Source organism: Cellulomonas sp. Leaf395 (genome assembly GCF_001424125.1).
Classification (GTDB): Bacteria; Actinomycetota; Actinomycetes; order Actinomycetales; family Cellulomonadaceae; genus Cellulomonas.
The window spans coordinates 855605-913275 of record NZ_LMQI01000001.1 but is presented as its reverse complement, the minus strand read 5'-3'; the positions used below and the strand labels follow the sequence as shown (position 1 = coordinate 913275).

47 protein-coding genes, 1 tRNA gene and 1 pseudogene (2 of these 49 running past the window's edge) are annotated in these 57671 nt (G+C 72.1%); 20 read left to right on the top strand and 29 right to left on the bottom strand.

Features of this window, described 5'->3' with window-relative positions; genetic code table 11:
* From prfA to ASG23_RS04115, 12 genes are all read right to left on the bottom strand, one after another.
* Positions 1–645, bottom strand: partial view of a peptide chain release factor 1 gene (prfA, locus tag ASG23_RS04165; protein ID WP_056020387.1) — the 5' portion only. It extends 453 nt beyond the left edge of the window; only the first 645 of its 1098 coding nucleotides appear in the window; it begins with the start codon at positions 643–645; the stop codon falls past the left edge of the window.
* A 114-nt stretch (positions 646–759) separates the two neighbouring features.
* Entirely contained in the window at positions 760–975 is a 216-nt protein-coding gene (gene rpmE, locus ASG23_RS04160; protein WP_055918063.1) for a 50S ribosomal protein L31, read from the bottom strand.
* A gap of 122 nt (positions 976–1097) precedes the next feature.
* Entirely contained in the window at positions 1098–1952 is an 855-nt protein-coding gene (locus tag ASG23_RS04155) for a PPK2 family polyphosphate kinase (protein WP_056020384.1), read from the bottom strand.
* A 109-nt stretch (positions 1953–2061) separates the two neighbouring features.
* Positions 2062–3303: an RNA polymerase sigma factor gene (locus ASG23_RS04150; RefSeq protein WP_056020381.1), complete on the bottom strand. Its 1242-nt coding sequence runs from the start codon at positions 3301–3303 to the stop codon at positions 2062–2064.
* An 88-nt stretch (positions 3304–3391) separates the two neighbouring features.
* Entirely contained in the window at positions 3392–3523 is a 132-nt protein-coding gene (locus ASG23_RS20670; RefSeq protein ID WP_268760879.1) for a hypothetical protein, read from the bottom strand.
* Positions 3524–3702: 179 nt separating this feature from the next.
* Positions 3703–5610 (bottom strand): transcription termination factor Rho, encoded by a 1908-nt coding sequence (gene rho, locus ASG23_RS04145; RefSeq protein ID WP_235520866.1) that lies wholly within the window; start codon positions 5608–5610, stop codon positions 3703–3705.
* A 373-nt stretch (positions 5611–5983) separates the two neighbouring features.
* Complete coding sequence (gene thrB, locus ASG23_RS04140; protein WP_056020375.1) at positions 5984–6937, bottom strand: homoserine kinase; 954 nt, start codon at positions 6935–6937, stop codon at positions 5984–5986.
* Between the two features lie 9 nt (positions 6938–6946).
* A complete protein-coding gene (gene thrC, locus ASG23_RS04135; protein WP_056020373.1) occupies positions 6947–8038 on the bottom strand; it encodes a threonine synthase in 1092 nt (363 codons plus the stop codon).
* Positions 8038–9360: a homoserine dehydrogenase gene (locus ASG23_RS04130; protein ID WP_235520840.1), complete on the bottom strand. Its 1323-nt coding sequence runs from the start codon at positions 9358–9360 to the stop codon at positions 8038–8040. The genes thrC and ASG23_RS04130 overlap by 1 nt, the downstream gene beginning before the upstream one ends.
* Positions 9361–9460: 100 nt before the next feature.
* Positions 9461–10822: a diaminopimelate decarboxylase gene (lysA, locus tag ASG23_RS04125; RefSeq protein ID WP_056020367.1), complete on the bottom strand. Its 1362-nt coding sequence runs from the start codon at positions 10820–10822 to the stop codon at positions 9461–9463.
* A complete protein-coding gene (argS, locus tag ASG23_RS04120; protein WP_056020362.1) occupies positions 10819–12498 on the bottom strand; it encodes an arginine--tRNA ligase in 1680 nt (559 codons plus the stop codon). Before argS ends, lysA begins: the two co-directional genes overlap by 4 nt.
* Before the next feature lie 30 nt (positions 12499–12528).
* Positions 12529–13806, bottom strand: a complete 1278-nt coding sequence (locus ASG23_RS04115) for an MFS transporter (RefSeq protein ID WP_235520838.1) — start codon at positions 13804–13806, stop codon at positions 12529–12531.
* A 115-nt stretch (positions 13807–13921) separates the two neighbouring features.
* Here ASG23_RS04115 and ASG23_RS04110 point away from each other — a divergent pair, with 115 nt between their 5' ends.
* The 4 genes and pseudogenes from ASG23_RS04110 to ASG23_RS19415 all read left to right on the top strand — a co-directional run.
* Positions 13922–14572 carry a FadR/GntR family transcriptional regulator gene (locus ASG23_RS04110; RefSeq protein WP_056020359.1) on the top strand — a complete coding sequence of 217 codons (651 nt, stop codon included), beginning with the start codon at positions 13922–13924 and terminating at the stop codon, positions 14570–14572.
* Positions 14573–14622: 50 nt separating this feature from the next.
* A tRNA-Arg gene (locus tag ASG23_RS04105) sits at positions 14623–14698 on the top strand.
* A 386-nt stretch (positions 14699–15084) separates the two neighbouring features.
* Positions 15085–16710, top strand: a complete 1626-nt coding sequence (locus ASG23_RS04100; protein ID WP_056020356.1) for a DUF5597 domain-containing protein — start codon at positions 15085–15087, stop codon at positions 16708–16710.
* 500 nt (positions 16711–17210) lie between these two features.
* A pseudogene (locus ASG23_RS19415) lies at positions 17211–17373 on the top strand (transposase); the annotation flags it as partial.
* A 148-nt stretch (positions 17374–17521) separates the two neighbouring features.
* On the opposite strand, the gene ASG23_RS04095 reads toward ASG23_RS19415, so the two are convergent.
* From ASG23_RS04095 to arsM, 9 genes are all read right to left on the bottom strand, one after another.
* Positions 17522–18664, bottom strand: a complete 1143-nt coding sequence (locus tag ASG23_RS04095; RefSeq protein ID WP_056020353.1) for a hypothetical protein — start codon at positions 18662–18664, stop codon at positions 17522–17524.
* A gap of 924 nt (positions 18665–19588) precedes the next feature.
* Positions 19589–20275 carry a response regulator gene (locus tag ASG23_RS04090; RefSeq protein ID WP_056020818.1) on the bottom strand — a complete coding sequence of 229 codons (687 nt, stop codon included), beginning with the start codon at positions 20273–20275 and terminating at the stop codon, positions 19589–19591.
* Positions 20275–22806 (bottom strand): DUF4118 domain-containing protein, encoded by a 2532-nt coding sequence (locus tag ASG23_RS04085; protein WP_056020350.1) that lies wholly within the window; start codon positions 22804–22806, stop codon positions 20275–20277. The genes ASG23_RS04090 and ASG23_RS04085 overlap by 1 nt, the downstream gene beginning before the upstream one ends.
* Entirely contained in the window at positions 22803–23456 is a 654-nt protein-coding gene (gene kdpC / locus ASG23_RS04080; RefSeq protein ID WP_082515754.1) for a potassium-transporting ATPase subunit KdpC, read from the bottom strand. Before kdpC ends, ASG23_RS04085 begins: the two co-directional genes overlap by 4 nt.
* Positions 23456–25528, bottom strand: coding sequence for a potassium-transporting ATPase subunit KdpB (gene kdpB, locus ASG23_RS04075; protein WP_056020347.1), 2073 nt, complete (start codon positions 25526–25528; stop codon positions 23456–23458). The genes kdpC and kdpB overlap by 1 nt, the downstream gene beginning before the upstream one ends.
* A complete protein-coding gene (gene kdpA / locus ASG23_RS04070; RefSeq protein WP_056020344.1) occupies positions 25525–27189 on the bottom strand; it encodes a potassium-transporting ATPase subunit KdpA in 1665 nt (554 codons plus the stop codon). The genes kdpB and kdpA overlap by 4 nt, the downstream gene beginning before the upstream one ends.
* Positions 27190–27628: 439 nt before the next feature.
* Positions 27629–28552: a PfkB family carbohydrate kinase gene (locus tag ASG23_RS04065; RefSeq protein ID WP_162242658.1), complete on the bottom strand. Its 924-nt coding sequence runs from the start codon at positions 28550–28552 to the stop codon at positions 27629–27631.
* A 176-nt stretch (positions 28553–28728) separates the two neighbouring features.
* A complete protein-coding gene (locus ASG23_RS04060) occupies positions 28729–28929 on the bottom strand; it encodes a hypothetical protein (RefSeq protein ID WP_056020337.1) in 201 nt (66 codons plus the stop codon).
* The gene (arsM, locus tag ASG23_RS04055; protein WP_056020334.1) at positions 28929–29678 is read right to left on the bottom strand and encodes an arsenite methyltransferase; all 750 of its coding nucleotides are present in this window, start codon (positions 29676–29678) and stop codon (positions 28929–28931) included. Before arsM ends, ASG23_RS04060 begins: the two co-directional genes overlap by 1 nt.
* A gap of 112 nt (positions 29679–29790) precedes the next feature.
* Between arsM and ASG23_RS04050 the strand changes: the two genes are divergently transcribed.
* Both ASG23_RS04050 and ASG23_RS04045 read left to right on the top strand, forming a co-directional pair.
* On the top strand, positions 29791–30156 hold the full coding sequence (locus ASG23_RS04050) for an ArsR/SmtB family transcription factor (RefSeq protein WP_056020331.1): 366 nt from the start codon (positions 29791–29793) through the stop codon (positions 30154–30156).
* 5 nt (positions 30157–30161) lie between these two features.
* On the top strand, positions 30162–30665 hold the full coding sequence (locus tag ASG23_RS04045) for a GNAT family N-acetyltransferase (RefSeq protein WP_442856806.1): 504 nt from the start codon (positions 30162–30164) through the stop codon (positions 30663–30665).
* Positions 30666–30675: 10 nt separating this feature from the next.
* Here ASG23_RS04045 and ASG23_RS04040 read toward each other — a convergent pair whose 3' ends face one another.
* Positions 30676–31662, bottom strand: coding sequence for an aldo/keto reductase (locus ASG23_RS04040; protein ID WP_056020324.1), 987 nt, complete (start codon positions 31660–31662; stop codon positions 30676–30678).
* Between the two features lie 73 nt (positions 31663–31735).
* On the opposite strand from ASG23_RS04040, the gene pdxR reads away from it, so the two are divergent.
* Entirely contained in the window at positions 31736–33157 is a 1422-nt protein-coding gene (gene pdxR / locus ASG23_RS04035; RefSeq protein WP_056020321.1) for a MocR-like pyridoxine biosynthesis transcription factor PdxR, read from the top strand.
* Between the two features lie 14 nt (positions 33158–33171).
* Here pdxR and ASG23_RS04030 read toward each other — a convergent pair whose 3' ends face one another.
* Positions 33172–34758, bottom strand: coding sequence for an MFS transporter (locus ASG23_RS04030; protein ID WP_056020318.1), 1587 nt, complete (start codon positions 34756–34758; stop codon positions 33172–33174).
* A 100-nt stretch (positions 34759–34858) separates the two neighbouring features.
* On the opposite strand from ASG23_RS04030, the gene ASG23_RS04025 reads away from it, so the two are divergent.
* Positions 34859–35344 (top strand): GNAT family N-acetyltransferase, encoded by a 486-nt coding sequence (locus ASG23_RS04025; RefSeq protein ID WP_235520836.1) that lies wholly within the window; start codon positions 34859–34861, stop codon positions 35342–35344.
* On the opposite strand, the gene ASG23_RS04020 is transcribed toward ASG23_RS04025, so the two are convergent.
* Positions 35337–35810, bottom strand: a complete 474-nt coding sequence (locus ASG23_RS04020; RefSeq protein WP_157465510.1) for a hypothetical protein — start codon at positions 35808–35810, stop codon at positions 35337–35339. The two genes, ASG23_RS04025 and ASG23_RS04020, sit on opposite strands and share 8 nt — an antisense overlap.
* Before the next feature lie 100 nt (positions 35811–35910).
* Positions 35911–36177: a hypothetical protein gene (locus tag ASG23_RS04015; protein WP_056020307.1), complete on the bottom strand. Its 267-nt coding sequence runs from the start codon at positions 36175–36177 to the stop codon at positions 35911–35913.
* Positions 36178–36339: 162 nt separating this feature from the next.
* Here ASG23_RS04015 and ASG23_RS04010 point away from each other — a divergent pair, with 162 nt between their 5' ends.
* The 6 genes from ASG23_RS04010 to ASG23_RS03985 all read left to right on the top strand — a co-directional run bounded on the left by ASG23_RS04010 (position 36340) and on the right by ASG23_RS03985 (position 45333).
* Entirely contained in the window at positions 36340–38424 is a 2085-nt protein-coding gene (locus ASG23_RS04010) for a PhoX family protein (RefSeq protein ID WP_056020811.1), read from the top strand.
* A 136-nt stretch (positions 38425–38560) separates the two neighbouring features.
* The gene (locus ASG23_RS04005; protein WP_056020305.1) at positions 38561–38965 is read left to right on the top strand and encodes a hypothetical protein; all 405 of its coding nucleotides are present in this window, start codon (positions 38561–38563) and stop codon (positions 38963–38965) included.
* Between the two features lie 473 nt (positions 38966–39438).
* Entirely contained in the window at positions 39439–40407 is a 969-nt protein-coding gene (locus ASG23_RS04000) for a MetQ/NlpA family ABC transporter substrate-binding protein (RefSeq protein WP_056020302.1), read from the top strand.
* Between the two features lie 67 nt (positions 40408–40474).
* On the top strand, positions 40475–41494 hold the full coding sequence (locus tag ASG23_RS03995; protein WP_056020300.1) for a methionine ABC transporter ATP-binding protein: 1020 nt from the start codon (positions 40475–40477) through the stop codon (positions 41492–41494).
* Positions 41491–42192, top strand: coding sequence for a methionine ABC transporter permease (locus ASG23_RS03990; protein ID WP_056020297.1), 702 nt, complete (start codon positions 41491–41493; stop codon positions 42190–42192). The genes ASG23_RS03995 and ASG23_RS03990 overlap by 4 nt, the downstream gene beginning before the upstream one ends.
* 132 nt (positions 42193–42324) lie before the next feature.
* Positions 42325–45333 carry a hypothetical protein gene (locus ASG23_RS03985; RefSeq protein ID WP_056020294.1) on the top strand — a complete coding sequence of 1003 codons (3009 nt, stop codon included), beginning with the start codon at positions 42325–42327 and terminating at the stop codon, positions 45331–45333.
* Between the two features lie 62 nt (positions 45334–45395).
* Here the strand turns inward: ASG23_RS03985 and ASG23_RS03980 are convergent, their stop codons facing one another.
* Positions 45396–46796, bottom strand: coding sequence for a vanadium-dependent haloperoxidase (locus tag ASG23_RS03980; protein ID WP_157465509.1), 1401 nt, complete (start codon positions 46794–46796; stop codon positions 45396–45398).
* Between the two features lie 155 nt (positions 46797–46951).
* Here ASG23_RS03980 and ASG23_RS20785 point away from each other — a divergent pair, with 155 nt between their 5' ends.
* On the top strand, positions 46952–49873 hold the full coding sequence (locus ASG23_RS20785; RefSeq protein WP_162242657.1) for a helix-turn-helix transcriptional regulator: 2922 nt from the start codon (positions 46952–46954) through the stop codon (positions 49871–49873).
* Position 49874: 1 nt separating this feature from the next.
* Here ASG23_RS20785 and ASG23_RS03970 read toward each other — a convergent pair whose 3' ends face one another.
* Positions 49875–50144, bottom strand: a complete 270-nt coding sequence (locus ASG23_RS03970) for a DUF4242 domain-containing protein (RefSeq protein WP_056020808.1) — start codon at positions 50142–50144, stop codon at positions 49875–49877.
* Positions 50145–50322: 178 nt separating this feature from the next.
* On the opposite strand from ASG23_RS03970, the gene adhE reads away from it, so the two are divergent.
* The 4 genes from adhE (at position 50323) to ASG23_RS03950 (ending at position 55267) form a co-directional block, all read left to right on the top strand.
* Positions 50323–53016 (top strand): bifunctional acetaldehyde-CoA/alcohol dehydrogenase, encoded by a 2694-nt coding sequence (gene adhE, locus ASG23_RS03965; protein ID WP_056020286.1) that lies wholly within the window; start codon positions 50323–50325, stop codon positions 53014–53016.
* A 139-nt stretch (positions 53017–53155) separates the two neighbouring features.
* Positions 53156–53686, top strand: a complete 531-nt coding sequence (locus ASG23_RS03960) for a hypothetical protein (RefSeq protein ID WP_056020283.1) — start codon at positions 53156–53158, stop codon at positions 53684–53686.
* Between the two features lie 127 nt (positions 53687–53813).
* On the top strand, positions 53814–53942 hold the full coding sequence (locus tag ASG23_RS03955) for a hypothetical protein (RefSeq protein ID WP_056020280.1): 129 nt from the start codon (positions 53814–53816) through the stop codon (positions 53940–53942).
* A 74-nt stretch (positions 53943–54016) separates the two neighbouring features.
* On the top strand, positions 54017–55267 hold the full coding sequence (locus tag ASG23_RS03950; RefSeq protein WP_056020277.1) for a pyridoxal phosphate-dependent aminotransferase: 1251 nt from the start codon (positions 54017–54019) through the stop codon (positions 55265–55267).
* A 28-nt stretch (positions 55268–55295) separates the two neighbouring features.
* On the opposite strand, the gene ASG23_RS03945 is transcribed toward ASG23_RS03950, so the two are convergent.
* Positions 55296–56600 carry a multidrug effflux MFS transporter gene (locus ASG23_RS03945; protein WP_082515747.1) on the bottom strand — a complete coding sequence of 435 codons (1305 nt, stop codon included), beginning with the start codon at positions 56598–56600 and terminating at the stop codon, positions 55296–55298.
* Between the two features lie 98 nt (positions 56601–56698).
* Here ASG23_RS03945 and ASG23_RS03940 point away from each other — a divergent pair, with 98 nt between their 5' ends.
* On the top strand, positions 56699–57439 hold the full coding sequence (locus tag ASG23_RS03940) for an SOS response-associated peptidase (RefSeq protein WP_056020274.1): 741 nt from the start codon (positions 56699–56701) through the stop codon (positions 57437–57439).
* 7 nt (positions 57440–57446) lie between these two features.
* On the opposite strand, the gene ASG23_RS03935 is transcribed toward ASG23_RS03940, so the two are convergent.
* Positions 57447–57671 carry the final stretch of an adenylate/guanylate cyclase domain-containing protein gene (locus ASG23_RS03935; RefSeq protein WP_157465508.1) on the bottom strand. It continues 852 nt past the right edge of the window, so the window shows 225 of its 1077 coding nt (coding positions 853–1077); its start codon lies off the right edge, out of view — the gene reads right to left on this strand; its stop codon occupies positions 57447–57449.

Here is a 57671-nt window from a genome sequence, read left to right as displayed (position 1 = left end):
CTCGTCCTCGGCCTCGGGGAAGACCAGGACGCCTGCGGCGGAGGTGTGGATGCGGCCCTGCGACTCGGTCACGGGGACCCGCTGCACGCGGTGCACCCCGCCCTCGTACTTCAGGTGCGCCCACACGCCGTCCTCCGGAGCGACCGTGGCACGCGCCTTGATGGCCAGCTGCGCGTCCTTGTATCCCCCGAGGTCCGACTCGGTGGCGCCCAGGAGCTGCGTCGCCCAACCCATCTTCTCCGCGTACCGCGTGTACATCCGCAGCAGGTCCGCGGCGAACAGCGCCGACTCCTCGCCGCCCTCCCCCGCCTTGACCTCGAGGATCACGTCGCGCGAGTCGTCGGGGTCACGGGGGATGAGGACCTCGCGCAGCCGGACCGCGGCTGCGTCGGCCGCCTGCTGCAACGACGGCAGCTCGGCGGCGAAGCTCTCGTCGACCTCCGCCAGCTCGGCGGCGGCCTCGGCGTCGTCGGACGCGGCCTTCCACGCCGTGTACGCCTGCGCGACCCGGCCGAGCTCGGCGTACCGACGGCCGAGCCTGCGCGCGTTCGCGGCGTCCGCGTGGACCGCCGGATCGGCCAGCTGGGCCTCGATCTGTGCGTGCTCGGCGAGCAGCGGCTCGGCGGCAGCGAATGCCTCGCTCATGCGGGTGTCCCTCGGGTGGCTGGATGGGCTCCGACAACGACACAGCGCCGGTGCCCGCGCGGACACTGCCATGGAGGGCAGTGGTCCGCGCCGGGCACCGGCGCTGCGAGGGTGCTAGTTGCCGGCCTTCTTGCCGTAGCGCGCCTCGAACCGGGCCACGCGGCCACCGGTGTCGAGAATCTTCTGCTTGCCCGTGTAGAACGGGTGGCAGGCGCTGCAGACGTCGGCGTGGATCTTGCCGGAGGTCACGGTCGAGCGCGTGACGAAGGTGCTGCCACAGGTGCAGGTGACCTCGGTCAGGACGTACTCGGGGTGGATGTCAGCCTTCACGAACTTCTCCTCGGGTGGGTGTCTCCGGGTCCGGACGCGCGAGTGGCGCCGGTGAACCGCAGACCAGCGAACCATTGTGCCAGAACAGCGACGAGGCCCGAAATCATCCCGTCGCCGCGCGCTCACAGCGGCTGCGCGTCGAGCCTCGCCTTCTGCGCCTCCACGTCGAAGTCGGCGGCCGGCCACTCGAGGTGCAGGTCCTCCAGCGTGTCGCGCAGCAGCCGTCCGACGGCGAGCCGCGCGTACCACTTGTTGTCCGCCGGCACCGCGTACCAGGGCGCGTGGTCGGTGCTCGTCCGGTCCAGGACCGCCTGGTACGCCTCCAGGTAGGACGGCCACTTCGCCCGTTCGTCGATGTCCCCGGGGTTGAACTTCCAGTACTTGTCCGGGCGCTCCAGCCGCTCGCGCAGCCGGGCCCGCTGCTCGGCCGGTGAGACGAGCAGTGCGACCTTGACGATCACGGTCCCGGCCTCCACCACCTCACGCTCGAACGCGTTGATCTCGTCGAACCGCGGCTCCCAGACCTCAGGCGGGACCAGCTCGTTCACGCGGACCACCAGCACGTCCTCGTAGTGCGACCGGTCGAACACGCCGATCCGCCCCGGGCTCGGGAGCGCCTCGCGGATCCGCTGCAGGTAGTGCTGCGACCGCTCCTTCTGCGTCGGCACCCCGAACGAGTGCAGCTGGACGCCCTGCGGATCCACCATGCCCAGCACGTGCCGGACGATCCCACCCTTGCCTGCGGTGTCCATGCCCTGCAGCACGAGCAGCACGGACCGGGTGCCGCCCGAGCGGCCGTCCGCGAACAGGCGCTCCTGCTCCTCGCTCAGGTGCCGGCCGTCCACGGCGAGCCGCTTGTCGGCAGCCGACGCTCCGTGCTCCCAGCCCGGTGTCGCGGCCAGGTCGGCGTCGGCCAGCCGGTAGCCCGGCGTGACCCGCAGGGCCTCCCGAGGTGGTGTGCTCCACGACTTCGCCATCGAACGACTCCCAGGGCTCGCGCCAGTGCGGACGAGTGCACGGTAGCGGCGCGGCGACCCCCCCGCGAGCGCTTCGCTGCTCGACGCGACGCGACGACGTGGTCGAGGTTCAGCGCTGAGGCAGCTGGTCGCGACGGCGGGTGAGGTAGGCGATCTCGCCGATGTTGCCGGCCAGCTCGATGGCCCTGTCGTAGGCCGCGCGCGACTCCTGGCTGCGGCCCAGCCAGCGGAGCAGATGGGCGCGAGTGGCGTGGTACGGGTGGTAGTCGGCCAGGCTGTCCTCGAGCTGGTCGACGGCGGCCAGCGCCACCTGGGGGCCGTCGACCTCGGCGACCGCGACGGCCCGGTTGAGGGCGACGATGGGCGACGGGTCGAGGCGCACCAGCTGGTCGTAGAGAGCGACGATCTGGGTCCAGTCGGTGTCGCGGACGTCGCGGGCTGAGGTGTGCACAGCGTTGATGGCGGCGAGCAGCTGGTAGCGCCCGGGAGCCTGGCCGGCCGCAGCCGCGGAGAGCCGTTCGCGCACCAGCTGATGCCCCTCGGCGATCATCGGGACGTCCCAGTCCGCGCGCGCCTGCTCGTCGAGCGCCACGAGCTCGCCGGTCGTCGAGACGCGAGCGGTGCGGCGGGCCTCGGTGAGCAGCATCAGCGCCAGCAGGCCGGTCACCTCGCCGTCGTCGGGCAGGAGGGCGTGGACCATACGCGTGAGCCGGATCGCCTCGGCGGTCAGGTCGTGCCGCACAGGGTCGCTGTCGGGGCCGGACGCGAGGTAGCCCTCGTTGAAGACGAGGTACAGGACCGTGAGAACACCGGACACGCGCGTCGGGAGATCGCCGGCAGCCGGGACCCGGTAGGGGATGTGGGCGGCCTGGATCTTGGCCTTCGCGCGGGTGATCCGCCTCCCCATGGCGCTCTCGGACACCAGGAAGGCGCGGGCGATCTCGGGCATCGTGAGGCCGCCCACCATGCGGAGCGTGAGCGCCACGCGGGACTCCATCGCGAGCGCCGGGTGGCAGCAGGTGAAGATCAGCCGGAGGCGGTCGTCATCGACGGCACCGAGGGACTCGTGCGGGTCGTCGTCGACCATGGTCCCGGCCTTCCTGGTCAACTCGTCGCGCCTGTTCTCGCGTCGGATCCGGTCGATGGCCTTGCGCGTCGCCGTGGTGGTCAGCCAGCCGCCGGGGTTGGGCGGGACGCCGTCGGCGTGCCAGCGCTCGACGGCGGTCGCGAACGCCTCGGCTGCGGCCTCCTCGGCGACGTCGAGGTCACCGAAGCGCCGGGTCAGGGCCGCGACGACCCGGGCCCACTCCTGGTGGTAGGCCCGGGTGATCGCCTCGTCGACGTCGCTCACGCGAACGGTCGCGCCTCGATCTTGCGGTCGCAGACCGACACCAGGTACCGCATCCCCGACTCCCCTCGTCGTCGTGCCGCCGACGACGTCACGCCGTGGCGTACTGCGGTCGCCCGGCCGGGCGGTACGTCTCGATCGCCACGCCCGGGAAGTGTCGCCGCGCCGCGACCGCGTCGAGCGCGATGTCCGGACCGTCCTCCGGGAACAGTCTCGTGCCCAACCTGGGTCATCGTCGTGAGCAAAGCATCTTGGCTCCTCTGCCCGTGGTGCCGCCCGTTCTCGTCTGCCTCACCCGGACGGCGAACAGCACCGTCCCGATCGGACATCGTCGGGGACCGCTCCACCAACGACGACGGCCCCGCGCTCCCGGAGGAGGGCGGGGCCGTCGGGCCGGTGCGGCTACTCGCTGCCGGGCGTGGTCTTCTGGACCTGGAGCAGGAACTCGACGTTCGACTTGGTGTCCTTGAGCTTGCCGATCAGCAGCTCGATGGCCTGCGTCTGGTCGAGCGCGCCCATGACACGGCGGAGCTTGTAGATGATCTTCAGCTCGTCGTGCGGCATGAGGATCTCCTCGCGGCGGGTGCCCGACGCGTTGACGTCGACCGCCGGGAAGATGCGCTTGTCTGCGAGCGAGCGGGAGAGCCGCAGCTCCATGTTCCCGGTGCCCTTGAACTCCTCGAAGATGACCTCGTCCATCTTGGAGCCGGTCTCCACCAGCGCCGAGGCGAGGATGGTCAGCGAGCCGCCGTGCTCGATGTTGCGAGCCGCGCCGAAGAACCGCTTGGGCGGGTACAGCGCCGAGGCGTCGACGCCACCGGACAGGATGCGCCCGGACGCCGGGGCGGCCAGGTTGTAGGCCCGCGACAGCCGGGTGAGCGAGTCGAGCAGCACGACGACGTCCTGACCCAGCTCGACCAGCCGCTTGGCGCGCTCGATGGCGAGCTCGGCGACGATCGTGTGGTCGGAGGCGGGGCGGTCGAACGTCGAGGCGATGACCTCGCCCTTGACCGTCCGCTCCATGTCCGTGACCTCTTCGGGGCGCTCGTCGACGAGCACGACCATGAGGTGGACCTCGGGGTTGTTGGTCGTGATGGCGTTCGCGATGTGCTGCATGATGATCGTCTTGCCCGCCTTGGGGGGTGCGACGATCAGGCCGCGCTGGCCCTTGCCGATGGGCGCGACGATGTCGATGACCCGCGGCGACAGCTTGTGCTGGTCGGTCTCGAGGCGCAGGCGCTCCTGCGGGTACAGCGGCGTCAGCTTGTTGAACTCCGGGCGCACGCGGGCGCCGTCAGGCTCCAGGCCGTTGATCGAGTCGAGGCGGACCAGCGCGTTGAACTTGCTCGGGCGGTTGCCCTGCGGCTGCTGCTCACCCTCCCGCGGCTGGCGCACGGCACCGGTGACCGCGTCACCGCGGCGCAGGCCGTACCGCTTGACCTGGTTGAGGGACACGTACACGTCGTTGGCGCTGGGCAGGTACCCCGTGGTGCGCACGAACGCGTAGCTGTCCATCAGGTCGAGGATGCCCGCGACGGGGAGCAGGACGTCGTCGTCGGTGACCTCGATGTCGTCGAGGCCCGCGATCTCGCCGGCGCCGGGCCGACCGCGGGTGCCGCGGCCCTTGCGGTCACGGTCCCGGTCCCGGTAGCGGTCCCGCGACCGGCGACGGCGACCGCCGCGCTCGTCGAGGCCGTCGTCGTCGGCGCCGCGCTGCTGGGTGCCCGGCTGCTGGGTGCCGCCCTGCTGGGTGCCGCCCTGCTGGCGGGTGGCCGGCTGGCCGTCCCGCTGCTGGGCGTCGCGCTGCTGGCCCTGCTGGCGGTCCACCTGCTGGCGGTCGGCCTGCTGGCCGTTCGACTGCGCGCGGTCCGCCTCGTCGCCCTGCGGCGCACCTGCACCGCGGCCGGCCCGGCGCGAGCGCCGCTCACCGGTCACGACACCGACGGCGTCGGCGGCACGCGCTGCGCGGTCGTCACGCTCCTCGACGGGCGCGAGCTTGGCGTCCAGTGCGGCCTCCAGGCCGGCGAGCGCGTCGCCGTGGGGCGGCGTGGAGCGGTCCTGCTGCGCGCGGTCGCGCGGGGGGCGCTCCTGCGTCGGCGCCCCGGCGTCTCCGTCGAGGTCGAGCTGCGGGGCGCGCGTGCGCGGCGCGCGGGTGCTGCGCGCCGCCGGCGCGTCGGTCACCACGACGCTCTGGTCGCGCCGCGGCTCCAGAGCCTGCGGGCGCGAGCCTGCGCGGGCGTCCGCGATCGCCTGGACGAGGTCGCCCTTGCGCATCTTGGACGTGCCCTTGACGCCCAGGCCGGACGCCATCGCCTGCAGCTCGGGCAGGCGGAGTGCCGAGATGCCTGCGCTGCGGGCGGACCCGCCGGAGCTGCTCACGGCGGGTTCGATGATGTCTGTCACGAAGGACCCTTCCCCTCGTCGGTGGCCGGGACCCGATGGTTCGGGGATCGGCCGACGTCCGGTCGAGGTGACCGAGACGGTGCTGGAGCCACACACGCGCTGCGTACGACGACGTCTGCGCACGGTGGGCTGGATCGCTCCCGGCTCGTCTACTCATTCTGAGGCGGCCGGTCACGTACGACACGGGCCACCGGAGGACGAGGTCCGGGGAACGCGTCGATATTACCACTGTCGACACCGCGACCAGGCAGGGTGAACGACCGGCATGTACTTCACCCGGTCATGTCACCCGCTGGACGGTCGCACCCGTGCGGTCCACCCGGAGCGGGAGGATCTGCCAGCCCCCCATGGCACCGCCGAACGCGGTCTGCACGGCCTCGTCCGCGTCGGTCTGCCGGACGCCGTCTGCGCCCGTCGTGTCCGGCAGCCGCCGCGCGATCACCAGGACCGTCGGGCCCGCGCCGGACACGACCGCCGCCACCCCGGCCGCACGCAGGACGTCGACCAGTGCCAGCGAGCCCGGCATCACCGACCGGCGGTACTCCTGGTGCAGCCGGTCCTGCGTGGCGGTCAGGAGCAGCTCGGGGCGCCGGCCCAGCGCCTCGACCAGGAGGGCAGCGCGGCCCGCCTGGAACGCGGCGTCAGCGTGCGGGACGGTCCCGGGCAGCACGCCGCGCGCGGCCGTCGTGGACAGATGGTTCGGGGGGACGATCGCGAGCAGCGCGACGTCGTCGTGGACCAGGAGGTCGACGGCGCGGAACCGGTCGTCGTCGCGCCACGCGAGCGTCGCGCCGCCCAGCACCGCCGGCGCGGCGTTGTCCGGGTGCCCCTCGATCCGGGCGGCCAGGTCGATCGCGACGTCGTCGGACAGCGCCTCCGGCTCGGCGATCAGGCCCCTGGCGGCGATGATCCCGGCCACGACGGCCCCGGCCGACGACCCGAGACCCCGGCCGTGCGGGATGCGGTTGCGGCAGACGAGGTGCAGACCGGTCTGCGACGCCCCGACCTCGTCGAGGGCGGCACGCAGCGAGCTGACCACGAGGTGCTGCTCGTCGTCGGGCACCTGCCCGGCACCCTCCCCCGTGACCTCGACCGTGACGCCCGGCGAGGCGAGCGCTCGCACCTCGAGCTCGTCGTAGAGGCCGAGGGCGATGCCGAACGCGTCGAAACCGGGTCCGAGGTTGGCGCTCGTGGCGGGGACGCGGACGCGGACGTGGTCCGCACCCAGGCGCATCGCGGGGCCTCAGTCCAGGCCGAGAGCCGTGGCGATGGACACCACGTCGGACGAGATCCGCACAGGCACGACGTCACTGCCGTCGGGGGTGCGCAGCGCCCACTGCGGGTCCTTCAGGCCGTGGCCCGTCACCGTGATGACGATGCGCGCACCGGCCGGCACCCGACCCTCGTCGCTGAGTTTCAGCAGCCCGGCGACGCCGGACGCGGAGGCGGGCTCGACGAAGATCCCGACCTCTGCGGAGAGCACCCGGTGTGCGGCCAGGATCTGCTCGTCGGTGACCGCCTCGATGAGGCCGCCGGAGACGTCGCGAGCCTCCTCGGCCTGCTGCCAGGAGGCGGGGTTGCCGATCCGGATCGCCGTGGCGATGGTCTCGGGCTGGTCGATCGGGTGGCCCTTGACGATGGGGGCCGCCCCGGCGGCCTGGAAGCCCCACATGATGGGGGTGCGCGTGGCGACCGCGGCGTGCGCGGTGCCGGCGTCGAACCCCGCGTACTCGCGGTAGCCCTTCCAGTACGCGGTGATGTTGCCGGCGTTGCCGACGGGAAGGACGTGGATGTCGGGGGCGTCGCCCAGAGCGTCGACGATCTCGAACGCGCCCGTCTTCTGGCCCTCGATGCGGTCGGGGTTGACCGAGTTCACCAGCTCGACCGGGTAGGACTCGGCCAGCTTGCGGGCGGCGACGAGGCAGTCGTCGAAGTTGCCGTCGACCTGCAGCAGCGTGGCCCCGTGCGCGATGGCCTGGCTGAGCTTGCCCATCGCGATCTTGCCGTCCGGCACGAGCACCGCGCAGAGCATGCCCGCGCGGGTGGCGTACGCCGCCGCCGATGCCGACGTGTTGCCGGTGGACGCGCAGACCACGGCCTTCGCGCCCCGGCCGGCCGCGGCCGACATGGCGGTCGTCATGCCGCGGTCCTTGAACGACCCGGTCGGGTTCATGCCCTCGACCTTGATGAAGACGTCGGCGCCCGTGCGCTGCGAGAGCGTCGGCGACGGGACGAGCGGCGTACCACCCTCTCCGAGCGTGATGACGCGCTCCTGGACGTGGGCGGGCAGGCGGTCGGCGTACTCGGCGATCACGCCACGCCACTGGTGGGCCATCAGGCTCCCTCGACTCGCAGGACGGACACGACACGACGCACGACGTCGAGGCCGGCGATGGCCTCGACGGTGCTGCGCAACGCGTGCTCAGGGGCCGCGTGCGTGGTGATCACCAGGCGCGCGAAGTCCGCGTCCGGGGTCTCGGTGACCGGCGTCTGGCGGACGGCCTCGATCGAGACGTCGTGCGACGCCAGGACGGTGGACACCTGCGCCAGGACGCCCGGGCGGTCCGCGACCTCGAGCCGCACCTGGTACCGGGTGCGTGCGGCGGTCGCGGGCAGGACCGGCAGCTCGGCGTAGCGGGACTCGATCGGGCCCTTGCCACCGAGCACGCGGTGGCGGGCCACCGAGACGACGTCGCCCAGCACGGCCGACGCGGTGGGCTCGCCGCCGGCGCCGCGGCCGTAGAACATCAGCTCCCCGGCGGCCTCCGCCTCGACGAACACCGCGTTGTACGCGCCGCGGACGTTCGCGAGCGGGTGGCTGACGGGCACCAGTGCGGGGTGGACCCGGACCTGGACGCCCTCCACACCATCGGCGACGCCGCGCTCGGCGATGGCGAGGAGCTTGAGCACGTAGCCCGTGCGCTGCGCCCACAGGACGTCGTCGGCGGTCAGGGAGGTGATGCCCTCGCGGGAGACGTCCTCGATGGACACGCGGGTGTGGAACGCGAGCGAGGCGAGGATCGCGGCCTTCGCCGCCGCGTCGTACCCCTCGACGTCGGCCGTCGGGTCCGCCTCCGCGTAGCCCAGCGCCTGCGCCTCCTTGACGGCCTGGTCCAGGTCCAGACCCTCGGACGCCATCTTGTCCAGCACGTAGTTGGTGGTGCCGTTGACGATGCCGAGCACGCGGGTCACGCGGTCCCCCGCGAGCGACTCGCGCACCGGGCGGACGATCGGGATGGCGCCCGCGACGGCGGCCTCGAAGTAGACGTCCACGCCGGCCTCGTCGGCCGCAGCGTAGAGCGTGGGACCGTCCTGGGCGAGCAGCGCCTTGTTGGCGGTCACCACCGACGCACCGCCGGCGATCGCCCTCAGCAGCAGGCTCCGCGCCGGCTCGATACCGCCCATGACCTCGACGACGACGTCCGCGCGCTTGACCAGCGACTCGGCGTCGGCGGTGAGCAGCGCCCGGTCGACCACGGCGTCGCGCTCGGCCTCGACATCGCGCACGGCGACACCGACGAGCTCCAGGGGTGCCCCCACGCGCGAGGCCAGGTCCCGCGCCTGCGTCGTGAGCAGCCGCACCACCTCGGTGCCGACGACGCCGCAGCCGAGGACGGCGACGCGCAGGGGCGGGTGGGCGGGCACGGGCGAGGGCACGGGTCGGCCTCCAGTCGGATCGGGCGGGAGCGCCCCCAGGATAGGGGTGCGTCCCGCCTGTCGGGACGTGCGGTCCGAGCGGTGGGCCCGGGGTACGCCGTCAGCCCAGGTCGAGCGCCAGCAGGTCGTCCTCCGTCTCGCGGCGGACCAGCACGCGGCTGCCGCCGTCCGTCACCGCGACCACCGGCGGGCGCGGCACGTGGTTGTAGTTGGACGCCATCGACCGCCCGTACGCCCCCGTCGCCGCGACGGCGAGCAGGTCCCCGGCGCGGACGTCGGCGGGCAGCTGCACCTCGTGCACCACGATGTCGCCGCTCTCGCAGTGCTTGCCGACGACCCGCGCCAGCACGGTCCCGGCGGTCGCGAGCCGGCCGACGACCTCCGCGTGGTAGGCCGCGCCGTACAGGGCAGGGCGGATGTTGTCGCTCATCCCGCCGTCGATGGACACGTACGTCCGGACGGTCCCGTCGTCGATCCGCACGGGTTTGACCGTGCCGACCGTGTAGAGCGTCAGGCCGGCGGGTCCGACGATCGCGCGGCCGGGCTCGATGGAGAACCGCGGCAGCGGGGTGCCGAGGTCGGTAGCGGTCGCCTGGACCGACGCGGCGACGTCCTTGGCGATCCGGTCGGGGTCGAGGGTGACCTCCCCCGGCAGGTACGCGATGCCGTAGCCGCCACCGAGGTCGACCTCGTCGACCAGCACGCCGGTCCGCTCCGCGAGCTGGGCGCGCAGGGTCAGCACCGCCCGGGCGGCGACCTCGAACCCCGACGGGTCCAGGATCTGCGAGCCGATGTGCGAGTGGATGCCGAGCAGCCGCAGCTCGGGCCGCGCGAGCACGGCGAGCAGGCCCTGCATGGCCGGCGGGTCCCCGTCCGGCGACGCGATAGAGAGGCCGAACTTCTGGTCCTCGTGGGCCGTCGAGATGTACTCGTGGCCGCCGGCGTGCACCCCGGTGGTGACGCGGACCATCACCGGCGCGGGGTCTCCGCCGCGGGCGGCGACCGCGTCGGCGACCCGCTCGATCTCCACCAGGGAGTCGACGATGATCCGGCCGACGCCCGCGTCGAGCGCACGCGCGATCTCGGAGTCGGACTTGTTGTTGCCGTGCAGGCCGATGTCCGCGCCCGGGATGCCGGCGCGCAGCGCGACCGCGAGCTCGCCGCCCGTGGCGGTGTCGACGCGCAGGCCCTCCTCGTGCACCCACCGGGCGACCGCGACGGACAGGAACGCCTTGCCCGCGTAGTACACGTCGACCCCGGCACCGATCTCCGCGAACGCCGCCTCGAAGGCGCGCCGATAGCCACGGGCGCGGGTGCGCAGGTCGGCCTCGTCGAGGACGTAGGCGGGGGTGCCGTGCTCGACGGCCAGTTCGCGCACGTCGACGCCCGCGACCTCGACGGCACCGTCGACCGTCCTGGCGACGCCCGTGGACCAGGGCTCGCCGGGGATCGTGGTGGTCACATCCGCTCCGGCGCGCTGACGCCCAGCAGCCCCAGACCGTTGGCCAGCACCTGGCGGGTGGCGTCGTTGAGCCAGAGGCGGGTGCGGTGCACGTCGCCGACCACCTCGTCGCCGAACGGCGCCACGCGTCGCTGGTCGTACCACTTGTGGTAGCTGCCCGCGAGCTCCTCCAGGTACCGCGCGACGCGGTGCGGCTCGCGCAGCTCGGCCGCCTGCGCGACGACCCGGGGGAACTCCGCGATGCGTCCGAGCAGCACGGACTCGCTCTCGTGGTCCAGCAGCGACGCGTCGAAGCCGTCCTCGCGGCGGACCCCCGCCTCGGCGGCGTTGCGACCGACGTTCACGGTGCGGGCGTGCGCGTACTGCACGTAGAAGACCGGGTTCTCGTTCTTCGCGCTGGACAGCAGGTCGAGGTCGAGGTCGATCATCGAGTCCGCCGACGAGCGGGCCAGGGCGTACCGGGCGGCGTCGACACCGACGGCGTCGACGAGGTCGTCGATGGTCACGACGGTGCCCGCGCGCTTGCTCATCCGCACCGGGGCGCCGTCCTTGACCAGGTTCACGAGCTGCCCGATGAGGATCTCCAGGTTCACGTGCGGCGTGTCCCCGAACGCGGCGCAGATCGCCATCATGCGGCCGATGTACCCGTGGTGGTCGGCGCCGAGCATGATGACGACGCGGTCGAAGCCGCGCTCCCGCTTGTCCAGGTAGTACGCGATGTCGCCCGCGATGTAGGCGGCCTCGCCGTTGGACCGGATGACCACGCGGTCTCGGTCGTCGCCGAACGTCGTGGTGCGCAGCCAGACGGCGCCGTCCGCCTCGAAGATGTGGCCGAGCTCCCGCAGGCGCTCGACGGCATGGTCCACGGCACCCGACTTGTGCAGCGAGTCCTCGTGGAAGTAGACGTCGAACTCGACGCCGAAGTCCTCGAGGGACTTGCGGATCTCCGCGAACATCAGGTCGACGCCGCGCGCCCGGAAGGCCTCGTTGGCCTCGTCGAACGGCAGGGTCCGCGGGTCGGTCTCGCCGGCGGCCAGCGCGTCGGCCACCACCTGCTCCGCGATCTCGGAGATGTAGTTCCCGCCGTACCCGTCCTCGGGTGCCGGCTGGCCCAGCGCCCGCGCCAGCAGCGAGCGGGAGAACCGGTCGATCTGCGCGCCGTGGTCGTTGAAGTAGTACTCGCGGGACACGGCGGCGCCCGACGCCTGGAGCACCCGCGCCAGGCTGTCGCCGACGGCCGCCCAGCGCACGCCGCCGATGTGCAGCGGTCCCGTCGGGTTGGCCGAGACGAACTCGAGGTTGAGCGCGACGCCGGCCAGCGTCTCGTTCTGCCCGTACTCGACACCCTGCTCGACCACGGAGCGGGCCAGCTCGCCTGCGGCTGCCGCGTCGAGCCGGATGTTGAGGAAGCCGGGACCGGCCACCTCGACGGTCGCGACACCGTCGGTCTGCGCGAGCCGCCGCGCGAGCTCCTCGGCGAACGCACGCGGGTTGGTGCCCGCCTTCTTGGCCAGCTGCATCGCCACGTTGGTGGCCCAGTCCCCGTGGTCGCGCTGGCGGGGTCGCTCGAGGTGCACGGTCGCGGGGATCGCGGCGGGGTCGAGAGCGAACGTGCCGTCGTCGACGGCGTGCACGAGGGCGGCCCGGAGGGCCTCGGAGAGCTGGGCGGGAGTCACCGGAGAAGGGTACCGAGCCCGGGAGAGCCCTTATGCAGCGGGCCCTGGGCGCATCTCAGCGCCGAGCATCGTTGGCCGGCAGGCGAACCAGCCCGCCACGAGCAGCAGCGCCACCAGGGCGAGCAGCACCAGCAACGGCTCATGCCATGAGCCGGTCGCACGGTGCAGGAAGCCGATGCCCACTGGCCCGACGACCGCGAGCGCGTACCCGAGCCCCTGCACCATCCCGGACAGCGCGGACGCGATGGCGGGGGTGCGCGACCGCAGGCCGATCAGCGCGAGCATGATCGGGAACGTCCCCGGCCCGATGCCCAGCAGGACCATCCACACCGCCGTCCCGTGCGCGGGCGAGAGCATCAGCCCGAGGAGGCCGGCCACCCAACACGCGACGAAGCCGACGACCAGCGGGTACGGGTTGCGCATCCGGGCAGTGAGGACCGGGGAGACGAGCGACGCCGGCAGCCCGAGGATCGCGAAGACCGCCAGCCACCGCCCACCGACGTCGGCGCCGAGGCCGGCGTCGGCCAGGATCTTCGGCAGCCACGCGAACAGCACGTACGTGCACGTGGTGTTGGCGAAGAACACCAGCACCAGCGCCCAGGCCAGCCGCGAGCGCCAGACGATCCGGCTCTCCGCCGCTCCTGATCGCACCAGCACCGCCGGACGGTCGGAGCCGCTTCGGTCCGGCGCGCGACGGACGAGGTTGCGCAGGTGTGAGCGCGCCGACACCGACTGGGCGATCACGACCACCCACGGCACCACGGCGGCGAACCCGAGGATCGCCCACATCCCCACCGACCAGCGCCAGCCGACGGCCTGCGCGGCGGGCAGCGCGACCAGCGGCGGCACCGCCGCGCTCACGGACATCGCCACCGAGTACGACGCGGTAACGGCCCCGATGCGGTCGGGGAAGTACCGCTTGACCAGCGGCGGGAGAAGCACGTTGCCCATGCCGAGGCCACCGAGGGCGATCACCGACCACCCGATGAACGCGGGCGCGCTGTCCGCCAGGGCGCGAAGCAGCTCACCCGTCATCGAGAGGAGCAGCGCGAGGATGATCGTCGGTTCGAGCCCGAGGCGGCGGGCGACCGGCGTGGCCAGCGATCCGAAGAGAGCGAACGACGCGACGGGGACGGTGCCGAGGAGTCCGGCCTGCGTGTCCGTCAGCGCGAAGTCCTGCCGCACCACCTCGATGATGGGCGAGACGGCGGCGACGGCGATGCGCAGGTTGAGGCCGACGAGCACGATGCCGGCGAGGACGACGATCCGGCCGCGCCACGGGGCGCGTGGCGGCACGCTGGACTGCACGTCTGAGCTCCTGATCCGGGCGGCGCGGCGGTCGGAATCATCCGTCCGGGGGTCTGGCGTGTGCCCGACTGCCAGTGTTGACTGCACCGCATGCCTCGGAACGGAGCCTAACCGGATGGTGCGACGGACCGGACTGATCGACACCGCGGTGGGCGAGCTCCGCGAACGGATCGAGACCGAGCAGTGGCCGGTGGGGACGCGCATCCCGCCGGAGCCCGCCCTGGTGGACCTGCTGGGCGTCGGACGCAACACCGTCCGCGAGGCCGTGCAGTCGCTGGTCCACGCGGGGCTGCTCGAGCGGCGGCAGGGGTCAGGCACCTACGTGCTGTCCCGCTCCGAGCTCGCGGTCACCATGGGCCGGCAGATCGCCGATGCACGTCAGCGTGACGTGGTCGAGGTCCGCCGCGCCCTCGAGGTCGAGGCCGCCCGGCTGGCTGCCCGGCGCCGCACGGCCGCCGACGCGTCCGCGATCGTGCAGCGTCGCGACGAACGAGCCGCCGCCTACCAGGCAGGCGACCTTGACGGGATGGTCGCCACCGACCTCGACCTGCACCGCGCGATCGTCCGTGCCACCGCCAACCCCCTGCTGGTGACCCTCTACGAGAACCTGCTCGACGCCATCGGCGAGAACATCCGGTTCAACTTCGTCACCGACGCGCACGGCCACGACGCGCACGACATCCTGGTCGAGGCGATCGTCGCCGGCGACGACGCCAAGGCCGGCGGCGAGACCGCCCGGTACCTGTCCGCACTGCTGGGCGAGTGATCCGCGGCTGGTAGTGTCGTGCACCGCATCGGCCCTCGGGTCGGTGAGCGGCCCGCGTAGCTCAGTGGATAGAGCGTCTGCCTCCGGAGCAGAAGGTCGAAGGTTCGAGTCCTTTCGCGGGCACCATCTGAACTCCTGGGCCCTGGCAGGTCATGCAGGCGGCGCAGGCGCAGGCCCACGGCCACGACGCCGCGGGCCCGGCAGCCCACCACCCTCGACGGCGTCGAGACCGTCACCGTCAGCGATGTCGGTCCGCGTTCGACGCTCTTGACACGGACACCGTCCGAGCCGAGCAGCAGAGCGCAACGCGAGCAGGGATCAGTCGTAGGCGCGCCAGCGCACGCCGTAGCGTCTGGACATCGTCGAGGTCCTCGAGCAGAACAGGTCGCCTGGTCGATCCTTGGCGACCTCGACGACATCACCCCGGCACTCGCTCACCGGCGAGCCGTCACCGGAAGCTCGAAGAGCCTTGAATGGGACGCTTCTCGTCGAACGTGCCCGAAGGAGACCTCATGACCGAACTTCCCCGCTTGGAGCGAGCAGGCACCCACACGCGGCTGATCGTGGACGGCTCACCGTTCTTCTGCCTGGGCGGCGAGCTGCGTAACTCCAGCGCCTCTGATCCCGTGCACATGGCACCCATCTGGCACGCGATCGGGAGGTCCGGCGTGAACTCGATCATCGCTCCCGTGGGATGGGACCAGGTGGAGCCGTCCGAGGGTGAGTTCGACTTCAACGTCGTCGACGAACTGCTCTCAGGTGCGCGCTCAGCCGGCGTCCGCCTCGTCCTCATCTGGTTCGGTGCGTACAAGAACGCCTTGTCCACCTATGCGCCGACGTGGGTTCGCCAGGACTCCGCCCGATTCGAGCGAGCCGACCGGGGACCGTCGCCCTTGCGGGCTCCGTTCACTTACTCGGGATCCATGCCTCGCCCCACGCTGTCGGTGTTCTCCCGGCCTCTGCGAGAAGCGGACGAGGCAGCCTATGGAGCCTTGATGAAGCACATCGCCCGGGTGGACGAGGATCACACCGTCATCATGATGCAGGTGGAGAACGAGGTAGGGCTCTTGGGATCGAGCCGCGACCGTTCCTCCGCCGCACAGCTCGCCTGGCTGTCGCCCGTTCCTGACGCCCTCGTCGAGGCCGTGGCGACCGCACCCGCCGCCTTCGACGACGACGTCGTCGATCTGTTCGGTCGCTCGCGCCCGGGCGGGGCATCGTGGCAGCAGCGATTCGGCGACGACGATCCGCTGGCCGATGAGGTCTTCATGGCGTGGGGGTTTGCCAGCTATGTCGGCGCCCTGGCGGCGAAGGGCAAGCGGATCAAGGCCTTACCTGCCTACGCGAACGCCTGGCTGGGGCCCCAGCCGGGTCAGGACATGCCGGGCCAATATCCCAGCGGCGGTCCGACTGCACGGATGAGCGGGGTGTGGCGCGTCGCCGGACCGGCGCTCGACTTCGTCTCCCCCGACATCTACATCGCCGACAGCGAGTCGGTCATGCGTGACTACACGTCTGGCATCAACCCGCTCTTCATCCCTGAGGCGCGTGTTCTGACCGGTGACGCCTTCCGCGCGTTCGGGGCATTCAACGCCATCGGTTATCACGTCTTCGGAATCGACGACGTCCGTGAAGAAAGTCAGCTCTACGACGCCTTCCGGCGACTCCTCGCACTCGCCCCGCAGGTCCTCGAAGCCCAGCGGGACGGTCGGGTGATGGGATTCGCGCTGGATTCGGGGACGGATGCTGCCACCGCACGGCTCGGGTCGACAACCGTGACGGTGCGGAGCGCACCGAAGCTCCTCACTGACATGCTGTTGGATGCGGGTGTCCGGCTGCCGGAGCCAGCCCCGCTTCCCGACGAGACTCTGCCGACCGCCCACGCTCCCTCTCCCGGAGACGCGCGTCCGTTCGGAATCGTCCTGCAAACCGGAGACCTCGAATACACCGCACTGGGACAGCAGGCGATGATCGACTTCAGTCGCGAGGAATCCTTGCTCGAGATCGACAGCCTGCGGGAGCTTCGTCTTCACGACGGCGCCTGGGTCGAGGGCCGCATCCTCAACGGAGACGAACGACTGATGATCCTCGGCCCAGACGGCGTGTCGGCCGTGAAGATCACGCTGATCGAGCGGTGAGTGGGCTCAGGCACGAGGTGGTGAACGCTGAGGCGTTCGACAACGTCGAGGTCCTCGAGCAGAACAGGTTGCTTGGTCGCTCGTGACCCTTGGGGACCTCGACGACATCACCCCGGCACTCGGCTCACCGGCGAGCCGTCCCCCCACCGGAAGTCCGAAGAGCCAGATCGAGCGAAGACGTCGAAGGCACGTTCTCCTCAACGGGCCTTAACTCTGGTACCCGCCTGCGCAGATCAGGCGTGAGGAACCAAGGAGCGGTGCGCGGATTGTGCGCGCGATTCCTGAGCACCGGCCGCAAGCCGAGAGAGCCTCAGCAATGACGCGATCGCGATCGGCGGCGGCGTGCTGGTGGCGCATGGCCATCGCAAATGTCGTGTGCCCGAGCCTGGCCATGAGCTCGGCGATGGTTGCGCCTGACGCAGCAGCACGAACGGCTCCGGTGTGGCGAAGCGCATGGAACGTGAGTCCGGAGGTCCTGCGGCGAGCTTTGTCCTGGCTGCTTCGAGCGACCCGGCACATCCAACGGTCCGACAGAGGCCATCAACGGACGGCTCGAGCACCTACGCGGACCCGCCCTCGGCTTTCGCAACCTCACCAACTACATCGCCAGATCCCTGCTCGAGACCCGGCGGCTTCAGACCCCGGCTACACCCTCGATCCTGAAGAGCCGGAAAGTGTCGCGCATGCCCCAGGGAATCGGGATCTCGTCGATCAGCGCGCCAGCGACCGTCCTCACCGGCCGACCGCTAGCCGCCTGTCACAGCAACTGGCCCGACGCAACGCGTCGGGCCAGAGTGCTAAGTGTGAGTCCTCAATCCTCGCGACGGCCACGCGGCCCGGCGCTCCGAGCAACCCAGATCAGTCCGACGCCCAGGACGAGAGCCAGCCCGACGGTCGCCATGCCCCGCGCCGGGTCTGATCCCGTTGCAGCGAGCTCCGACGCACCCGGGTCCGCGTCATCGGCGGCCACGACGTCCGACGAGTCCGAGGCCACAGGTGCAACCACGGCGGCGGGCAGCGCGGCCGGGTTGCTGGCCGGCACGACCACGGGGCACGTGATCGCCGACTGTCCCGCGATCGCGGCGTGGTCGACGTAGACGGCCGGGTGGTCGGCAAACACGGCGGGGTGCTCGACCGTGACAGCCGGGTGGTCGACGGTGACGGCCGGGTGGTCGACGAGCACGGCCGGGTGCTCGACGGTGACGGCCGGGTGCGTCACGGTGACGGCCGGGTGCGTCACGGTGACGGCCGGGTGCGTCACGGTGACGGCYGSGTGCGKCACGGTCACGGCCGGGTGGTCGATGGTGGTCGTCACCGCGGGAACGATGACCGTCTGCGTGACCGCCGGAACGAAGACCGTGTCGTAGACGGCGGGGTGGTCGATCGGCTCATCCCGCGCCGGCGTCACCACGACGACCTCGTCCCACCCGGCCGTCACGACCGTCTGACGGGTGACCTCGGTCAACGACCAGCCGGCGCCGCCGCTGCTCCAGGTGGCCGAGTTCTGCCACACCACGTTGCCGTTGCGGTGCAGGTATTGCCACTCTGTGGTCACGACCGCATCGTGGTGCACCGTGTTCGTCACCGCAGCGTGGTGCACGATCTCGGTCCACGCCGCCGTCACGAGGACGGAGTCGGTGTGCGCCGGGGTGATCTCGACGACTTCGGTGTGCTCGGGCGTGAGCACTACCGTCTCCGTCCACGCAGGGGTGACCGTCTGGACCCAGGCCGGCTCGATGACCTCGACGTACTCCGGAGTAACCGTCTCGGTCCACGCGGCCGTCACCATCTCGGTCCACGCGGCAGCTACTGTCTCCGTCCACGCGGCAGCTACCGTCTCCGTCCACGCAGCCGTGATGGTCTCCGACCACGCGGGAACGGTCTCCTGGGTCCACCCCGGCGTGACCGTCTCGGTCCACGCCGCGGTCACTTCCTGCGACCACGCGGGCGTCACGAGCTCCGTCCACGCCGCGACAGTCGGAACGGCGTCCTGCGCGACGCAAGACGGCGCCTCGACGGCAAGGGTGGCAGCGCCAGCCGAACCAACAACAGACGAAGACATGATTGCGATTGCGACAAGTGGCAGCAGGGCCATGGGAACTCCAGGGAATCTTGAGGTAGGAAATGGTGGCGCCGGGCGACCGGCGCGTTTAAGCCATCGCTTTGCGCAGAGCGCCATACTAGAATGCCCGAAGAGATCGTGACGCGGCCGACCGGATGAAATTCTGGCCTGGCTCGCACAAGCGCTCGACACCTGTATCGAAATGTTCCTGATCATCCGTTTTCTCGGGGACTGGGGACTCACCCGGGGCGCTGTGTGGGTGGTGGTATCCAACGCATCGGTCTCCGTTCCGCAGACCGGGACTCCTATCGCCGTCACCCGATCGGCTCTGTGGCTTGATCCGTGCGGGCTGAGCCGATGGCTGGCCGCCTCGGGCGGGGAGGCGCCCCGCCGGGCCGAACTCGGCCCGCGCGACGGCCTCGCGATCACGGCAGAGGCCCCTCAAGGAAAGTGTTAGTTCTCCGTATCTAGAGTCCCATCTACGGGGCTTTGGCACGCTGCGGCATTGACCCTTAATTGGATCTGACTGCAGATCCCGGTCTCCTCGCTGCCTGGCGTCGAGCACCTTTCCCCTGCAAATGACAATGCGACGACTCTCGGCAATCGCTGGCGCGTACGGAGAGCCCCGCGCTTTCCGCGGCGGGTGGTCGACGCGCCGACGTCGCCGGTCGCCACCCCCCCTGCTCACGCGGCGGGCCGGTCGACGTGGTCGTGGCGATGATTCGTTCGAAGTCCTCGCGGACGGTCGCGGTCTCGCCGAGCACTCAACCTTCTGGCGCTGGTCGGCGCGGTCGGTCGTCTCTCCGGCACGGCCCATCACGTCTCGAAGATGTACCCCATGCCCGGCTGCGTGATGATGTGCCGCGGATGCGCCGGGTCCTGCTCGAGCTTGCGACGGAGCAGGGCCGAGTAGACGCGCAGGTAGTGGGTCTCGTCGGAGTACCCCGGACCCCAGACCTCCTGGAGCAGCTGGCGGCGACCCACGAGCCGGCCACGGTTGCGCACCAGGACCTCGAGCATCGACCATTCCGTGGGGCTGAGTCGCACCTCGGCCCCGTCCCGCAGCACGCGCCGGCGCGCGAGGTCGACACTCAGTGCTCCTGCGGTGACGACCGCGTCCTCGGTGTCGGTCTGGACGGACGCCCGCCGGACCGCGGCGCGCAGGCGGGCGAGGAGCTCGTTCATGGCGAACGGCTTGGTCACGTAGTCGTCGGCCCCCGCGTCGAGGGCGTCGACCTTGTCCTCGCCGTGCTGGCGAGCCGACAGGACCACGATCGGCACGTGGCTCCACCCGCGGATCGCGGTGATGACGTCGAGCCCGCTCATGTCCGGCAGGCCGAGGTCGAGCAGCACGACATCGGGAGCGTGCGACGCCGCAGCGGAGATCGCCGAGGCTCCGTCCCCGGCGGTCGTGACCTCCCAGCCGGTGGCGCGGAGGGTGATGGACAGGGCGTGGGCGAGCCCGGGCTCGTCGTCGACGACCAGGATCTTGTGGCCGGCCATCACGCGGCCGATCCCGCGAGCGGGACGGTCACCAGCATCGTCAGGCCGCCGCCGGGGGTGTCCTCCACCCTCAGCTCGGCGCCGACAGCGGTCGAGAGCCCGTCGGCGACCGCCAGCCCGAGACCCAGGCCGGTCCCGCTGGTGTCGCCCAGCCGCTGGAACGCGTCGAACATGTGCTCCTTGACGTCGTCAGGGACACCCGGACCGTCGTCGACCACGCGCACGACGACGTCGTTGCCCACGACCGCCGACCCCACGACCACGGGGCTCCCGGCCTTCGCGTGCCGCACGGCGTTGGAGACCAGGTTGGCGACGACGCGCTCCAGGAGCCCCGGGTCGGTGTGCACGAGCGGGAGGTCGTCCGGCACGTCCAGCACCACGGCGCCCGGCGGGTAGCCCTCGACCGCGAAGGGCACGATCTCGTCGAGACTCGTCGCCCGCAGCACGGGTCGGACGCTACCCGTCTGCAGCCGGGACAGGTCGAGCAGGTTGTCGATGAGCCGCTCGAGGCGCGCGGTGGACTCCTCGAGGGTGCCGACGAGGGCCGCGCGGTCGGCGTCGTCGAGGTCCAGGTTCGTGGCCGTCAGCCCGTCGACCGAGGCGCGGATGGTCGCTAGCGGCGTGCGCAGGTCGTGCGAGACGGCCGCCAGCAGGGCGGTGCGGGTGGCGTCGGCCTGGCCAAGGATGCGCGCCTGCTCGGCCTGGGCACGCAGACGCTCCTGCTCCAGCACGATCCCGACCTGGGACGCGAACGCCTCCAGCACCCGGCGGTCGCTCGCCGGGAGCACACGACCGGTCAGCGCGAGCACCCGCTCGTCGTCGACCACGAGGACGACCTGGGCCGCGTCCGGGTCGAGAGCGGGGTCGACGCCGTCCGTCGCCAGGACCTCCCAGCCGGTCTCGTTCCTCGCGAGCAGCGAGACCGCCCCCAGCGTGAACGTCTCGCGCAGCCGGGCGACCAGCGCGGCGGCCGTGTCCTCACCCGACAGCACCGACCGGGAGATGGCGGCGAGGGCGGACGCCTCGGCACGCGCACGGAACGCCTCGGTCGTCCGCCGCGCCGCCAGGTCCACCACGGAGGCGACCCCTGCCGCCACCAGCACGAACACCCCCAGCGCGAGGGCGTTCTCGGGCTCGGCGATCGTCAGCATCCCGGTGGGCTGCGTGAAGAACCAGTTGAGCAGCAGGAAGCCGACGACGGCGCTGACGATCGCGGGCCACAGCCCACCGATGAGCGCGACCAGCACGGTGAGCGCCAGGAAGAGCATGAGCTCGGTGGGCAGGCCCACGAGCTCTCGCATGCTGCTCAGCAGAACCGTGAGCAGCACCGGCCCGAGCAGGGCGACCGACCAGCCCACTGTCCGGCGAGGCCCCGACAGCGCGGAGCGCCGGCCGATCCGGCGGCTGCCCGCGCGTGCGCGCTCGTGGGTCACCAGGTGCACGTCGATCATCCCGGCCAGCCGCGCGATCTCGGTGCCGTTGCTCTCCCGGACGGCCTCCTTCCATCGACTGCGGCGGGAGACCCCGACGACGATCATCGTGGCGTTCACCCCGCGGGCGAAGTCGACGACGGCGCTCGGGACGTCCTCGCCGACGACCGTGTGGAACGTCCCGCCGAGCGACTCGACCAGCGCGCGCTGCCCGGCGATCCGCGCGGGCGGGGCGCTGGGCAGCCCGTCAGTGGCCAGCACGTGCACGGCGAGGAGCTCCGATCCCGCGGCGCGCTGCGCGATCCGCGCCCCACGCCGCAGCAGCGTGTCCCCCTCGGGTCCGCCCGTGACCGCGACGACGACGCGCTCGCGGGCGGGCCACGGCGACTCGATCCGGTGGTCGCGACGGTAGGTGGTCAGCGCGTCGTCGACCCGGTCCGCCAGCCACAGCAGTGCCAGCTCGCGCAGCGCGGTCAGGTTCCCGACCCGGAAGTACTGCGTCAGGGAGGCGTCGATCTGCTCGGCGCGGTACACGTTGCCGTGCGCGAGCCGGCGCCGTAGGGCGTCCGGCGCGAGGTCGACCAGCTGGATCTGGTCCGCGTCGCGCACCACGTGGTCGGGAACCGTCTCGCGCTGCTTGACGCCGGTGATCGCCTCGACGTCGTCGTTCAGCGACTCCAGGTGCTGCACGTTCACGGTCGTCACCACGTCGATGCCGGCCGCGAGGAGGTCGTGCACGTCCTGCCACCGCTTGGCGTGCGCGCTCCCGGGCACGTTGGTGTGCGCCAGCTCGTCGACCATCACCACCTGAGGCGACCGGGCGAGCACCGCCGGCACGTCCAGCTCGGTGAACTCGCTCCCGCGATGGGTCAGGACCTGTCGCGGCAGGACTTCGAGGCCCTCGAGCAGCGCCGCCGTCGCGAGCCTGCCGTGGTCCTCGACGAAGCCGACCACGACGTCGGTCCCGCGGGAGAGGCGGCGGTGGGCCTCGTCGAGCATCGCGTACGTCTTCCCGACGCCGGGAGCGGCGCCGAGGTAGACGGTCAGCCGCCCTCGGCCTGCGCGGCCCGGCGCGGGGCCGCCCTCGCTGGGTCGGGTCATGAGCCCATTGTGTGCAGCGCCAGGTTCAGGCGGAGCACGTTCACCCGGGGCTCGCCGAGGACGCCGAGGTCACGGCCGATCGTGGCGTCGTCGACGAGTGCCCGGACGTCGTCCGTCGAGAGCCCCCGCTCCCGCGCGACGCGGGCGACCTGGACCCGTGCGTACTCCGGCGAGATGTCGGGGTCCAGGCCGGAGGCCGACGCGGTGAGCGCGTCGACCGGCACGTCGGCTTGGTCGATGCCCTCCTGCTCGACCACGGCCGAGCGGCGCTCGGCGACCGCGGCCAGGAGGCTCTCGTTGAGCGGGCCCAGGTTGGAGCCTGCCGACGCCAGGGTGTCGTACCCGTCGCCGGCGGCCGACGGGCGCGGGTGGAACCACTGCGGACCGTCGAAGCGCTGCCCGATCAGCAGCGAACCCACGGCGTCGTCGCGCGACGTCACGCGCTCCCCGGTCGACGAGACGAGAGACCCGTGCGCCTGCCACGGGAACGCGATCTGCGCGATGCCGGTGACCGCGAGGGGGTAGGCGAACCCGAGGACGACCGTGAGCACGAGCAGCACCCGCAGGCCTGCCCAGGTCTGGCGGACGAAGGCGACGGTGTCGGAGCCGGCGGAGTACCTCGGCCGGGAGCGCGGACGGGTCGCGGTCATCAGGACATCCCCAGGGCAGTGACGAGCAGGTCGACGAGCTTGATCCCGACGAACGGGGCGACGACGCCGCCCAGCCCGTAGACCAGGAGGTTGCGGCGCAGCAGGGCGCTGGCCGACGACGGCGTGTAGCGCACCCCGCGCAGGGCCAGCGGGAGCAGCGCGACGATGATCAGCGCGTTGAATACGACGGCCGAGAGGATGGCCGACTGCGGGCTGGTCAGGTGCATGACGTTGAGCACGTCGAGCTGCGGGAACGCGACGACGAACATCGCGGGCAGGATCGCGAAGTACTTGGCGACGTCGTTCGCGACCGAGAACGTCGTCAGCGCCCCGCGCGTGATGAGCAGCTGCTTGCCGATCTCGACGATCTCCAACAGCTTGGTCGGGTTCGAGTCGAGGTCGATCATGTTGCCGGCCTCCTTCGCCGCGGTCGTCCCCGTGTTCATCGCGACACCGACGTCCGCCTGGGCCAGCGCGGGGGCGTCGTTCGTCCCGTCGCCGGCCATCGCGACCAGCCGCCCGCCCGCCTGCTCGCGGCGGATCAGGGCGAGCTTGTCCTCCGGCGTGGCCTCGGCGAGCACGTCGTCCACGCCCGCCTCGTCGCCGATGGCCTTCGCGGTCAGCGGGTTGTCGCCCGTGACCATCACGGTCCGGATGCCCATCGCCCGCAGGGCGTCGAACCGTTCGCGCATGCCCTCCTTCACCACGTCCTTGAGGTGGATCACCCCGAGGACGCGTGCCGGACCGTCGCCGAGCTGTTCCGCGACGACGAGGGGCGTGCCGCCCGACGCGGAGATCGCGTCGACCGTCGCCGAGACGTCGTCGCCCGCATGCCCGCCCGTGGACCGGACCCAGTGGGTGACCGCCGCGGCAGCGCCCTTGCGGACCCGCCGCGTGGGCAGGTCGACGCCGCTCATCCGGGTCCGCGCCTGGAACGGCACCAGCTCGGCGCCGACGAGGTCACCCTCGGGTCGCTCACGGAGCCCGAACCGCTCCTTGACCAGCACTAGGACGGAGCGACCCTCGGGGGTCTCGTCCGCCATCGACGACAGCTGGGCCGCGTCCGCGAGCGCCGTCGGGTCGACGCCCGACGCCGGGAGCAGGTCGGCCGCCTGGCGGTTGCCGAGCGTGATGGTGCCCGTCTTGTCGAGCAGCAGCACGTCCACGTCGCCGGCCGCCTCGACCGCGCGGCCCGACATGGCGAGCACGTTGCGGCGGACCAGCCGGTCCATGCCCGCGATGCCGATCGCGGACAGCAGGGCGCCGATCGTCGTCGGGATCAGGCAGACCAGCAGCGCGACCAGCACGATCAGGGTCTGCGGCGCGCCCGAGTACGTGGCGAACGGCTGCAGCGTGACGACCGCCAGCAGGAACACGATCGTCAGCGTCGTGAGCAGCACGTTGAGCGCGACCTCGTTCGGCGTCTTCTGCCGCTCCGAGCCCTCGACCAGCGCGATCATGCGGTCGACGAAGGTCTGACCGGCGGGCGCCGTGATCCGCACGACGATCCGGTCCGACAGCACGACCGTGCCCCCGGTGACCGCCGACCGGTCCCCGCCGGACTCCCGGATGACGGGGGCGGACTCGCCGGTGATCGCGGACTCGTCGACGCTCGCGACTCCCTCGATCACGTCCCCGTCGCCGGGGATGGTCTCCCCCGCGACGACGACCACGACGTCCCCGACCCGCAGCGACGAGGAGGGCACCTCGATGGTGCCGGACCCCACGACCTTGCGGGCCGTCGTCTCGGCCTGCGTGGCACGCAGGCTCGCCGCCTGCGCCTTGCCCCGGCCTTCGGCGACGGACTCCGCGAGCGTCGCGAAGACGACCGTGAGCCACAACCAGACCGTGATCGACCAGGCGAACGCGCTCGGCTCGACGACCGCGAGCACCGTGGTGAACGCCGCGCCGACCTCGACCACGAACATGACCGGTGAGCTCCAGAGCCTGCGCGGGTCCAGCCCCCGCAGGGCACCGGGTACGGCCGCGGCGAGCTGTCGGGGGGACAGCGTCGTCGGCGCCGCCGGGACCGTGTGCGGCGCGGTCGGCTTCTCGAGAAGGGGGGTGCTCATGACAGGGACTCCACGACGGGACCGAGGGACAGGACGGGGACGAACGTGAGGCCGACGACGACGAGGGTCACGGTCACCAGGAGGCCGACGAACAGCGGCGTGTGCGTCGGCAGCGTGCCGGCGCTCTCGGGCACCTTCCGACTGCTCGCGAGCCGGCCGGCCAGCGCCAGCACGAGCGCGATCGGGACGAACCTGCCGACGAGCATCGCGAGGCCGAGGAGGGTGTTGTAGAACGGCGTGCCCGCGGTGAGCCCGGCGAACGCGGAGCCGTTGTTGTTCCCGGCGGACGCGAAGGCGTAGACGATCTCGGAGAGCCCGTGCGGGCCGCCCTGCAGCTGCCCCTCGAGGCCTGCGGGGACGGAGACGGCGACGGCGGAGCCGATCAGGACGACCGCGGGCATCGTCAGCACGTACAGCGCGACGAGCGTGATCTCCTCCCGGCCGATCTTCTTGCCGAGGTACTCGGGCGTCCGCCCCACCATCAGCCCGGCCAGGAACACCGCGACGACGATCAGGACGACCATCCCGTACAGGCCGCTGCCGACGCCGCCCGGGGACACCTCGCCCAGCAGCATCCCGACCAGGGCGACGCCGCCGCCCTGCGCGGTCAGGGAGTCGTGCATGGAGTTGACCGCCCCGGTCGACGTCATCGTCGTCGACGCCGCGAACAGGGCCGACGCCGCTTCGCCGAACCGCACCTCCTTGCCCTCCATCGCCCCTCCGGCCGCCACCGGCACGAGGCCCGGTCCGGCCATCTCGGCCCAGGTGAGCAGGCCGACGGCGGCGACCCACAGGGTCGACATCGCGGCGAGGATCGCCCAGCCCTGGCGGCGGTCGCCGACCATGCGGCCGAACATGCGCGGCAGGCTGAACGGGATCAGCAGCAGCAGGACGACCTCGAGGGCGTTGGTCCACGGGGTCGGGTTCTCGAACGGGTGCGCGGAGTTGGCGTTGAAGAAGCCGCCGCCGTTGGTGCCCAGCTCCTTGATCGCCTCCTGGGACGCCACCGGCCCGCCGAGCACCGCCTGCGTCCCGCCGGCCAGCGTGGTGATCTGCGAGTGCGCGCCGAGGTTCTGGATCACCCCGGCGGCGACCAGGGCGAGAGCCGCCACGAACGCCAGCGGGAGCAGCACGCGCACGGTGCCCCGGACGAGGTCGGCCCAGAAGTTGCCGATGCGGCCGTCGGTGCCGGACCGCGCGAACCCGCGGGCGAGCGCCGCGACCACGGCGAGCCCCACGGCCGCGGACACGAAGTTCTGAACCGCGAGCCCGGCCATCTGGAACAGGTGCCCCGCAGCGGCCTCCCCGGAGTACCACTGCCAGTTCGTGTTGGTGACGAACGAGACCGCGGTGTTCCAGGCGCCCGCGGGGTCGAGCGATTCCGTGCCGAGGGACAGGGGCAGCGCGGCCTGCAGCCTGCCGAGGCCGAACAGCACCAGGACCGACGCCAGGGAGAACCCCAGGAGCGAGAGCAGGTAGGTGCTCCACCGCTGCTCGGCGTCGGGGTCGACCCGCATGATCCGGTACCCCGCGCGTTCGACGGCCAGGTGGGTGGTCGCGGTCATCGTGCGGAACAGGTAGTCACCGAGGGGCCGGTGCGCGGCGGCCAGGACCAGCACGACGATCCCGACCTGGCCGATCGCGGTCCACGTGGCGCTCATCGGACCTTGTCCGAGCGCAGCAGCTGGACCACCAGGTAGAGGAGGAGCGCGCCGGCCACGACCAGGCCCGTGACGTCCAGCCCGCTCATGATCGGTCCGCCCTGCGGGCGAGCAGCGCGACGGTGGCGAAGAAGGCCACGGTCAGCGCGAGGAAGGCCACGTCGGCCATGTGTCTCACAGTGCTTTCGACGACGGTCGGGGCGCCTGCTTGGGGCCACCGGCGGCCCTCTCACCAGGACCGCAACCGCAGGTCTACGCCTCCCCGCACCGCCGGAGGGCCGGCCTTGATGGAACCTTGACGGGCCCGAGCGAGGTCTTAGCGCAACGTTGTCGGTACCGCGCCCGTGCGCAGTCGCGTCGGCGCCAGGTGGCGGAGGTGAACGGGGTCGAGCGCGACGTGGATGCTGTCGCCGCTCGCCGTTCGACGGGCTCCTCGCCCTCAGGCGCCGGTCGAGGCGACCGCCAGCTCCGCCGCGGTCGGCGGCACCGCCCCCAGCCGGGCGATGGTCAGAGCCGCGGCACGCACGGAACGGACGAGCACCTGCTCCACCACCGGGGCGCCTGACCGTAGCCAGCGCATGCTCACGTCCGCGTCCCAGCTCAGGGCGGTGTCGATGAGGCTCGACATGAAGGCGTCGCCGGCACCGCCCACCTCGTCGGCGTAGAGGACCGGGACGGCGGGCACGTCGACGATGCCGCGGGCCGTGACTGCCGTAGCACCGCGCGCACCGCGGGTGAGGACCACGAGGTCGGGACCGCGAGCCACCCAGTCACGCAGCACGTCGAGCGCCGGGACGTCCGGGTGGAGGAAGGCCAGGTCGGCCTCGCTCGTCTTGACGATCCCGGCGAGCTGGACGAAGTCGTCGGTCCGACGGACGGCCGCCTCCCTCGACGTGACGAGCGCGGGCTCGACCTTGGCGTCGAACGTCACGAGGGACCGGCCGTGCGCCTGCTCGACCAGGTCCAGGACGGTGCTCGCGCCCGGTTCCACGTAGGCCGCGAGCGACCCGGCGTGGACGCAGCGGGCATCGAAGGTCCCCGTGGCGGGCGAGGGCGCCCAGTCGATCCGGAAGTCGCGCGACGCCGAGCCGTCGAACCGCACGACGGCCCGCTGGACGGACGAGGCGACCGCGCCGAACGACGAGCCGGACAGCTCCACGCCCTCGTCGGTCAGGTACGCCGCGATCTCCTCACCGCGCTCGTCCTGCCCGAGCGCCGTGTGGAGCACGACGTCCCGCCCGAGCCTCGCCAGGCCGACGGCCACGTTGCCGGCGCTCCCGCCGACGCGCTCGCGGATGGTCATGCCGTCGTCGCGGAGGTCCATCAGGGCCTCGCCGACGACCAGCACATCGTGTGGTCTCATCATCTGTTCCTCGATCCGGGGGGAGGCGATGGCGTCCCGAGGATGTGGGAGCCGCGCTCGAACCGGGGCCTCGGGAAGCTCCTTCAAGGGTGTCACGCCAACCGTTTCCGAATGGTTTCCGCAAGTTGAACAATCAACGACAGCGGCCATCAGAGGTCACTCGGTCGCGGTGGGACTCAGGCCGGGCAGCACACGGGCGCCGGACGTGGTGCGGGCCGCGCGGCCTGCACCCAGGAGACGAGCCGCGCGAGCCGGGGACGTGGTGCGCCCCCGGTCCTCGCTGTGGCGCGTTCCTCGGCGACGAGCCGCTGACGCAGCCTCGCCTCGAGCTCGCGCTCGCGCTGCTGGTGGACGACGAAGTCGAGATCCGGGTGCATCAGTCCTCCGTGACGGGCTTGCGGGCGCGGACGACGGCACCGTGCATGCCGTCCGCGACCTGGTGGGTGAACGTGACGTCCGCGTCGACGAAGCCGGCGTCAGCCAGGCCCGTGAGGTACTCGGCGCGGGACAGGGCGCCGGCGATGCAGCCGACGTAGGAGCCGCGCTCAGCGCGCTGCTCGGGGGTGAGGTGGTCCTCGGCGACGACGTCGGAGATGCCGACCCGGCCCCCGTCGGTCAGCACCCGGAACACCTCTGCCAGGACCGCGGGCTTGTCCGGCGAGAGGTTGACCACGCAGTTCGAGATGACGACGTCGACCGATCCGTCCGCGAACGGAAGGTCCTCGATCGTGCCCTTGCGGAACTCCACGTTGGTCGCGTCCGCCTTCGCCGCGTTCGCCCGCGCCAGCTCGAGCATCTCGTCGGTCATGTCGACGCCGTACGCGAAGCCGGTGGGTCCGACGCGGCGAGCCGACAGCAGCACGTCGATACCGCCGCCCGAACCGAGGTCGAGCACCCGCTCCCCCGGCGCGAGCTCCGCGACCGTGAGGGGATTGCCGCAGCCGAGCGACGCGGCGACGGCCTCGACGGGGAGGCCCGCGACGTCCGTCGCGTCGTAGAGCGCAGATCCGAAGGTCTCGTCGACCTCGGCAGCGGCGCCGCACGATCCGCCGCAACACCCCTCGTTCGTGGTCTGCACCGCAGCCAGGGCGTAGCGCTGGCGGACCTGCTCGCGGACGTCATCCATGGTGGCTCCTCAGATATCGATGCCTGTCGATGTGTACCGAAGTCGACTCTGCACCCAGACATCCATCAGTGTCAATATCGACAGCCGTCAATCTCCGCGCCATACTTGCCACATGCCTCTGGACCTGCTGCCCGTCTCGACCCCCGCCGCGTGCTGCACCCCTGCCACGAGCCCGGCGATCAGCGAGCAGGACGCCCTCCAGCTCGCCCGCACGCTCAAGGCGCTGGCCGACCCCGCACGACTGCGGCTGCTGTCGCTCATCGCCGCGCAGGACGGCGCGGAGGCCTGCGTCTGCGACCTCATCGAGCCCGTCGGCCTGAGCCAGCCGACGGTGTCGCACCATCTGAAGGTGCTCACCGACGCCGGGCTGATCACCCGGGACAAGCGCGGCGTGTGGGCCTACTTCGCGCTGGTGCCCGGGGCGCTCGAGTCGGTGACCCGCCACCTCGGTACCCACCTGACGACGAGCGCCGCGTGACCGGGCTGCGCATCGTCCCGCTGGCCGCCGAGCACTGGGCGGACGTCGAGCGCATCTACGCCGCCGGCATCGCGACCGGGCACGCCACCTTCGAGGCGGCACCGCCGACCTGGGAGTCCTTCGACGCCGCAAAGGTGCGCGAGCACCGGTTGGTGGCGCTGGACGACGACGGCCGGGTCCTCGGCTGGGCCGCCGCGTCGGCGGTGTCCGACCGGTGCGTGTACGCCGGGGTGATCGAGCACTCCGTGTACGTCGACCCGGCTGCGCGCGGGCGCGGCGTCGGCCGGGCGCTGCTCGACGCGCTGCTCGACTCGGCTGCCGCCGGAGGCGTCTGGACCGTGCAGTCCGGCATCTTCCCGGAGAACTCCGCGAGCCTCGCCCTGCACACCGCCGCAGGCTTCCGCGTCGTCGGCACCCGGGAGCGGCTCGGCCGCATGACCTACGGCCCGCTGGCAGGACGGTGGCGAGACGTCGTCCTCATGGAACGACGCCTCGCCACCGACGTCTGACGGGCGTCCGTCAGGCCGCGTCGAGCCGCGCGCGCAGCTCGTCGTCGAGCACGAGGTCGAGCGCGCCCAGCGACTCGTCGAGCTGGGCGACCGTGTGGGCCCCGACGATCGGGATGACCGGTGTCGGCCCGCCGAGCAGCCACGCGAGCGCGACCTGGTTCGCGGTGGCACCGGCGTCGCGGGCGACCTCGTGCAGCACCTCGACCCGACGCCGGCTGCTCGGGTGGTCTGCACCGCCGAACAGCGGCTTGTCGGCGCGCGTGTACGCGCCCTGGTGCAGCGGCGAGTACGCGGTCACGGCCAGCGGCGGCCGCCCGTCGACACCGGTGGACGCGGCGTAGTCGAGCAGGTCGCCGGACACCCAGTTGGACCGGAACGGCGTCGGGCTCGGGTACACGTAGCTGCCCTGCTGCTGGACGACGCCGTACGGCTCGACACCGAGGCGGGCGGCGGTCTCGCGCGCCTCGACGACGCGCCAGGTCGTGACGTTGGAGATCCCCGGCACGCCGACCACACCGTCGGCCACGAGCTTGCCGAAGGCGCCGACGGTCTCCTCCAGGGCGGTGTCGCGGTCGTCGACGTGCCCGTAGAAGACGTCGATCCGGTCGACGCCCAGGTGGCGCAGGCTCGTCGCGGCCTCGCGGTGGATGGTCTCGGCGGCCAGGCCCTGGTAGTTCGTCGGCGGCGTGCCCGACAGCGGCAGCGCCGGGTCCTTCTTGGCGGCACCGCACTTCGTCGCGATGCGGACGCTGTCCCGCAGCCCGCGCGACGCCAACCAGGCGCCGATCACGTCCTCGCTCTCGTGCCCGTGGCCGCCCGCGTCCCAGGCGTTGTAGTTGTTCGCGGTGTCGAGGAAGGTGCCGCCGGCGTCGACGAAGCGGTCGAGGACCTCGAAGGCCGTCTCGCGCGGGGTGTGCGTGCCGAAGTGCATGGTGCCCAGGCACAGGACGCTGACGTCGGTGGAGGTGGGTCCGGAGCCGATGGTGCGCTGCTGCATGGTGTTCTCCTCGTGGATCTGGTGACAGGTCCGACGCTAGGCGCGGAGCGGACCGGGAGTACGGTCCATTCCTGTGGCAGATGACCAGACCAATCGGTGGGTCGGCGACGTGCTCGTCACGATCGAGGGCGGCCAGCCGGTGCACGTCGCGCTCGAACGGGCGCTACGCGCCGCCGTCCGCGACGGCCGGCTGCGTCCCGGCGACCCGGTGCCACCGAGCAGGGCGCTGGCCCGCGACCTGGGCCTCTCGCGCTGGGTGGTGACGCAGGCGTACGGCGGCCTCGTGGCCGAGGGTGTGCTGGACGCTCGCACGGGCGCCGGCACGCGCGTCGCCGCCACCTCGTGGCCCACCCTCGCCCCCGCCCGAGCCGCCGACCCCCCGGTCCAGCTGCGGCCGCAGTTCGACCTCGGTCCGGGCGTGCCGGACCTGCGCCACCTGCCGCGTGCAGCCTGGGTCGCGGCCGTGCGGACGGCGGTCGCGTCCGCGACACCCGGGGACCTCGCGGCACCGGACCCCCGCGGCGTGCCCGCACTGCGGCGGGCGCTCGCCGAGCGGCTGGCGGTGACGCGCGCGGTGCTCGTCGATGCGGACACGGTCGTCGTGACGCACGGCGCAGCGGACGGCATGACTCGTCTGGCGCGATCGCTGAAGGCCGCCGGCCACGACGCGGTGCTCGTCGAGGACCCGAGCTGGCCGCGGTTGCGCGACGTCGCCGCGGCCGCGGGCCTGCAGCCGGTACCAGTGCCGGTGGACGCGGATGGGCTGGACGTCGACGCCCTGGTGGCAGCAGCCGTGCGCACCGGCGCGCGCGCCGCCCTGGTGACCCCCTCGCACCAGTTCCCCGTCGGCGCCGCGCTCGTCCCGGCGCGGCGCGAGGCACTCGTGCGGTGGGCCCGCTCCGTCGACGGGGTGATCGTCGAGGACGACTACGACGCCGAGTTCCGCTACGACCGCCGCCCGGTGGCGGCCCTGCGCGCGCTGGCACCCGACCGCGTCGCCCTGCTGGGCTCGCTGAGCAAGACGCTCGCCGCGGGGTTCGGCGTGGGGTGGCTGGTCCCACCCGACGACGTCCCCGCCGCGCGTGCCGGGCTCGACATCGACGCGAGCGCCCCGCCGTCGCTGCATCAGCTCGCCTGCGCCGCGCTGCTGTCCGGCGGGGGCTACGACCGACACCTACGATCCGCCCGCGGTCGGTACCGGCGCCGACGTGCGGCACTGCTCGTCGCGCTCGAGCGGCACCTGCCGGGCCTGCCCGTGACCGGACTGGCCGCGGGGCTGCACGTGGTGCTGGGGCTGCCGCCCGGCGTCGACGAGCACCACGTGGCCCGGCTGGCCGCTCGACGGGACGTCCGGGTGGTGCCGGCCGGCCGCTATCGCCTCGACGACGCGGCGTCGGCCCCGGCGCTCGTCGTCGGGTACGGGAACCTGGTCGACGCACGGCTGGACGAGGCGGTGGCCCGTCTGGCCGCTGCTGTCAGCGAGGCGGCCCGGTAGCCGCCTCCCGACGTTCAGCCCAGAGCCACCCCTTCGATCGCGGCATTCGGCTGCGGGTCGGGCAGGCGCCTCATCCGGAAGCCGTTGATCAGCCCGACGATGCCTGCGAGCAGCGGGACCAGGAGCGCGATCTGCAGGGCGCGCGGCCGGACCTCGGTGTTGATGCGCACGATCTCGGCCTGCACCTCCGGCGGTTGACCCGCGAGCGTCTCCTCCAGCTTCGTGTTGCTCATCAGCTCGGCGTCCTCCTCGAGCGCGGTGGCCACCTGGGTCTGCTCCTCGGCTGAGAGGACCGTGCTCGCGTCCGCCTGGGCGGTGAACCCGAGCGACAGGGCAGCGAGCATGACGCCTCCGGCGAAGGCGAGCCCGAACGAGAGCCCGAACGAGCCGGCGGCCGAGTTGACGCCCGCCGCCTCACTGACGCGCTCCTCTGTGATCGGCGACAGCGTGTAGTTGTTCAGCTGCGAGACGAGCAGACCGAGGCCGGAGCCCACGACGATCAGCGGGAGCACGAGGTACCAGCCGGACGTCGCGCGCGGGATCACGGGGATCAGCAGGAGGATGCCGACGACGACCAGCCCGAAGCCCACCAGGACGATCGAGGCCGGGCGGCGCCGTCCGGAGCGCTTCCCCGCGAGCAGGGCCATCGCGAACATGCTGAGCGAGAGGGGTGCGAGCGAGAGGCCGGCCGCCATCGCGTCGTACTCGAGCACCATCTGCAGGAAGATCGGCAGCGTGATCATCGCGGCGCCGAGCGTGATCTGCTGAAGCGTCTGTTGGGACACACCGACGCGGAACAGCGGGAGCCGGAACAGGTCGGGGTCGAGCAGCACCGGCTTGCCCTCGCGCTTGCGGCGCAGGAGCCACCAGACGAGTGCCGCGAGGGCGATGCCGCCGAGGGCGATCAGCGCACCGACCGCCTCGCCGCCCTCCTGCCACACGAGGATGCCGAGGACGATGCCGCCCATGGCGAGCGCGGACAGCCCCGCGCCGACGAGGTCGATCGAGCGGTCGCCCGTGAACTTCACGTCCTTGACCAGCTTGATGCCGGAGAGCACGACCACGATGATCAGCGCCTCGAGCCCGAACGCCACCCGCCACGACAGGTACGTCGTGATGAACCCACCGAGCAGCGGGCCGACCGCCGCGGCGATCGACGCGGACGCACCGACGAGCGCGTAGACCTTGACCTGCGCGCCGCCGGTGAAGTTGCCGTGGATCAACGACTGCATCGAGGGCAGCAGGAGCGACGCCCCCAGGCCGCCGATGATCGCCCAGAAGATGATCACCGCGGTGAGGCTCTGGGCCAGCATCATCGCGACCGCGCCCGTCGCGTACGCGAGCAGGCCGATCACGTACGCGCGCTTGCGACCGGCCAGGTCCCCCACCTTGCTGCCGATCAGGATGAACGCGGCCGACACGAGCGCCTCGAGCGCGATCGCCGACTGGACGCCGCTGACGGTGGTGTCCAGGTCCGCGACGACCGCCGAGATCGAGACGTTCATGAACGAGGTGTCGACCACCAGGACGAACATCGCCATCGCGAGAAGTATGGCCAGGCGCCGATCGAGCGGCGCTGCGGGCTCCGGGCCTGTGGTCATCGCTGTGCCTTCATCTGTGCAGCGTAGGAGCAGTCGGACCCGAAAGAGGACATCGGCACGGCTCTGCGTGCGCCGGATCGGCCCTCGTAGGCTGGCGGGCGTGGCAGCGGCGCCCGTGACCCTTCGCACGATGACGGCGGCCGACGTCGACGCGGTGCTCGACGTCCAGGTGCCGGGCGCCGTCCGGGCGCTCGTCGACGTGTTCCCGCAGAGCGAGTACCCGTTTCCTCGGGACGTCGTCGCCGATCGCTGGCGGCGCGAGATCGACGCGCCGGGGGTCGACTGCTGCACCGTGCGCCTGGACGACGCGCTCGTCGGCTTCGTCGCGATCCGCGGCGACGAGCTCCTGCACTTCGGGATCGCCGTCGAGCACTGGAGCACCGGCGTCGCGCAGGGTGCCCACGATGCGGCGCTCGAGCGGATGCGGACCCGCGGCGTGCAGAACGCCCGGCTCTGGGTGTTCACGGGGAACCGCCGGGCGCGACGGTTCTACGAGAGGCTCGGTTGGCGGCCGACCGCTGAGCGGACCCGGAGCACCTTCCCGCCCCGTCCGGAGCTGCTGCAGTATGTCCGCCCGACTACTTGACGGGGACGACGATCTCCTCGCCGTTGACGTCGACGTTCAGCGGCTTCGTCGTCGTCGTGTTCTCCGGAGTGCCGAAGACGGTGGTGTGCGGCACGAAGTCGGAGGTGCAGACGGCGTCGGCAGCGATCTCCTCCACCTCGACCCGCACGGAGTTCCCGCTGTTCGCGTCCTCGACGACGGAGATGCTCGACCCGACGAGCGGGCAGGTCGAGCTTCCCCACGTCACGACGGCCAGCCGGTCGCCGTTGTCGAGGTAGACCGCGCTGGTCTCACCCTCGGTGACCTCGATCTCCTCGAGCTCCGGCTCGGCCTCCCCGCCCTCCTCGGCGCCCTCGGCCGCGACAGGGACGACCGGCAGCCCGGGGAAGTCCTCGATCGCGGTGTTCGAGGCGCACCCGGACAGCGAGAGCGCCCCGAGCACCACCAGGAGCGCGCCGACGTGCCGAACCCTGAGCCGTTGTTCCATCACTGATCCCCTCGCCCGAGCCGTCGGCGCCACCGCCCACGGGCCCATAGTGCCGTGACCAGGCGCGTCAGTCACCGACTCGCCGTCGGCGAGCCTGCACTCACGCCGAGCGCACCGCCCGACCGGCGCGGGACTCGCCCAGCAGCCGCAGCACCGACGTCCCGTACTCGTCGTGGTGCTCGATGCTCACCGACAGGACGCGGCCGATCTGCCGGCGGCGCGCCCAGTCCATGACGTCGTCGACATCCTCGGCGTCGAGCACCCGCCACTGCTCGGTCTCGCTGCCGCTGGTCCAGAACTCGACGACGTACACAGGCTCGGTGACCACGGTCGACGACAGGTGCGTCAGACCACGTTCGACTCGCACGGCAGGCTCCTTCACGACGGTGGTACGCCCATCGTGGTCGGCCTGGATGAACGACCCGTGGCCGTCAGGTGGCAGCGCGGCGACAGGCGCGTCGGCATCGTTCACGCGGTCGTCATCCGGTGTCCGTTCTGCCGCATCCGTTCGACCGGCACGGTGGTCCCCATGACGACCACCGACGACCGGGACGCCGTGCGCGGCGTGTCCCGGCGACTCCTGCTGCCCATGGCCGGCCACACCGCCGGCAAGCGGTCCCCGGTCACCTGTCACCTCAAGTGCGCCGACGCGTGCTTCCACCCGGTGCCGAACACCAGCGACAACGCCTACTTCCGGGACATCGCGAGCGCGAGCCTGACGCGACGGTCGGTGCTCTGGGGCGCGGTCGCGGCCGGCGGGGCGATCGCCATCGGCTCGGCCGTGGGTGACGCGCAGCCGGCAGCCGCGTGGGGTCGACCGGCCGCAGCCACGCTCCCGTTCACCCCGATCGCGCCGGTGGCCGCCTCCGTGGACCAGCTCGTCGTGCCGGAGGGGTACCGGTGGGCGCCGATCATCCGCTGGGGCGACCCGCTGTTCTCGACGCGCGACGCGTTCGACCCGAACGCGCAGACCGCGCAGCTGCAGGAGCGCCAGTTCGGCTACAACAACGACTACCTGGACATCATCGAGGCACCGCGCGGCGACAGCGCCGTCCTCGTCGCCAACCAGGAGTACACGAACGAGAACATCATGTTCCCCCCGGCCACCACGCCCGAGGAGCTCGACGAGCAGCGGCGGACCGCGATCGCCGCGCACGGCATGGCCGTCGTGCAGCTGTACCGCAGGCGCAAGGGCACGCCGTGGACGTACGCCGTGGGCGCACCGATCAACCGGCGGATCACGGGGAACACCCCGTTCACGTTCAGCGGCCCGGCCGCCGGCTCGGCATTGCTCCGGACGGTGGAGGACCCGACGGGCACGACCGCGCGGGGCACCCTCGGCAACTGCGCGGGCGGGACCACCCCGTGGGGCACGGTGCTGTCGGGCGAGGAGAACTTCAACGGCTACTTCCGCACCGCCGGCACCAGCGCCGCCGACCTGCGCTACGGCCTCGCGGACAAGGCGACCACGCGCGGCTGGGAGTCCGTCGACCCCCGGTTCGACGCGCGGACGCCCGGCTACGAGAACGAGCCGAACCGGTTCGGGTGGATCGTCGAGGTCGACCCGCAGGACCCCCACAGCCCGCCCGTGAAGCACACCGCGCTCGGCCGGTTCAAGCACGAGGGCGCCAACGTCGTCATCGGTCGGACCGGCCGCGCGGTGGCGTACATGGGCGACGACGAGCGGTTCGACTACCTGTACAAGTTCGTCTCGACGGACACCTACCGGCCGGGTGCGAGCCAGCGCGCCCGTCGGCACAACAAGACGCTCCTGGCGTCCGGCAGCCTGTACGTCGCCCGGTTCTCCGGGGACTCGCCGGTCGAGGAGATCACCGGTACGGGGGCGCTCCCGTCGGACGGGGCCTTCGACGGCACCGGGGAGTGGCTCCCGCTCATGATCGACGGGGTCAGCCAGGTGCCCGGGTTCAGCGCCGACGAGGTCGTGGTCAACGCGCGGCTCGCCGCGGACGCGGTCGGCGCCACGAAGATGGACCGCTGCGAGGACGTCGAGCCGCACCCCACCACCGGCCGGGTCTACGTCGTCTGCACCAACAACACCGACCGCGGCAAGGTCGGCAAGGAGGGCGCGACCGAGCAGAACCCGCGCAGCGCCAACCGCGACGGCCACGTCATCGAGATCACCGAGGCGGGCGACGACGCCGCGGCGACCACCTTTGGCTGGAGCATCCTGCTGCTCTGCGGCGACCCGGCGACGAACACCTCGACGTACTTCGCGGGCTTCCCGGCCGACCAGGTCTCCCCCATCTCCTGCCCGGACAACGTCACGTTCGACTCGGCGGGGAACATGTGGCTCGCCACCGACGGTGCGCCGGGCGTCATCGGGTACTGCGACGGCCTGTTCAAGGTGCCGCTCGAGGGCCCCGAGCGCGGCCGCGTCCAGCAGTTCCTCTCGGTGCCCGCCGAGTCCGAGACGTGCGGGCCGGTGGTCCGCGACGGCGACGGCATGGTCTACGTCGCCGTGCAGCACCCCGGCGAGAACGGCACCTGGGCGCAGCAGCACTCGTTGTTCCCGGACTACGTGGCGCCAGGCACCCTCGACGGCGGACGGTGGGGCGGGCCGCGACCGAGCGTCATCCAAGTCTGGAAGCCCTGACAGCTCGACCCGGGGCCCGGCCGCTGCTCCTCGGCGGTCGGGGCCTCGTCGCGCATCGATCGTCGTCGGGGTGTGGACCGCAGCCCGGGCCCGGCCGATGATGGCGGGACGGGTGCCGAGGCGCGGAGGCTGTTCGATGATTCCGAGAGAGACGTCCGCGAGCATCGAGCTCCCCGTGGCCAGGGAGGACGCCTGGCTGGCGCTCGCCGATGCCGCCAGCCTCACCATGGAGGGCGAGGACCAGGTCCTGCACTTCGAGCACACCGACGTCGTCCTCGACTCCGTCACCGCCGGCGAGGCTGCCGGTGGATCGGGTCGATGGGAGGAGCTGGAGTTCCGCGTCGCCGCGCACCTGGTCCCGATGGGTGCTGACCGGACCCTCCTGCTGCTCACCGCCGAGGCCGTGGAGGAACCGCACGGCCTGCGTTCGACGGCGCACGCGTCGGCGGCGCACCGCCACGCCCGGCAGGACCTGGAGGCGATGGCGCTGGCCGTCGGTGGGCTGATCACCGGGCGCGACGACACCGGCGCCACGGGATGACGAGCCAGTGGATCGAGGAGCTCGAGGTGTCGCCCTAGGCGCTGCGCGAGGGGCTGATCCTGCGGTATCTCGACGCGCTGGCCTGACTTGGGCGCGCCTGACCTGCGGAAATCCCGTCTGCGGTGGTACGGATTTGACACTCGCGGAACGATTCAGTTTCACTGCTGTGGGTAGTCTCCGGTGCTCCGGAGGCCGCCCCCAGCCCGTCCACCCTCTGGTGCACGGAGCCGTCGGCCCTCGCCGACACCGACGAGAGGTCGATCGATGGACACCCGCGTGACCCGCACCTGGACCGCCGAGCCCACCGGGCTGGCCGTCATGTGCGTCACGTCCGGCTGTCCGTCCACCCGCCAGCACTGACCTGCTGCCGGGCCCCGGGCCTGGCCAGTGCACCCCGCGCGACCCGTCGCGCCCGCCTCGATCCCTCGAGCGCACCCCGCCCCGCATCGACGCTTCCGAACCCAGGAGACCTCATGTCCGATTCCGTCCCCGGCTCCGTCCCCGTCCTGCCGCCCAAGAACAGCTCCGGTCGCCGCACCGGCCTGATCGCCGCGATCGTCGTCGCGGTCCTGGTGATCGCCGGCGTGGTCGCGTACGTCGCGACGCGCGGCTCGTCCGACGACGCCGCGGGTGATGGCTCCACCGCCCCGACCGTCGTCCGCCTCGGCACGACCGACGTGTCGCAGCCGCACTGGGAGATCCTCAAGGACCTCGCCGCCGAGGAGAACATCGAGCTCGAGATCGTCGGGTTCTCCGAGTACACGCAGCCGAACCCGGCGCTGGCGGAGGGCGAGATCGACCTCAACTCGTTCCAGCACATCCTGTATCTGGCCGACCACAACAACAACACCGAGGACGACCTGCAGCCCGTCGGCTCGACGCTGATCGTGCCGCTGCCGCTGTACTCCGACAAGCACGAGGAGGTCAGCGAGTTCACCAAGGGTGAGCAGGTCGCCATCCCGAACGACGCCACCAACCAGGCGCGCGCGCTGTTCGTGCTGGAGAGCGCCGGGCTGATCGCGTTCACGGGCGAGCCCAAGGTCCCGACGCCCGACGACGTGGACACCGCGGCGTCGACCGTGGTCGTGCGCTCCGTCGAGGCCTCGCAGACCGCCGGGCTGATCGGTGACCCGGACATCGCCGGGGTCATCGTGAACAACAACTTCGCCTCCGACGCGGGCTTCGACCTCGACGACTACGTGTACGCGGACGACCCGTCGTCGGCCGGCGCCCAGCCGTACATCAACGTCATCGCAGCCCGCCCGGACGACGTCGACAACCCCGTCTACCAGCGGATCGTGGAGCTCTACCACGACCCGTCGGTGACCGAGTCGGTCGTCGAGTCGTCGGGCGGGACCGCCGTGATCGTCGAGGGCTACGACGCCGCGAAGCTCCAGCAGGTCCTCCAGGACACCCAGGCGAACCTCCAGGCCGCCGGCTGATCCCCCGCTCGGGCAGGGACCACCCCCGACCGGTCCCTGCCCGGGCGCACTCCCTGAGAGGCAGTGCGTGTCCCCCATCATCGAGTTCCGCGACGTCAGCAAGGTGTTCGAGTCCCCGTCGGGCCCCATCCGGGCCGTCGACGGCGTCGACCTGTCCATCGAGGCCGGCGAGATCTTCGGCGTCATCGGCTACTCCGGCGCCGGCAAGAGCACCCTGGTCCGCCTGATCAACGGGCTCGAGCGCGTCACGTCCGGCCAGCTGCTCGTCGACGGCGACGACGTCGCGACGCTCACCGAGCGCCAGCTGGAGCTCAAGCGCCGCGAGATCGGCATGATCTTCCAGCAGTTCAACCTGTTCTCCTCGCGGACCGTCGCGGGCAACGTCGCGTTCCCGCTCAAGGTGGCCGGCTGGCCCAAGGCGGACCGCGACCGGCGGATCGCGGAGCTGCTCGACTTCGTCGGGCTGCTCGACCGCGCGCACTCCTACCCCGACCAGCTCTCCGGCGGGCAGAAGCAGCGCGTCGGCATCGCCCGTGCGCTCGCGGCGTCGCCGAAGATCCTGCTCGCCGACGAGTCGACGAGCGCGCTGGACCCGCAGACCACGCAGGACGTCCTGCGGCTCCTGCGCAAGGTCAACACCGAGCTCGGCGTCACGATCGTCGTCATCACCCACGAGCTCGAGGTGGTCCGCGCCATCGCGGACCGCGTCGCCGTCCTGGAGGACGGGCACGTGGCCGAGCACGGGTCCGTGTTCGACATCTTCACCCAGCCGCAGGCGGAGGTCACCCGACGGTTCGTCTCGACGGTTGTCCACGACCGGCCGCGCGGCGCCAACCTGGAGCGCCTGCGGCAGACGCACGAGGGGCGCATCGTCACCGCCACGATCGCGGACGGCAGCCGGCTCGGCGCGATCCTCGCGTCCGCCGGGGCGCTGGGCGTCACGTTCGAGATCGTCTACGGCGGCATCGGCACCCTGCAGGACCAGTCGTTCGGCTCGCTGACCCTCGCGCTCGACGGACCCGACGCGGCCGTCGAGACGGTCGTCGGACGGCTCCGAGAGGTCACCACGATCGAGGAGGCCTCATGATCCCCGCCGCAGTCCCCGCGCTGCTCCCGACGGCCAACGAGTTCGACTGGTCCTTCCACGGGCCCAAGCTCGTCGAAGCGCTCGGCGAGACGCTCTACATGGTCTCGGCGACCCTGCTCATCGGCGGCATCCTCGGCCTCGCCCTCGGGCTCGCCCTCTACACGACCCGCCGCGGCGGCCTGCTCGCCAACCGCGCGGTGTTCGGCGTCGCCAACCTGCTGGTCAACATCTTCCGACCCATCCCGTTCCTCATCCTGCTGATGGTCATCGCGCCGTTCACGGTGGCCCTCATCGGGACCCGCCTGGGCAGCACCGCGATGATCGTGCCGCTGTCGTTCGCGGCGACCTTCGGCGTCTCGCGCATCGTCGAGCAGAACCTCGTCGCCATCGATCCGGGGGTCATCGAGGCGGCCCGCGCCACGGGAGCGAGCCGGTGGCGCATCGTCACCACGCTCGTCGTCCCCGAAGCGCTCGGGCCGCTGATCCTCGGCTTCACGTTCGTGTTCGTCGCGATCGTCGACATGTCCGCCCTGGCCGGGACCCTGGACGGCGGGGGCCTCGGCGCGTTCGCGCTCGACTACGGCTACAAGCGCTGGAACTACGCGGTCGTGTGGATCACGGTGATCGTCATCATCCTGCTGGTGCAGGTCGCGCAGGCGCTTGGCAACCGCCTGTCGCGCAAGGTGCTGCGCCGCTGACGTCCGGTGCCGCGCTCCCGCGCCGGCGTGGTGGGCCGATCGGGTGACGGGCGACGTCCGGTTCATCCGGTTGATCCGGCCGCCGCCTGACTGCCGCCACAGGGGCTCAGGAATCGTTCCTACACTGCGCCGGTGTCCCGCTCACGTGCCTGGCCGTCCCTCGTCGCGGCCCTCGTCGTCCTCGCGCTCGGCGCCCTCGTCGCCGTGGGAGTCGGTCAGGCCCTCGGGCTGAGCTACGAGCCCGCCGACACCCCGCCAGCGGCGGTGTCGGCCGTCGACCTGGACCCGATGGTCGCCGCACCCGCGATCGCCACCATCGACGTCCCCGCCGGTGAGCAGGTGGCGCTCGCGGCCTCGGCCGTCGGCGATGCCCTGACCGCTCGGGGGCTTCCCGCGCCGACCGTCGGTGTCGGGACGGGCGACGCCGATCTGACGGTCAGCCTCGTGCCCGCGTTCGCCGACTCTGCCGAGGCCTACCGAGTGACGACGGACGGCCGGATCGTCCTGGCGGCGTCGGAACCGGCAGGTGCGGCAGCCGGCCTCTACGCGCTCGCCGACCGGATCCGCTCCGGCGCGCCCCTCCCGGCGGACGGCGCGACCGTCGAACCCCGCCTCGGCCTGCGGCTCGTCGACTCGGGCTCGGTGGGCCGCGAGGCCGACCCGGCCGCGTTCGCCACCGGCACCGACTACTCTCTCAACACCGACGTCGTCGCCGGCGCCGTGCTGCCCGAGGCTCCCTGGGTCGACCAGGACGTCGTCGACGAGATCGACGCGCAGTTCCGCCAGCTGGTCCAGCACGCGCTGCGGCAGGGGTACAACGGCGTCGTCGTCCCCGGGTTCCTCGAGTACGTGACGTTCAGCGGCGTCGGTGACGGGCACGAGGTCTACCCCGAGGGCGACCCGCACGTGGCCCGCGCGGAGGCGATGGTCGACGCGTTCGGCCCGGTGTTCGCCTACGCGCAGGACATGGGGATGCACGTCTACCTGCTGACCGACATGCTCGCCGTCTCCCCGCCGCTCGAGGCGTACCTGGAGCGAACCGTCGGCGGGCTCGACGTCGACGACCCTGCGCTGTGGTCCGTGTACCAGGCGGGTCTGTCCGAGTTGTTCGACAGCATGCCGTTCGTCGACGGGCTCATGGTCCGCGTGGGTGAGGGCGGCTCGGTGTACCAGGCCGGCTGGGACTTCTCGTCGCGGCTGGCGGTCACGTCGGCGTCCTCGGTCCAGGCCATGCTGGGCGCCCTGCTGGAGACCGCGAGCGCGCACGACCGCGAGATCATCTTCCGCACGTGGACGGTGGGCGTCGGAGCGGTCGGCGACCTGCACACCAACCCGAAGTCCTACGAGGCCGTGCTGGGCGCCATCGACGACCCGCACCTGATCGTGTCGACCAAGTACACGATGGGCGACTTCTACAGCCACCTCCCGCTCAACCCGACGCTGGACACCGGGTCGCACCGGCGCATCGTCGAGTTCCAGGCGCGCCGGGAGTTCGAGGGGTTCGGCGCCCTGCCCAACGACCTGGTGGCCGACGAGGCCCAGGCGCTGCGGCAGTTCCTGGCGGCGAACCCGCAGGTGGAGGGCGTCTGGAACTGGACGCAGGACGGCGGCCCGCTGCGGGCGGGACCGATGACGCTGTACCTGCGCACAGGGTTCTGGCAGATGTACGACCTGAACACGTACGGGACGGCGCGGCTCGCGTGGGACCCCGACCTGGAGCCGTCGCAGGTGACGGGCGACTGGGTGCGGCAGACGCTGTCGTCCGACCCCGCGACCGCGACCGCCGTCACCGAGGCGCTCGCGCGGTCCCGCGAGGCGATCACCCGCGGCCTGTACATCCAGCCGTTCGCCGAGCAGACCGTCAAGGCCCTCGGCCTCGAGCCGCCGCCGATGATGTGGATCTTCGAGTGGGACATCGTCACCGGTGACTCCGCGGCGCTCGACAGCATCTACGAGGTCAGCCGGGACGACATCGACTCCGCCATCGTGGACGGGACAGGGGCGGCCGACGTCGCCGCAGGGATGCGCGAGCAGGTCGCCGCGACGTCCGCCGACACCTGGCACTCCCCCGAGCTGTACCGGTCGTTCGTCGACGCCCTCGACTACGAGACCGACCTGCTGGGCACGCTCGCCGCCTACCGCGCGACGATCCTGCGGCACGCGCAGTGGCTCGACACGGGCAGCGCGACCGCGCACGACCAGTGGCTGTCCGCCGAGCAGGAGTACCGCGCGGCCCGTGTCGAGCACGTCGAGCGGTACGCGGGCGACCTCGACCTCCCCGCGTACAGCTTCACCGCCGCCGACCTCGGTAGCGACCGCGCCGACCGCGACCCGGCGATGGCCTGGGCGGCCCGTGGCCTGCTCCTCGCGGTCCTCGTCGTGCTGGTGCTCGGGCTCACGGCGGTGCGCTTCCCCGGCGCGGCGGCGGTGCGCGCGCTGGTCGTCGCGGCCACCCGTCCGTGGCGGCTCGGCGAGGTGCCCGCCCCGACGACGCGCGCCGACCGGATCCTGGTGTGGGCACTGCCCGCGGTCGTCCTGGTGGCCAGCCGCTGCATCTACACGTGGTTCGCGGCGCCGGCTCATCTCGTCGCCACCCTGGGCGCGTGGCTCGTGCTGGCGGCCGTGCTGCGCTGGGTGGTGCGCGGGCGGGACCCGTTCCACCTGTGGGCGGCCCTCGGCGGCGTGGTGCTGCTGCGCACGACGATCCTGCTGGTCGCACTCGTCGTCCGCGGTCCGGGCCGCTACTGGTTCGGCTTCTGGACCGACCCCGCCTCGCGCACCGCGTACATCACCGTGGCGTTCGCGGCGTTCTGCTGGCTGTTCGTCGTCGTCGCCCTCGTGCTCCGGCGCGCCTACGGGCTGGGCACCGTCCGGTCCCTCGGCGCGACGCTCGTCGCCGGCGGGCTCGCCCTCGCGGTCGTCGCCGGGGTCGTCGCCGCCGTCGGGCTGGAACGCGCGCTGACCGTGTGGAACGACCAGATGGCGCTGCTGCCGTGGGGGCTCTCCCGGATCCTCGGGATCACGGTCCACCTCGGTATCCCCCCATCGTCGGCAACGGTCCTCGCGGTCGTCGGGCTCGTCGTCGCGGCGGTCGGCACCGGGCTCACGCTCCTCGGCCGACGCCGCATGGTTGCCGCCTGACCGAAGCGCAGCCGAGCGCCGCTCCCCACGGTCGGCGGAGCGGCGCTCGGGTTCGTGTCACCTCATCGAGGCCCTTGCGCGCGGTGGAGCGGGCGAAGCGCTCCCTGCACGGTGTCCCTCCCGATCACCGTGCCGGCGGCGAGGCCGTCGTCGACCGCGTGGCGGAAGTGGAAGCCCACGAGGATCCGCGACTCCCCGTTCTCCGCGGAGGCCTGAGAGAGGCGCTCGTACGACCGCAGCACCGGGGTCGGGTCGTCGCACCGCTGGCCCTCGGACAGCGTCAGGCTGCACGTGCTGAACGCGAGCCGGTCGGTGCCGAGCACGCGCCGGAGCACCTCGACGGCGGCTGCGCCCTCGGCCGCGTGCCCCGAGTACTGGTCCGGGATCGGGGGTGTCACCACGAGCGGCGTCCACGTCGGGTCCGCGGTCGTCGCCGGGTTGCCGTCCGTCTCGGCCTCGCGGATGGCCGTGACCGGCCGCCAGAACTTCAGCTCGTACTTGACCCGGAACGCGTCGACGTAGGCGTCGGACAGGGCGACGTCGAGCAGCGCGAACATCCGCGCGCTCTCCCACAGGTCCAGCCGCGCGTCCTGCGCCAGCGTCCGCGCGACCCGGTTCCACTGCAGGGGTGAGCTCTCCACCCAGAAGAGCGCCACCTGGGTCTGCTCGGGCGTGCGGGCGCTGGGTGTCGTCGTCCCGTCGCCGCCGAGCCGCTGGACCTCGTCGACGTCCGTCGCGTACCGGCGGCTGGTCAGCGGGTAGGGCCGGTACGCGCGCGGGTAGGACAGCTCGCGCGTCATGAGGAAGGGCCGGACCTGCCCCCACCCGGGCAGGGCGGCGACGTCGAAGCCGGGCGTGAAGCGCCACTGTCCGGGCTCTGTGCCCTGGGGGTACGACGGGTCGAGCAGGGTCGTAGGTGCGCCGTCGTCGGCGCGGAGCGCCAGCATCGTCGCCGCTGCCGCCTCGCCGACCGCGATGCCCGCCGACTTCGCGCGCCCGTCAGGGACGGCACCGATCCGCTCCGCGTACGCCTGCTCGGCCACGTCCACGCCGGCTGCGGCACAGTCGGGGCCGATCGGGTCGAGGACCTGGCCGGCCACCGCGACCAGGACGGCGCGGGCAGCCGCCGCCACAGCGGCCTCGGGTGAGGCGTCCGGCTCGGTCCCTCGTCCCGGCACGTAGCGCTCGTAGCGCCGGTCGATCGTGTTCAGGGCGTCGTGGACGGCGAGGTGCATCATCGCGTACATGCGCGCCTCGTGCGGCGGGTCCGCGGCCGGCGCCAAGCACGCCGCGAGCGCCACGTCCCCGGCGATCTCGTTCCATTCCACGACGGCCCCCGGCCCGCCGCCGGTGGTCGCGACGTTCTCGGGGGGTGGCGCCGCTCCTGCGGGCGAGGCGACCAGGGCTAGCAGCAGTGCGGGGGCGACGAGGCGGAGAGCTCGCAGCCGGGGGACGGCGTTCATGGCAGGACCCTTCGACATCGGCGATGCTGACCTGCTCGACGCTAGGCAGCGGTCGACGCCGTGACATGACCAGAACTGCCCGTCCTCGAGGGGATCGTTCGATGGTCAGAAGTGACCATCGACCCGCGTGCGCGGACCGGACTAGCGTGACGACCGTGTCCGCCTGGACGGCATCGCACAGCTCGCTCCGCTGGACCGAGGCCTCACCCAGCAGCTTCGTCGGCCGGCGGACCGAGCGAGCCCAGCTGGACGAGGCCTGGTCGGCCGCGACCCGCGGCCACCGCCAGGTCGTGTTCGTCGGAGGCGAGCCGGGGGTGGGCAAGTCGCGCCTGCTGGCCGAGACCGCGAGCCGGCTCGAGCGCTCCGGCGCCGTCGTGCTCGCCGGGAGCTGCGTCGCCGACCTCGGCACGCCGTACCAGCCGTTCGGGCAGCCGATGACCACGCTCCGCCCGGCGGTCGCCGACGGCACGCTCGAGCTCCGGGCCTCGTCGCGTCTGTCCCGCGACCGCGTCCTGGCCATGCTCGACGCGGTGACGGGGTCCGGGGACGACGTCGACGGTGGCGGCGAGCACGTCGACCTCGGCTACCGGCAGGACATCGTCGACGCCGTCGTCGAGACGCTGGTGGCAGCCGCTGCGGACCGTCCGCTGGTGCTCCTCCTCGAGGACGTGCACTGGGCGAGCGAGAGTGCGCTGGACCTGCTCTCGTACGTCGTCGAGAGCACTTCGACGACAGAGCTCCTGCTGCTGGCGACCCTGCGCACGACCGCCCCGGACCGCTCTGCCGGGCTCGTCGACCGTCTCGCCCGCCTGTACCGGCTCGACAGCGTCCGGCGCATCGACCTTCGTCCCTTCGCCACCGACGAGATCGAGGAGTACCTGGTGCGTGAGGGCCGGGCCGCGGACGGTCGAGGAGCGGAGCTCGCGGCCCGTCTGAGGGAGCGGACCGGAGGGAACCCGTTCTTCCTGCGCGAGCTCGTCCGGGACTTGGCACCGGGCCGCGACCGAGCGGTCCTGCACGCCGACGGACCGGCACCGCAGTCGGTCCAGGACACGATCGAGAGCAGGCTCCGCACGCTGCCACCGGACGCCCGCGAGACCCTGGAGGTCGCCGCGGTGATCGGCGACGTCGTCGACCCCGACCTGCTGCTGCGGGCGTCGCGCTGGGACGCCGGCCAGGCGCTCGACCACGTCGACGCGGCGGCCGACCGGCACCTGCTCGAGCTGCGCCCCGGGGCGGACGGTCTGCTCCAGTTCCCCCACACCCTCGCCCGCCAGGTCGTGCTCGACCTGGTCCCGCTGGCCAGGCGGACCCACCTGCACCTGCGGGTCGCCCAGGCGCTCGAGCAACCCGGCCCGCGGGGCGCGACGCGTGTGCAGCAGCTCGCGCACCACTACGACCGCGCTCACGTCCTGGGGTACACCGCCGAGGCCGTGCGCTACCTGCTCGAGGCGGGGCGCCTGGCCGAAGAGGCGCTCGCTCACGACGAGGCCGCCCAGCTCTTCGCCCGCGCGGCGGCGCTCGACCCCGACCCGGAGACGGCGGACGAGGCCCGCCTCCGCGCCGCCGCCTGCTGGGTCCTGGCCGGCGACCTGCCCGCCGCCCGGGACCTTGCGGAGACGGTGGCGGCCGACGCGACGTCACCGCACCGGCTGCGCGGCGCCGTGATGTACGAGGAGAGCACCTGGCGCTCCTCCAGGCCCAGCGGTCGGGCCGTCGAGCTGCTGACGACCGCGCTATCCGCGACACCCGCCACCCCGGACGACGCTCTGTCTGTCCGCGCACGCGCGAGCCTCGGCCGCGCCCTCGTGTACGAGCACCGGCACCAGGAGGCGTGCGAGCTGGCCACGCAGACCATCGCGCAGGCGCGCCGGCTCGCGGACGACGACCTCCTCGTCCGCGTGCTGGAGGCGGCCTTCATGCACGGACACACCCCGGCCGACCTGCCGACCACCCTGGCGCGCGCGCAGGAGGTCTCACACCTGTCCCGGCAGAAGGGCGATCTCTGGCACCTGGGGCACGCCGCGTTCCAACGCTCGCTCATCTCGTACGTGATCGGGGACGACCGCGGGCTCGCCGACGCGCGCGCCGACCTCGTCCGGACCGCCGACGCGACCCGCCAGCCCTACTTCGCCTACTGGGCGGGCAGCGTGGACTTCACCCGCCAGTTCGTCACCGGTCGCTTCGCCGACGCGACGCGTACCTCCGAGACCCTCGTCGAGCTCGGGTCGACGTTCGAGACGGAGGGGACGACCGGACCGTGGAGCTTCCAGCAGTTCATGCTGCGCCGTGAGACGGGTGGTCTCGAGTCCGTGCGTGGCCTCGTCACGGGCGACGAGGACGTCCACGGCACCTGGGCGCCCGGTCTGCTCGCCCTGTACACCGAGCTGGGCATGTCCGACGTCGCGCAGCGGGTGCTGACCTGGCTCGTGCCGGACGAGTACGCGAGCACGGTCGCCGGGTCGGGGGTGCTCGCCCTGCTGTGCGACGCCGCGGTCGAGCTGGAGGACGTCGACGTCGCGGCGCGCCTCCGGCCCGCCGTCGCGACGTTCACCGGGATGAACCTCGTCGTCGGAGGACTCGTCGCCGTCATGGGCAGCGCGGACCGGTACCTCGGACAGCTGGACTCGCTGCTGGGCCGGGGCGACCCGGAACGGTCGTTCGCCGTCGCGGAGCAGATGGACGCCGCTATGGGGGCACCAGTCCACCGGGCCGAGACCCTCGCGGCGCACGTCGCGCACCACCGCCGGCACGGTCCGGACGGCTGCGACGTCCGCGCCCTGGAGCGGAGCGCCCGGTCCACGGCCACAGCCCTCGGCCTGGCGCGCGTCCTGCGTCGGCTCGACTCGGTCGGGGCCGCCTCGACGCGCACCACGCACCCCGACGGGCTGACCGACCGCGAGGTCGAGGTCCTGTGCCTGCTCGCCGAGGGCCTCAGCAACCGGCAGATCGCCGGGACGCTGGTGATCAGCGAGAACACCGCCGCCAACCACGTGCGCAACATCCGCATCAAGACGGGCTGCGAGAACCGGACGCGGGCGGCGATGTACGCGGTCAGCCACGGCCTGCTCACCTGAGTCAGAAGCTGGTCAGCGCTCCGTCCGGGGTGACGGTCCCGGTCACCTCGACGACCACGTCCGCCGGGAGACCCGCTGCGACCGCGGCCCGACGGACCACGTCGGCGGACGGCGCCTCGTAGAGGCAGAACGTCTTGCGCTTGTCGAGCGAGAGGAACGAGTACAGCCAGCGCACACCCTCGGCGTCGTTGATCCGGTTGATCTCGTCGAAGGCACCGAAGTGCGGTTCGACGTCCACCGCGTAGTTGCGTTCGATCACGAAGTACGGCATCGCGCCCCCCACCGTCTCGCGCCTGACGCGGCGCTGCCCTCATCGTGGCACCGGTCGCCGGAGGCCGGAAGGGCGAGGTCGGGGACGTTCGGCCCATCCGGCGGCCCCCGTCCGTTTTGTAGCGTCGAGAACAGCGGGTCGCAGGTGGGCCCGACCACCCTCGACAGGGAGAAGAACGGTGACCTCCAGCAAGCCAGTCAGCACGACCGACAGCGCGATCGACCAACTCGTCGCCCAGGCCGGCAAGGCCTTGGACGAATACGCGCGATTCACGCAGGACGACGTCGACCACCTGGTCAAGAAGGCATCCGTCGCCGCGCTGGACAAGCACGGTGAGCTGGCCCTGCTGGCGGTGAACGAGACCGGCCGAGGTGTGTTCGAGGACAAGGCCGTGAAGAACATCTTCGCGTGCGAGCACGTGACCAACTCGATGTCGACACTCAAGACCGTGGGGATCGTCTCCCGCGACGACCTCACCGGCATCACCGAGATCGCGGAGCCCGTCGGCGTCGTCTGCGGCGTCACCCCGGTGACCAACCCGACCTCGACGACGATCTTCAAGTCGCTCATCGCGCTCAAGACGCGCAACCCGATCGTGTTCGCCTTCCACCCGAGCGCGCAGGCGTCCTCGGTCGCCGCCGCTCGCGTGGTGCGCGACGCCGCCGTGGCCGCAGGCGCCCCCGAGCACTGCATCCAGTGGGTCGAGACACCCTCGATCGACGCGACCACCGCGCTGATGAACCACCCGGGCGTCGCCCTCATCCTGGCCACCGGCGGCAACGCGATGGTCCGCGCCGCGTACTCGTGCGGGAAGCCGGCGCTCGGCGTCGGTGCGGGCAACGTGCCCGCCTACATCGAGAAGACGGCGAAGCTGAAGCGGGCCGTCAACGACGTCGTGCTGTCCAAGGCGTTCGACAACGGCATGGTCTGCGCGTCGGAGCAGGCGGTGATCCTCGACGACGTCATCTACGACGCCGCGCTCGCGGAGTTCGCGGTCCTGCACGCCTACCGGGCCAACGCCAAGGAGAAGGCGCTGCTCGAGCAGTTCATCTTCGGCGTCAAGGCCGAGGGCAAGAACTGCGCGGACGCCAAGCTCAACGCGTCCGTCGTCGGCCAGACCCCCCAGTGGATCGCGGCGCAGGCCGGGTTCTCGGTCCCCGACGACACGTCGATCATCCTCGTCGAGGTCAGCGGCGTCGGCCCCCAGGAGCCCCTGACGCGCGAGAAGCTCGCGCCCGTCCTCGCGGTGCTGCGCGCGGACTCCACCGAGCACGGCATCCGCCTGGCTGAGCAGATGGTCGAGTTCGACGGCCTCGGGCACTCCGCTGCCATCCACACGCGCGACGACGCTTTGACCGAGGAGTTCGGCAGCCGCGTCAAGGCCGTGCGGATCATCACCAACGCGCCCTCGTCGCTGGGCGGCATCGGCGACATCTACAACGCGTTCATCCCGTCACTGACGCTCGGCTGCGGCTCCTACGGCCACAACTCCGTGTCCAACAACGTCTCGGCGGTGAACCTGGTGAACATCAAGCGGATCGGCCGCCGGAACAACAACCTCCAGTGGTTCAAGGTGCCGGCCAAGACGTACTTCGAGCCGAACGCGATCCGGTACCTCGCCGACATGCCCGACGTCGAGCGCGTCACCATCGTCACCGACGCGACCATGACGACCCTCGGCTTCGTCGACAAGATCATCGACGTCCTGAACCGCCGCTCGTCGAAGGTCGCGCTGCAGATCATCGACCAGGTCGAGGCCGAGCCGTCCGTGCAGACGGTCAAGGCGGGCGCCGCGCAGATGCGCCACTTCCGCCCTGACACGATCATCGCCCTGGGCGGCGGCTCGCCGATGGACGCCGCGAAGGTCATGTGGCTGCTGTACGAGCACCCGGAGATCCACTTCTCCGACCTCAAGCAGAAGTTCTTCGACGTCCGCAAGCGCGCGTTCAAGTTCCCCGTCCTGGGCGAGCTGGCGCAGCTGGTGTGCATCCCGACCACGTCGGGCACGGGTGCCGAGGTGACGCCGTTCGCGGTCATCACCGACCCGGACACGGGCAAGAAGTACCCGCTGGCCGACTACGCGCTCACGCCGTCCGTCGCCATCATCGACCCCGTCCTGACCGCGAAGATGCCGCCCTCGCTGGCGGCCGACTCCGGCTTCGACGCCCTGACCCACGCCACCGAGGCGTACGTCAGCGTCTACGCCAACGACTTCACGGACGGCATGGCGATGCAGGCCGTGCGCCTGATCTTCGACAACCTGGCGCTGTCCGTGAACGGTGACCCCACCGACCCGGCCACGCAGGACGCCCGCGAGACCATGCACAACGCCGGCACCATCGCCGGGATGGCGTTCGGCAACTCGTTCCTCGGCATCGTGCACGCGATGGCCCACGTCGTCGGCTCCACGTACCACCTGGTGCACGGCCGCACGAACGCGACCCTGCTGCCGCACGTGATCCGGTACAACGGCACGGTCCCCACCAAGCTGACGAGCTGGCCCAAGTACGAGCACTACGTCGCACCCGAGCGGTTCCAGCAGCTCGCCGCGATGCTCGGGCTCCCGGCGTCCACGCCGGCGGAGGGCGTCGAGTCCTACGCGCTGGCGGTGGAGTCGCTGCGGGCACGCGTCGGCATCCCCGCGTCGTTCCACGCGCAGGGCGTCGACGAGCACGAGTTCCTCGCGCGGCTCGACGAGGTCGCGATGGGCGCCTACGAGGACCAGTGCGCTCCCGCGAACCCCCGCATGCCGATGATCGAGGACATGAAGGACCTGATGACCGCGGCCTACTACGGCACGTCGCTGACCGACGTCCGCAGCCGCCGCACCGAGCAGCACACGGCCGACCGGGTCCCCTCCACGACCCCGTAGGCGCGCGACAGCCGCTCGACCCGACGCCCCGCCGTGCACCAGCCGGCGGGGCGTCGGCACGTCTCCGCTGGGCGCGTCGGCCACTGCGCGGGCAGACTGTGGGACCACCCCGCACCCACCCCGACCCCCGGAGGACTCCATGCCCGCCCCGACGAGCCCGATCCGCCCGCGACTCGCCCGCGCCGGCGCCCCCGTCCTCGCCGTGCTCCTCGCGCTCGGCCTCGCCGCCTGCTCCGACGCCGACATCGACGACGCCGCACAGCAGGCCAAGGACGCCGCGAGCGAGGCCCGCAGCGCGATCGACGACCTCAAGGCGCAGGTCGACGACGCCAGGGCGGAGGCCGATGCCGCCGAGCAGAAGATCGCCGACGCCAAGGAGCAGCTCGGGTCGCTGGACGACGCCGCGAAGGCCGAGGCCGAGAAGGCCGTCGCCGACGCGCAGACTGCCGTCGCCGACGCGCAGGGCGCGCTCGAGCAGGCTGAGGCCGAGGGCGACGCCGCCTCGCAGCAGGCGCTGGCCGACGCACAGGCCAAGGTCGCCGATGCGCGGGCCGAGCTCGAGGCCGCCAAGGCGAACGCCGCGGGCGAGGCCGCCGACTCCCTCGACGAGCTCGCCCAGCAGCTCACGACGCTCGGCGACAAGCTCGAGAGCGCAGCGGCCGGCAGCTGATTCCGGACGGCACGGATCGTCGCCCCTCAGGGCCTCGACGGCGATCCGTTGCGCGCTGATCGGGTGAATTCCGCGCTCGTCGGCGCGGGATGTTGTACCTGAGCGACCCTGTGCCGATCTTCAAGACATGGACGAACGACAGGCGCAGCGGGTTCTGCGGCGACACCACGTGGAGTGGTGGATCGTCGGAGCCTGGGCGTCCCTCGCACTCGTCGTGGTCGCGGGCTTGACCGCCGCGGCCGGACTGGTGGTCTGAGCGCACCTGCGCTCCCGACCCGTCGCCGACGGGTCATCCCGCCGCCCCCGGATGTCACCCCCTAATCTCGTCGCATGACCCCACCGCGCTGGCAGGACGTCGCCCGTGCCACCGGGCTGATGGGCGACGACGGCGTCCCCCGGGCCACGGTGTTCGCCGAGATGTCGGCGCTCGCCGCCCGCACGGGGGCGGTGAACCTGGGGCAGGGCTTCCCCGACGTCGACGGCCCCGCCTCGGTCGCTCAGGCCGCCGCGGACGCGATCGCGGCGGGTGCCAACCAGTACCCGCCCGGCCCGGGAATCCTTGCGCTGCGCGAGGCCGTCGCCGAGCACCAGTGGTCGCGGTACGGCCTGACGTGGGACCCCGACCGGGAGGTGCTGGTCACCGCCGGAGCGACGGAGGCCCTCGCGGCCACCGTCCTGGCGCTCGCCGGACCGGGCGACGAGGTGCTCACGCTCGAGCCCTTCTACGACTCCTACGCCGCCGTCGTCGCCCTGGCGGGTGCCACCCACACGACCGCGCCGCTGGTCGCTACCACTCCGCTCGTCGCTACCGCCCACGGCTTCCGCCTCGATCTCCACGCGCTGTCCGCCGCGTTCACCCCCCGGACCCGGCTGGTGCTGGTGAACACCCCGCACAACCCCACCGGCACGGTGCTGACCCGCGACGAGCTCGCCGCGATCGCCCGGCTCGCCGTCGAGCACGACGCCCTGGTCGTCACGGACGAGGTGTACGAGCACCTGGTGCTCGACGGGTCGGGGGCTCGTTCGTCGGTGCATGTCCCCATCGCGACCCTCCCCGGCATGGCCGAGCGGACGCTCACCATCTCCTCGGCCGGCAAGACGTTCTCGTTCACCGGCTGGAAGATCGGGTGGGTCACCGGACCGGAGCCGCTGGTCAGCGCGGTCCGCACCGTCAAGCAGTTCCTCACGTACGTCAACGGGGCACCGTTCCAGCCGGCGGTCGCGTTCGCGCTGCGGGACCCCGACGTCGCCGCCTGGGTGGTCGAGCTGGCGCACTCGCTGTCCCGGCGTCGTGACCTGCTCTGCGCGGGCCTCGAGGATGCGGGCTTCACGGTCGTCCGACCGCAGGGCACCTACTTCGTGCTCGCCGATGCCGCGCCGCTGGGGTATACGGACGGTGTCGCGCTGTGCCGGGACCTGCCCGGGCTGGCCGGCGTCGTGGGTGTGCCCGTCACCGCGTTCACGCACGCGGGCTCCGACGTCGACCGCGCGCTGCGGTCGTGGGTGCGGTTCACGTTCGTCAAGCGCGACGAGGTGCTGACGCAGGCCGTGGCTGGTCTGCACCGGCTGCACCGGGGCTGACCACGGCGGGTCGCCGAGACCCCGCCGGTCAGACCGCCCAGGCGCCGTCGCGGCGGTACGCCGGCGTGGCCAGCGCGAGCACGAGCAGGGCCGCCACGGACGCACCGACCATCACTGCCGCCATCGCGACGGCGTCGCCGCCGAGGAGCCCCGACAGCGGGCTGACAAGCCCGGCGACGCCCGCCTGCATCGACCCGATGACCGCGGCGGCCGTCCCGGCGATCTCGCCGTGCCGGGTCAGCGCCAGGGCCGAGGCGTTCGGCGGGACGAAGTTGACCAGCATCAGGATCAGCCACAGCACCACGAGCAGCGCCACGAGGCCGCCCCAGCCGGTGAGGGCCAGCGCGAGCAGCACCCCGGTGAGCCCGAGCGAGATCGGCAGGACCACGCGCACGATCCGGATCGGTGCGACCCGACGGACGAGGGACGCATTGATCTGCGCGCCAAGCACCAGTCCGAGGCCGTTGACGGCGAAGAGCAGTGAGAACGCGCCCGACGACAGCCCGTAGCCCTCGCGGAGCACGAACGGCGACGCGACGACGTAGCTCATCAGCACGGCCATGCCGAGGCCCGGCAGGACGGCCAGCGCGACGAAGTGGCGATCCCTGAGCAGCGAGCGGTAGCCGGAGACGGCGGTGCGCAGACCACCGGCACGTCGCCGGTCCGGCGGCAGCGTCTCCGGGAGGCGGCGCCAGACGACGACCCACAGCACGACCCCGAAGACGGCGAGCGCGAAGAACACCGACCGCCAGCCCCACTGCCCGGCGATCACCCCGCCGAGCGACGGGGCGAACAGCGGCGCGACTCCGATCACGAGCATGAGGCGGGACATCAGCCGCGAGGCGTCGGCGCCGACGAACCGGTCGCGGATGATCGCCATCGCCACGACGGTGGCCGAGGCGTTGAAGAAGCCCTGCACGCTGCGCAGCGCGATGAGCGGCACGATGGCCGGTGCGATCGCGCACAGCAGCGACGTGACGATGTGCAGCACCACGCCGATCAGGACGGGCTTGCGTCGCCCGAACCGGTCCGAGAGCGGCCCGATGACCAGCTGGCCGACGGCCCCGCCGATGAGCATCGCGGTCATGGTCAGCTGCGCCGCGGTGGCCGACGTGTTCAGGTCGCGCGCCACGTCCGGCAGCGACGGCAGGTACATGTCGGTCGAGACGGCCGGCAGGGCGCACATCAGCCCCAGCATCAGCACGTACTTGGCGTTGGGCCGGAACTGGGGGGCGGGTGCGGCGTCCGTCCCTGCCGACGTGCCGGGGGGTGCGACGCTCGCGGCCGGCGCGGGGCCGGTCGGGGCGGAGGGGAGGATGGTGCGCGAGCTCATTGACAGCAGTCTCCCACAATTAACGAATCGATTCGATCCGAGAGTGGTGTGATCTGCCCCGCCCGCCCATGTCACCGGTCCCTGACAAGGTGGACCCCATGTGTGGTCGATATGCCTCCTTCCGCGAGGACCAGGCGCTGGCCGACGAGTTCGCCATCGCCACGGTCGCCGACGACGTCCGCCTCCTCGGCCCGTCCTGGAACGTCGCCCCCACGGACGGCGTCCGCATGGTCGTGGAACGCGCGGACAAGGAGACCGGGGAGATCACCCGTCAGCTCCGCGTGGCCCGCTGGGGACTGGTGCCGTCGTGGGCGAAGGACATCTCGGTGGGCAACCGGATGATCAACGCCCGGGTCGAGTCCCTCGAGGAGAAGTCGGCGTTCGCCCGCCCGTTCGCCGTGCGCCGTGCGCTGCTGCCCGCGGACGGCTACTACGAGTGGAAGAAGCCGGAGCCCGGGTCCCCGAGCACGAAGAAGCAGCCGTTCTACCTGCACCCCGCGGACGGCGAGGTGGTCGCACTCGCGGGGCTGTACGAGTTCTGGAAGGACCCGACGAAGGCCGACGACGACCCCGCGCGCTGGGTCGTCAGCGCCACGGTCATCACCCGTCCGGCCGCCGACGAGCTCGCCCACATCCACGACCGCCAGCCCCTGATGCTGCGCCGGGAGGCCTGGGCTGCCTGGCTGGACCCCGCGGTCGGCGCGGACGGCGCCCGCGAGCTGCTGGAGACCCCGCCGCCCGACATCGTCGCGACCCCGGTGTCCACGGCCGTCAACACCGTCGCCAACAACGGCCCGGCCCTGGTGGACGGGGTCGACCCCGAGGTCGCACCCGCATAGACCGCGCCTACGCCCCCGCGGCGCGCAACCGCACGGGCGCCACGGAGCCGATCCCGGCCAGCCGGCGCGCCGGACGAGGCTCGAGCACGAACCGCGCGTCGGCCGACAGGACCGTCGCGGTCGCCCCGTCGACGAGCACGGTGCTGGGATCGGCGATGTCGGTGAGCCGCGCGGCCAGGTTCACGTCGGGCCCGAACACGTCACCGAACCGCGACAGTACCCGCCCCCACAC

Excerpts from the sequence above, each read along its gene's own strand:
- ASG23_RS04155 (WP_056020384.1), bottom strand. The coding sequence starts at position 1,952 with ATGGCGAAGTCGTGGAGCACACCACCTCGGGAGGCCCTGCGGGTCACG.
- rho (WP_235520866.1), bottom strand. The coding sequence starts at position 5,610 with ATGGCGTCCGGCCTGGGCGTCAAGGGCACGTCCAAGATGCGCAAGGGC.
- thrB (WP_056020375.1), bottom strand. The coding sequence starts at position 6,937 with ATGCGCCTGGGTGCGGACCACGTCCGCGTCCGCGTCCCCGCCACGAGC.
- thrC (WP_056020373.1), bottom strand. The coding sequence starts at position 8,038 with ATGGCCCACCAGTGGCGTGGCGTGATCGCCGAGTACGCCGACCGCCTG.
- ASG23_RS04110 (WP_056020359.1), top strand. The coding sequence starts at position 13,922 with ATGGTGCGACGGACCGGACTGATCGACACCGCGGTGGGCGAGCTCCGC.
- ASG23_RS04100 (WP_056020356.1), top strand. The coding sequence starts at position 15,085 with ATGACCGAACTTCCCCGCTTGGAGCGAGCAGGCACCCACACGCGGCTG.
- ASG23_RS04090 (WP_056020818.1), bottom strand. The coding sequence starts at position 20,275 with ATGGCCGGCCACAAGATCCTGGTCGTCGACGACGAGCCCGGGCTCGCC.
- ASG23_RS04085 (WP_056020350.1), bottom strand. The coding sequence starts at position 22,806 with ATGACCCGACCCAGCGAGGGCGGCCCCGCGCCGGGCCGCGCAGGCCGA.
- kdpC (WP_082515754.1), bottom strand. The coding sequence starts at position 23,456 with ATGACCGCGACCCGTCCGCGCTCCCGGCCGAGGTACTCCGCCGGCTCC.
- kdpB (WP_056020347.1), bottom strand. The coding sequence starts at position 25,528 with ATGAGCACCCCCCTTCTCGAGAAGCCGACCGCGCCGCACACGGTCCCG.
- kdpA (WP_056020344.1), bottom strand. The coding sequence starts at position 27,189 with ATGAGCGCCACGTGGACCGCGATCGGCCAGGTCGGGATCGTCGTGCTG.
- ASG23_RS04065 (WP_162242658.1), bottom strand. The coding sequence starts at position 28,552 with ATGAGACCACACGATGTGCTGGTCGTCGGCGAGGCCCTGATGGACCTC.
- ASG23_RS04060 (WP_056020337.1), bottom strand. The coding sequence starts at position 28,929 with ATGCACCCGGATCTCGACTTCGTCGTCCACCAGCAGCGCGAGCGCGAG.
- arsM (WP_056020334.1), bottom strand. The coding sequence starts at position 29,678 with ATGGATGACGTCCGCGAGCAGGTCCGCCAGCGCTACGCCCTGGCTGCG.
- ASG23_RS04050 (WP_056020331.1), top strand. The coding sequence starts at position 29,791 with ATGCCTCTGGACCTGCTGCCCGTCTCGACCCCCGCCGCGTGCTGCACC.
- ASG23_RS04040 (WP_056020324.1), bottom strand. The coding sequence starts at position 31,662 with ATGCAGCAGCGCACCATCGGCTCCGGACCCACCTCCACCGACGTCAGC.
- ASG23_RS04030 (WP_056020318.1), bottom strand. The coding sequence starts at position 34,758 with ATGACCACAGGCCCGGAGCCCGCAGCGCCGCTCGATCGGCGCCTGGCC.
- ASG23_RS04020 (WP_157465510.1), bottom strand. The coding sequence starts at position 35,810 with ATGGAACAACGGCTCAGGGTTCGGCACGTCGGCGCGCTCCTGGTGGTG.
- ASG23_RS04010 (WP_056020811.1), top strand. The coding sequence starts at position 36,340 with ATGACGACCACCGACGACCGGGACGCCGTGCGCGGCGTGTCCCGGCGA.
- ASG23_RS04005 (WP_056020305.1), top strand. The coding sequence starts at position 38,561 with ATGATTCCGAGAGAGACGTCCGCGAGCATCGAGCTCCCCGTGGCCAGG.
- ASG23_RS04000 (WP_056020302.1), top strand. The coding sequence starts at position 39,439 with ATGTCCGATTCCGTCCCCGGCTCCGTCCCCGTCCTGCCGCCCAAGAAC.
- ASG23_RS03990 (WP_056020297.1), top strand. The coding sequence starts at position 41,491 with ATGATCCCCGCCGCAGTCCCCGCGCTGCTCCCGACGGCCAACGAGTTC.
- ASG23_RS03980 (WP_157465509.1), bottom strand. The coding sequence starts at position 46,796 with ATGAACGCCGTCCCCCGGCTGCGAGCTCTCCGCCTCGTCGCCCCCGCA.
- ASG23_RS03970 (WP_056020808.1), bottom strand. The coding sequence starts at position 50,144 with ATGCCGTACTTCGTGATCGAACGCAACTACGCGGTGGACGTCGAACCG.
- ASG23_RS03960 (WP_056020283.1), top strand. The coding sequence starts at position 53,156 with ATGCCCGCCCCGACGAGCCCGATCCGCCCGCGACTCGCCCGCGCCGGC.
- ASG23_RS03955 (WP_056020280.1), top strand. The coding sequence starts at position 53,814 with ATGGACGAACGACAGGCGCAGCGGGTTCTGCGGCGACACCACGTGGAG.
- ASG23_RS03950 (WP_056020277.1), top strand. The coding sequence starts at position 54,017 with ATGACCCCACCGCGCTGGCAGGACGTCGCCCGTGCCACCGGGCTGATG.
- ASG23_RS03945 (WP_082515747.1), bottom strand. The coding sequence starts at position 56,600 with ATGAGCTCGCGCACCATCCTCCCCTCCGCCCCGACCGGCCCCGCGCCG.
- ASG23_RS03940 (WP_056020274.1), top strand. The coding sequence starts at position 56,699 with ATGTGTGGTCGATATGCCTCCTTCCGCGAGGACCAGGCGCTGGCCGAC.